The organism is Mesorhizobium sp. M1163, from assembly GCF_040318415.1.
Classification (GTDB): domain Bacteria; phylum Pseudomonadota; class Alphaproteobacteria; order Rhizobiales; family Rhizobiaceae; genus Mesorhizobium.
Map to the genome: position 1 here is coordinate 56,476 of NZ_JAMYMF010000003.1, position 55,006 is coordinate 111,481.

The window sequence follows — 55,006 nt, forward strand, 5'->3', positions numbered from 1 at the left end:
ATAATCGGGGTTGGCCTTGAAGCCATCGAAGAAATGCTCGCAGTCGACCATCGCCATCTTGCCGGCACTGAGCGCCGCCTCGACCGAGGCCTTGATCGCCTCGAGGTTCTCCTCATTGGTGCAGCCGAGCGCGACGCGGACATGGTAGTCCCAGCTCTTGGCGACGAAGCAGATGGCATCCGACTTCGACTGGACCAGCGCGGTGAGGCCGGGGTCGTTGGAGGCCGACACTCCTGCCCGCTTGGTCATGCCGAAGGCGACGAACTTGGCATCGGCCGTGCGACGCTCGGCGAAAAAGGCGGTGTCGGTTGGATTGGCGCCAGGGTAACCGCCCTCGACGTAGTCGATGCCGAACTCGTCGAGCAGCTTGGCGATGGCGATCTTGTCCTCGACGGAAAAGTCGATACCCGGCGTCTGCTGACCATCGCGCAGCGTCGTGTCGAACAGATAAAGGCGCTCGCGAGCCATCGTCATTTCCCGGCAAACACGTCCGTTGCGCGGATCAGCCTGTCGAGGATGCCCGGCTCCGAATAGGCGTGGCCGGCACCTTCGATCAGATGGAAATCCGCTTTCGGCCACGCCTTGTGCAGCGCCCAGGCATAGCGCGCCGGGCACGGCATGTCGTAGCGGCCGTGAACGATGCTACCCGGTATATCCTTAAGCTTCCATGCATCACGCAGCAGCTGTCCCTCTTCCAGCCAGCCGGCATGGACGAAATAGTGGTTCTCGATGCGGGCGAAGGCCAGGGCATAATCATCCTGGCCGAAGGGACCGCTGGTTTCCGGTTCCGGCAGCAAAGTGATCGTCTCGCCCTCCCACAGGCTCCAGGCGCGAGCGGCCTCGACCTGCGCCACAGGATCGCTACCGACCAGCCGTTTGCGGTAGGCGGCCATCATGTCGCCGCGCTCAGCCTCCGGAATGGGCGCCAAAAACCGCTCCCATTTGTCGGGGAACATCTCCGAGACGCCGAACTGGTAGTACCATTCGAGTTCGGCGCGGGTCAGCGTGTAGATGCCGCGCACGACCAGTTCGCTGACCCGCTCGGGGTGTGTCTCGGCATAGGCCAGCGCCAGCGTCGAACCCCACGAGCCGCCGAACACCAGCCATTTGTCGAAGCCGCACATGTCGCGCAGCCGCTCTATGTCGGCGACCAGATGCCAGGTGGTGTTGGCTTCGAGCGAGGCATTGGGCGTCGATTTTCCACAGCCACGCTGGTCGCACAGGATGACATCGTACAGCGTCGGATCGAACAGCCGCCGGTGCTTTGGCGAAATGGTGCCGCCCGGTCCGCCATGCAGGAATACCGCCGGCTTGGCACCGCGGGTGCCGGAGCGCTCCCAATAGACCTGATGGCCATCGCCAACGTCTAGCATGCCGGACTCGAAAGCCTCGATCTCGGGATAGAGGGTGCGGAATTCGCTGCTCATAGTTTCAGGCCCTGGTGCGGCCAGTTGGCCGTCTCGTGATCGGGATGCTGGAAGGAGATGATTGACTCCTGTCGCGCGTAGAAATCCGGATCGTCGTGGATTGGCGCGTCGAAGATCGTCTCCACCCAAGGCAGCCTGGCGGCGTAGTTGACCTGGATCTGCGGCGCCAGATCGGAACGGTCGTCGAAGGCGCCGATGGCGATCTCGAGCGCGCCGGGCTGGCGGTAGGTCAGCGGCGTGCCGCAGCGGGCGCAGAAGCCGCGATCGATATTGACCGACGACTGAAAGTAACTCGGCTCCTCGCGCAGCCATTCGACGCCGTCGCTCGGCACTGTCACAAGCGCGCCGAAAAACGAGCCGAACTGTTTCTGGCACATGCGGCAATGACAGATCGAGGGGCGGCCGAGCGCGCCGTGGATGCGGAAGCGCACGGCGCCGCACTGGCAGCCGCCGGTACGAACGGTTTCGGTCATGATCTTTCCTCCGGCGGCCATTGTTCGGTGTCATGGTCGGGATGTTGGTAGGAGACGAGGTCGGCGAGATAGGAGGCAGACGAGACGTCGGCCATCGTTTCCTCACCGGGCAATTCGTGGACATGATCCACATAGGGGAGCTTGACTTCGACACCCCATTGGATCGTCGGCGCGATCTCCTCGGGGTGGTCGAATGCGGCGATGGCGAGCGCCACGCCGTCGGTCGCTTCGAAGGTCAGCGGCGTGCCGCATTCGGCGCAGAAACCGCGCAACGCCGCATTGGACGAGCGGAAGCGTTTGGGCTCGCCGCGCGTCCAGTCGAGTCCTGCGCCGCGCACCGAGACCAGCGGCAGGTAAAAATTGCCGCTCGCCTTCTGGCACATGCGGCAATGGCAGACGGAGGCATCGCCGAGCGCGCCTTCGACGCGGAAGCGCACTGCGCCGCACTGGCAGCCGCCCGTATACACCGGTCTGTTGTCAAGGCTCATCGCATTTTACTCCGGAGCATGGCAGACCGCCTCGACATTGTTGCCGTCGGGATCGAAGACGAAGGCGCCATAATAGTTCGGATGATAGTGCGGGCGCAGGCCCGGCCCGCCATTGTCCTTGCCGCCGGCGGCGATTGCCGCCGCGTGAAAGGCATCGACCTCGGCACGGCTGCGCGCCGTGAAAGCGACGTGTTGATGATCCTTCGGCTTGTCCTTGCCGGCATGCAGCCAAAACACTGGCCGGTCGCGGCCGTAGCCGCCGACCTTGGCGCCGCCGGTATATTCCTGCGGCACCATGTAGAGCAGCGAGGCACCAAGCGGCGCCATCGCCCTGTCGTAAAAAGCTTTCGACACGTCGAAATCCAAAACGGTGATGCCGAGATGATCGATCATCTTTTTACCTCCCAGGTGGTGATGCGTTCGCCGGTGACAGGGTCCTTGCCGTCCTTCAACTGGATGCCTTGCGCCAGCAACTCGTCGCGGATGCGGTCGGCCTCGGCCCAGTTCTTGGCGGCGATCAGCGCGAGGCGTTTGGCGATCGCTTTGGCAATGGCGTCTTCATCCACCTTGGCTGTTGCGACGTCGAAGCCGAGGAACAGCAGCGATGCCTTCAGCAAAGTGGCAGCATCGTTCTCTTCGGCGGCTGCGTTGCTGCTACCAGCGTCGAAATCAACAGCATCGCCAGCCAACTGGGTCAGCAACTGGAATGCGGGATAGGTGGCGAGGTCATCCGACAGCACTTCGATCACATCCGCCGGCACCGATTTTGCCGTTGGCGGCGCCAAATCGGCCGCTCGCTTCCATTTGCGCAGCGTATTCTCCGCCTCTTCCAGCTTGCGTACGGAAAAGTCGATCGGCTCGCGATAATGCGTCATCAGCATCGCCAGCCTGAGCACCTCGCCCGGCCATTTGCGGCCGCCAAAAGTCTCCGTCTCCAGCAGTTCGGTGATCGAATAGAAATTGCCCAGGCTCTTGGACATCTTCTGGCCCTCGACCTGCAGGAAACCGTTGTGCATCCACACCTTGGCCATCGTTTCGGTGCCGTGGGCGCAACGTGACTGGGCGATCTCGTTCTCGTGGTGTGGAAAGATCAGGTCGAGACCACCGCCATGGATATCGAACACCTCGCCGAGATAGGCGGCCGACATCGCCGAGCACTCGATGTGCCAGCCCGGCCGACCCCTGCCCCACGGACTCTCCCAGCCCGGTTCCTCGGGCGAAGACAATTTCCACAGCACGAAATCCTGCGGGTTCTTCTTGTGCGCATCGACGGCGACGCGGGCGCCTGCCTGCTGCTCGTCGAGATTGCGCTTCGACAACTGTCCGTAGTCCGGCATGGAAGCGGTGTCGAACAGGACTTCTCCAGCCGCGACATAGGCATGGCCGCGTTCGATCAAGCGTTGAATCAAGAGGATCATGTCGACCTTGCCGTCGGGCCTAGGCTCGACGAACTCGGTGGCGCGCGGCTCGACCGTCGGTTCCAGGCAACCGAGCGCCGCCACGTCCTTGTGGAACTGATCGGCGGTCTTTTCGGTGACCCGCCTGATCGCTTCGTTCAGCGACAGCTTGCCCAAGGCAATCTCGCCGCCGAAATCGCGCAGCGCGCGAGCGTTGATCTTGTCGTCGACGTCGGTGATGTTGCGGACGTAAGTGACATGCGCTTGCCCGTAGAGATGGCGCAGCAAACGGAACAGCACGTCGAAGACGATCACCGGCCGCGCATTGCCGATATGGGCGAAGTCGTAGACCGTCGGGCCGCAGACATACATGCGCACGTTGCGCGGATCGATCGGGAAGAAATCCTCCTTGCTCCGCGTTAGCGTGTTGTAGAGGCGCAGGCTCTTCGATGCGTCAGACATACGTGCGTTCCGGTGCGTTACTTTGTTTGAGCATGATCTTTTGGGATCGTGCTCTGGATGGAGTCGGTCACGCCGAGGCGCAAAATCGAGCTCCAGCCTGCTGGCCGGGGCGTTTGTCCAATCTGGGAGGAGATGAGGCGAAAACGTCCAGGACCAGCGCGAGGCTAGTCGATAATGCAAATGCCACAAATGGCGAAAGACGTTTTCATGGCCGGCTTTATCGCCTTGCCCGGTGTTGCCGTCAAGTCGCTACCTTCGCCAAAAATATCGTTGGCTCACAGGAAATGAGCCACTGAAACATTTTATTAAACAGATCGGCACTGTCATGAAACATTCGCCGGCTAGATCAGCAAGCGTCACGATTTGGTCGGATTCGGCCAGCAAACGCAGACACGAAGACGTTACCAGGGAAGAGAATAATGCCTAAGCAAGAATCCAACCGCGCCAAGCAACCGGCGCTCGCCAGCCATTACCGGGCGATCGGCCCGGCAGCAATCGTCGCAGCTCTTCTGCACACCGCGAAGAAGAAGAAGCCGGCACAGAAGATCGTGTCGCCACGCGCTGCCTGAGAATGCCGTCGGGTGAAGATTGAGGCGCTCACGGTGTCCTGGAAATAGTAGCTTTCGCTAAAATAATGTCATTTGACTGTCGTTCGCGCCGGACTTCTGGCGCTTGACTTTCTCGGGCTCAGGCTCGACGACGCCCTTCTCCTGAATCTCCGGCCCGGTATTGGCGACCTTGTTGACGAGGTCGGAAACCGGGATCGCTTCGAAGAAATCGGGCCGGGTGGGTCTCAGCAGATCGGCCACATCACGCGGCTCGAGCGTGCGGCAATCCAGCCAGCGCGCGAAATCCTCGGGATGGATCACCACCGGCATGCGGTCGTGGATATGGGCAGTATCGGCATTGGCGTGGGCGGTCAGAATGGCGCCGGTGTCCATTTCCGAGCCACCCGGCTCGGCATACGTCTCAATCAGCCCGGCGAAGGCGACAAGCCCGCCATGCTTTGGCCGCACCCAATAGGGCTGCCCTCTTCTGCCAGCGGTTTGGTGCCATTCGTAGAATCCCGAAGCCGGTACCAGGGCGCGGCGATGGCGCATGGCAGCGCGAAACGACGGCTTTTCCGAAGCTCCCTCAGAACGCGCGTTGAACAGCAGCGGGAAGTTACGCGTATCCTTGACCCAGGCCGGGATCAGGCCCCAGCGCACCAGCATCGAGCGGCGGTCGGGCAGGTTCGAGCCCGGCGCCTGCGGCAATCCGGCGAGCGCCATCAGCACCGGCTGCGTCGGCGCGATATTGTAGCGGGGCGGAAACTCCTCCAACTCCGCCAGACCGAGAAGGGCGGCGGTCTGGTCCGGAGTGGCGGTCAAGGCAAAGCGTCCGCACATGAATTCAGCTCTCGAATGGGTGACATGTGAAAGTGACCATGGAACCTGCCTTTCGCAACCGCTAAAGCTGTTCGCCGACGGCCGGTCCACAACGGGCTATGCCAATCGAGCGATCGGGAACCCATGGAAGCACGTAAGATCATTCCGGCAATCTCGGTCTGCGTCGTGCGCGAGAACACGGTGCTGCTAGTCAAGCGGGCCAGACCGCCCTCGCAGGGCCTTTATGCCTTTCCCGGTGGCAAGGTCGAAGCCGGCGAGACGCTGGAACAGGCAGCAAGGCGCGAATTGCTGGAAGAGACCGGATTGCAGGCGCGCAACTACCGGCCGCTGCGGGAAATCCACATCGACGGCAGCGGCGACGGGCATCCGGTCGACTACCGGCTGACGGTGTTTGGGGCCAACTATGCCGGCGGCGAGGCGGTGGCCAGTGACGACGCCGAAACCGCCGCCTTCTATACACCGGCCGAAATGACAGCGATGCAGCTTGCCGATGCAGTGTTTGATATTGCCGACGACCTGCTGGCCACCAGCAAGGGCGGCGCGAACTGAGCTTGAGAATCGCCTTGCAGGCAACAAATTGTTTCAGCACAAGGGCTCATGAACCGCACATCACCGTTTCTCGCCGCCTGCCTCGCCGTTAGTGTGGTTGTCGGCTTGCGTCCTGCCATTGCCGCCGAGGCGCCGTTCGAGCCCGGGCTGTTGCGGCTGGCGGAAGTGCTCGGCTCGTTGCATTTCCTGCGCAATCTATGCGGCGAGAAGGGCGACCGGTGGCGGGCCGAGATGGAAAAACTGATCGCATCAGAAAATCCGAACCCTGAGCGGCGCGCCCGCTTCATCGCCAGCTTCAACCGCGGCTACCGATCCTTCGGCGGCAGTTATACGCAATGCACCGCATCGGCGACGGAAGCCATCAGCCGCTACATGAAGGAAGGCGAGACGCTGTCTCGCGACATCGCCTCGCGCTACGGGAACTGACGGCGGCAGCTGCCGTTCCGGCAAAGCGGAATCAAGCGTCGGCGCTGTTGGCGGCGGACGCGTTCGACACTTCTCCGCTTGCCTCGGGTGGGGTCTTGGTGCAAACCTGATGTTGCACTTTTGCAACTATGTTAACGAAACGTTAGCGCGCAGATGTGAAATTAACTCAAACTGAAGGTTTCCGTCCCCTTGGCCGGCCTAATCGGCTAAGTTTGAAACGGATCGGACGCAGGTTTGCTTAATGCGACGGGTTTTGTAGAAAACGACCAAAAAAATGTCGCATTTACAAGTACTTACTTCGCCTGCGTGTAAAAGGGACAACTCAAGCTTGATCCCTATCCAACGGATCACCGCTTGAAAGGGTGGACATCGCAATGGAACATGGCGTCAACGACATCGACGCGCTGGTCAGGGAAGAAAAGCGCCTGACCGCCGTGGAAAGCCACAGCGAAGCCTGGGCGGAAGGATTGTCGGCGGGGATCGAGCCGGAAATCATCGCCGAGGCAGCCCTCGAAACGGCATTCGGCGAGATGCTGCGAACCAATGGCGAGACCTCGGCGCTTGCCCTGCTCGATCGCATGCGCGAAAAGGTGATTGCCGGGGCCTTCGAGCCCGAAAGGCTGCGGCACTGACCCCGGTTCTTTGACGACGGCGCGCCGCCGGACATCATGTCCGGGCACATCATGTCCGGGCACATGAGTGGGCCTGGAACCAGGGAGTAGCAGGCGGTGAATTTTTCGATATCAGGCAAGCCGCGCGGCCTGGTCCTCAGCATTTGGCTTATCGCCTCCTGCGCCACGATTCCCCTTGCACTGTTTCTTGCGAGCAGCCCCGCTCACGCCCTCAGCGAGATCAAGCGCGAAGACCTGCCTTCGCCGGTCACGCCGCCGCCCGACGGCGACATGTCGCCGCCCGGAAGTACCGTGCCGATGCCCGGCCCGCTCGGCACGACGCCACCTGCAGCCAGCCAGCCGACTCCGTCCGACGAGCCAAGGCAAACCGAACCGAAAGGGCCAGCGGACGATGGCGGCATGGCCAATCCGCATGTCGATCCGGACGCGCCTGTGCCCGAAGTCGTTTACGACCTTGCCAAGTTGCCGGAACCGGTCAGGCGCATGCACGATCTGATCGTCGAGGCGTGCAAAAGCGGCGACATCGAAAGACTGCGGCCGCTGATCGGCACGGGCGACATGATGACCCAATTGTCGCTGGGCGACATGGAGGGCGACCCGATCGCCTTCCTGAAAGGGCTTTCGGGCGACACGGAAGGCCAGGAAATCCTCGCCATCCTGGAAGAGGTGCTCAATGCCGGCTATGTCCATGTCGATGCAGGCACGCCGCAGGATCTCTACGTCTGGCCGTATTTTTTCGCCCTGCCGTTGGACAAGCTCGATGCCAGGCAGCGGGTCGAGTTATTCAAGATCGTCACTGCCAGCGACTATGACAACATGAAGCAGTTCGGCGCCTACATCTTCTACCGCGTCGGCATCACGCCGACCGGGCAATGGACGTTCTTCGTCGCTGGGGATTGAGTGGTCAGGCCTGGCCCTTATTGAGGCAGGGAGCTTAGCCCGCCAACGCCTCGGAAAACTCCACCGCCCTGCCTTGGCCTGGCGTGGCAATCTCGCCTTCCCACATCACGCGCCGGCCCCGAACGATAGTGCCGACCGGCCAGCCGGTCACCTGCCTGCCGTCATAAGGCGTCCAACCGGCCTTGGAGCCTTGCTGGGCGTTGGCGATGATCTCGCGGCGCTTCAGGTCGACGATGGTCAGATCGGCATCGTAGCCGGCGGCAATACGGCCTTTCCTGGCGATGCCGAAAATGCGCTGTGGGCCATGGCTGGTCAGGTCGACAAAGCGCTGCAACGTCAGCCGGCCGGCGTTGACATGATCCAGCATGATCGGCACCAAAGTCTGCACGCCGGTCATGCCTGACGGCGACGCCGGATAAGGTTTTGCCTTCTCGGCCAGCGTGTGCGGCGCATGGTCGGAGCCGAGGACATCGACAACGCCTTGCGCAATGCCCTGCCAGACCCCCTCGCGATGGCGCGCGGCGCGCACCGGCGGGTTCATCTGGATCAGCGTGCCTAACTGCGCATAGTCATCTGCGCTCAGCGTCAGATGATGCGGCGTCGCCTCGCAAGTCGCGACATCCTTGTGCTGTTCGAGGAAGCCTATCTCTTCGGCGGTCGAGATGTGCAGCACATGGATCCGGGCACGGACCTGGCGCGCGATGCGCACCAGGCGCTCGGTGCAGCGCAATGCGGCGATCTCGTCGCGCCACACCGGATGTGAGGACGGATCGCCCTCGATGCGCTCGCCGAGCCGCTCGCGCAGCCGGAACTCGTCCTCGGAGTGAAAGGCGGCGCGGCGGCGTGTGTTCCTCAGGATCGAGGCAACGCCTTCGTCGTCCTCGACCAGCAGGTCGCCGGTGGACGAGCCCATGAACACTTTTATGCCGGCCGCACCCGGCAGCCGCTCGAGATCGCCGGCGTCTTTTGCATTGTCGCGGGTCCCGCCGACCCAGAAGGCAAAGTCGCAATGCATGCGGCCGGTGGCCCGCCGCACCTTGTCGGCAAGAGTCGCCTCGCTGGTGGTCAGCGGATTGGTGTTCGGCATCTCGAAGACGGCGGTGACGCCGCCAAGCACCGCCGCCCGCGAGCCCGTCCCCAAATCTTCCTTGTGCTCCAGTCCCGGCTCGCGGAAATGCACCTGGCTATCGACGACGCCCGGCAGGATATGCAGTCCGCGGCAGTCGATTGTCTCGCCGGCCGACGCCTGGCGGAGATCGCCGATGGCAGCGACGCGCCCACCATTGATGCCGACGTCGCGAAAACCCTCGCCATCGTGGTTGACCACGGTGCCACCTGTCAGGATGAGATCGTAGATGGGGGCCATGCGGATCAGGTCTCTTGCGGGGGAAGTGCCAGCGGCTTACGTAATGGCCGACAGTTTTGCAAGATCAGGCTCGTTTTCCCACCATGCCCTTTGCCTCGCTCAGAGATCGCGCACTCCTTTCCGTGTCCGGGCCGGATGCTGAGCACTTCTTGCAGAACATCCTGACCACCGACCTCGACGTGCTCGGCAGCAGCGAAGCAAAGCCCGGCGCCCTGCTGACGCCGCAAGGCAAGGTCCTGTTCGACTTCCTGATCTCGCGCGCCGGCGAAAATGCTTTCCGCCTCGAGTGCCGTGCCGAGACCGCTGACGATTTCATGCGCCGGCTGACGCTCTACAAATTGCGCGCCAAAGTCCAAATTTCCAAGCTGGATCAGCCGGTTGTGACCGTCCTATGGGAAAGCGCTTCAACTGCCTCGCAATTTGAATCAGCACCGTTTGCCGATGCACGGTTCGTCGATACTATCGTCAAACGCTTCTATGATGGCACCGCAGAAGGAGGCGACCTTGCCGCATGGCAAGCCTTTCGCATCGCCCATGGCATTGCCGAAAGCGGCAGCGACTATCAGCTCGGCGACGCGTTTCCGCATGACGTGCTGCTCGACGAGATCGGCGGCGTCGGCTTCAAGAAGGGCTGCTATGTCGGCCAGGAGGTCGTCTCGCGCATGCAGCATCGCGGCACTGCCCGGCGCCGGGTGTTGATTGTCTCGGCCGGACGCTCCCTGCCCGCCTCGGGCGCAGAGTTGACCGTGGAGGGGCGGCCTGTCGGCACGCTTGGCTCGACCGCCGGCACGACAGGCCTCGCCATTGCCCGCATTGACCGGGTCAAGGCAGCGTTCGACGCCGGCCTGCCGATCCTGGCTGACGACGTCGCCGTGTCGCTCACCATCCCGCCCTGGGCGAAATTCAGCTTTCCGCTGGAAGCCGTCGGCGCGGAGGAGGCCTGATGGCGGCCGATCGCGCCGGGGCGCCGCCGCGCGCCTGGCAGCGCATGCTGTCCGGGCGACGGCTCGATCTTCTCGACCCCTCGCCGCTCGACATCGAGATCTCAGATATCGCTCACGGCCTTGCCCGCGTCGCGCGCTGGAACGGCCAGACCAGAGGCGAGCACGCCTTTTCGGTCGCCCAGCATTCGCTGCTCGTCGAAACGCTTGTCGGCGAGCTGGTGCCGGATGCCGACGCCGATGCGCGGTTGGCGGCGCTGCTGCACGACGCGCCGGAATATGTCATCGGCGACATGATCTCGCCGTTCAAGTCCGTGATGGGCGGCAGCTACAGGGACTGCGAGATCAGGCTGCAGCGCGCCATCCATCTGCGCTTTTCGCTGCCAGCGGAACTCGACGCGGGACTGCGCAAGGAGATCAAGCGAGCGGATCAGATCGCCGCTTATTTCGAAGCGACGCTGCTTGCGGGTTTTTCAACGGCAGAGGCGACGGAGTTCTTCGGCCGGCCGCGCGGCTTCAATGCCGAGCGCTTCGATGTCACGCCGCGCTCGGTGACCTGGGCGCAGAATGCCTTTCTCAAACGGTTTGCGGCGATCGAGAAGTCGCGACGCCAGACTGCCGTTCCAGCCGGCTGAAAACGGTAAATTAACCGGCAAGGACAAGAGTGCCGTGGTTAACCACGGTCCATAGGCGCGCTACATGCCCGTTGCCGGTATCAAGGCAGGTTCGTCCGTCCGCCGACGACGGGTCAAAGGCGTTGGTCTGCCGCAACGGATTGAAGACGAACTGCGCGAACAGAACGAGCGTTTTTCGGCAGCGGTCGAGAACATGTCGCATGGCCTGTGCATGTTCGATGCCGATGAACGGATGATCATCTGCAATAGGAACTACATCAGCATCTTTCGCCTCGACGCCGACGTGGTACGGCCCGGCATCCGGTTTTTCGACATCCTCCAGCACAGCGTGGACATCGGCATCGCCTCGCAAAGCGCTGAGCAACTCTATGCCATTCGCAAGCCCTATATCGACCAGGCAAAACCTTCCACCTATGAGGAAACGCTTGCAGACGGGCGTATCGTCAACATTTCGCACCGGCCGCTGGCGTCGGGCGGTTGGGTATCGATCTACGAGGATATCACCGAGCAACGGCGCGCCGAGCAGGAGTTGAAGGAGCAGCACCGCCGTTTCGACGCGGCACTTGCCAACATGTCGCAAGGACTTTTGATGTACGACGCGGACGGCAAGCTGATCGTGCGCAACGAACGTTTTCTGGAACTTTACCATGTCAGGCCGGCCGACCTCCCGCTTGGCATGAGCCACCGTGATGCCTTTAAGCGGCTGCTGGAACTGGGCATTTACACAAAGCTCGACCCCGACAGCGAAATTTCGCAAATCGAAGCCTGCCTGCGGGCGGGCAAAACACACGTAACGCATCGCCATCTTGCCGATGGCAGAACGCTGCTGGTTGCACGCCGGCCGATGAGCGGCGGCGGCTGGGTCGCGACATTCGACGACGTGACCGAGCGCAGGCGCGTGGAAGAGCGCATGACCCACCTTGCGCATCACGACACGCTGACCAACCTGCCCAATCGCTCGATGCTTCGCGAACGGCTCGACCAAGCCCTTAGCGAGATGAAAGACGGATCGCTGGCGATATTCTCGCTCGACCTCGATCACTTCAAGGCGGTCAACGATACTTGGGGCCACCCTTCCGGCGACTGGCTGCTGAAATGCGTGGCCGAACGGCTGCAACGGTGCCTGCGCAATGAAACGGACGTTGTCGCTCGCTTCGGCGGCGACGAATTCGTCATAATCCAGTTCAATCTCAAAAGCCTGGGCGATGCGGAAAAACTGGCCAAACGCATCGTCGAGATCATCGGAAAGCCGTTTCGCGACAAGCGACACGACATGCGCGTCGGCATCAGTGTTGGCATCGCGCTGTTTCCGAATGACGGCAAGGACACCGACACTTTGCTGAAAAACGCCGATATGGCGCTCTATCGGGCAAAGAGCGAAGGGCGCAACCTCTACCGTTTCTTCGAACCAGCCATGGATGCGATGGTGCGCGCGCGCCGGGCGCTCGAAATCGATCTCAGGGCGGCGCTGTCGCGCCGGGAATTCGAGCTGGATTTCCAGCCGATCATGAACATCGCCTCCGGCGAAATCGTCGGTGCCGAAGCCTTGATGCGCTGGCGTTCGCCAGTGCGCGGCCTGGTGCGTCCGGACGACTTCATTCCGGCCGCCGAGGAGACGGGGCTGATCGTGCCGCTTGGAGAATGGGCGCTGCGGAAAGCCTGCACGACCGCGGCAGGCTGGGCGCCTTTGCGCATCGCAGTCAATGTCTCCGCCGTGCAGATCAAAAGCGGCACCTTTGCCCGCAGCGTCATCTCGGCGCTGGCGTTCTCGGGCGTGCCGGCCAACCGGCTTGAACTGGAAATCACCGAAACGGTGCTGATGGACGAGAGCGATCTGGTGCTCAAGACACTGAGGCAGCTGCGCGATCTGGGTGTCCGCATAGCGCTGGACGATTTCGGCACCGGCTATTCCTCGCTCGGCTACCTCAGGCGCTTTCCCGTCGACAAGATCAAGATCGATCGCTCTTTCACCCGTGACATCGACAGTCGCGATACCGCGGCGATCGTGCGCACCATCATCGGGCTTGGCGCACAGCTGGGCATCACCGTCACCGCCGAGGGTGTCGAGACCGAAGCGCAGCTTGAATTCCTGCAAAAGGAGGGCTGCGTCGAGGCCCAGGGCTATTTGATCGGCGTGCCATCGAAAGCGTCGGACATCAACCGGCTGCTGAAGTCGAACGCGACGATCAGGCAATCCGGCTAAGTGCGACAGCCGGGCGAGCCAGTCATCGGCTCAGCCTGGACATCTGCCATCAATACAATGTCTGGATATACCTCGTCGAAGCGCGCGCAGGTCAGAGATGTCCGCTCAACGCCTCCACCGTATCCTTGTTCGTCGCCACGGGAACGATCTCGAATTCGACCAGATCCGCCCATTCGATGACCCACCGCTGCAGGAGTGTGACGTCATCGGCCTCAACCAGCAGGAAGCAGCGGCTCATATCCGCTGCGATCCAGCTGTGGTGCACGAGCAGCGCGTCCGGCTTCAGGCGGCCCTGGTCGCGGAAACGGCGGTAGATCTTCTTACGGTCGCAGCCGCGAAAATCCTCGGTTACGAAGAACAGCATCTTTTTCCCCTCAATTCGGATGTCATCGGCCCGGCCGGTCCAATCGCTCCAGGAACCACTGCGTCAGCCGCACCCAGACCTCGTCTTTTTCGCCGGAGTCTTCCCAGCCGTGGTCGAGGTTGGGGTTATCGTTGACCTCGATGACGAAGACGCCGTCCCTGGTCTCCTTGAGGTCGACCCCGTAGAGGCCGTCGCCGATGCAGCGCGCCGCGCTCACCGCCGTCTCGACGACATGGGCCGGCGCTTCCTTCAGGGTGAAGGTCTTGATGCCGCCCTGGTCGGGCTTGCCGTTGGCCTTATGATTGACGATCTGCCAATGCTTCTTGGCCATCAGATAATGGACGGCAAACAAGGGTTGGCCGCCGAGGACACCGACGCGCCAATCATATTCCGTCGGAATGAATTTTTGCGCGATCAGGAGGTCGGAATCCTCCAGCCATTCGGTTGCGAGCGTCTTTAACTCTTCGAAGGTGCCGCATTTCTTGACGCCGCGCGAAAACGAGGAGTCCGGGATCTTCAGCACCAGGGGGAAGCCCAGCGTCTGCGCCGCAACTTCCAGATCCGAGATGCCGGCTATCATCACCGTCGGCGGCACCGGTACCTTGTTGTAGGTCATCAGCTCGTTGAGATAGACCTTATTGGTGCAGCGGATCATCGACAGCGGATCGTCGATGACCGGCATACCTTCCTGCTGGGCGCGGCGGGCAAAGCGGTAGGTGTGGTTGGAGATCGAGGTGGTCTCGCGGATGAACAGCGCGTCGTAGTTGGCGAGCTTGGCCAGATCCCGCTTGGTGATCGGCTCGATTTCGACGCCCATCTTTTCAGCGATCTTGGCCCAGTGGCGCAGCGACGAAATCTCCGACGGCGGCAGTTCCTCATGCGGATCGACCAGCGTGGCGAAAGTGTAGCGCGCCGGCGTGCGGCCCTTAGTGTCACGCCACTCGCGGTTGGTGTAGGTCTCCAGGCACTGGAGAAAGTGCGTTTCCTCGTCCTCGGTCATCCTGGCCAGGGGATGGAAGCCAATCTTGCGGATCGAGGCCCATTCGGCGCTGTCCCTGATGTGGACCTCAAGCGCCGGGGCACGGAACCAGTCGAACAGCAGTTTGGCGAAGCGGTCCCAGATCCTGGACGGTCCGATGCCGAAGAAGATGCAGACCTTCTGCGGGAAAGCGCCGCCCAGGTCCTTGCGGCACTTGTTGAGTGCGAGTTCGAGTTCCGGCAACGCGTGCTCATAGAGCTTGCGCTCCGACAGGTCGATCATCGTTTCGACCGTCGGGATGACCTTATGGCCGCGCGAACCGGCGAGCAGCGAGGCGTAATAGCCGCGGCTCTGGTAGCCGTAATTGTTCGACAGGTTGATGACCTTGGGCCGCTGCCCGCGAAACAGTGCCGGATGGGCAAGGTAGTCGCGATTGGTGATGATCTTGTGCGGCGTCGCCACTTGGTCGAGATCGTTCTGCCGGCCGGTAAGGATGACCCAGGTCATTGGCTGTCGCGCTTTCCGAGAGTGATGGCGGCGCGCAATCCGTCGCGGCCGAATTGCGCCATGTTCATGAAGATGCCGTAAGGCACGGGAATGTTGGCAGCATCGAGGATCGTCTCCTGCCGCTCGTCCTCGACCCAAGGGTCGTGGATCAGGATATGATCGCCGTTGTCACCGATGGCCAATACCCAGTGCGGAACCTTCTTGCCGAACATCAGGAAGCCGCTGATCAGGACCAGCACCAGTTTTCCCTCTGCGATCGCGGTGCGAACGTCGTCAAGCCCGAATGAACGGTAATTCACCGGGATGCCGTAAAGTTCCGCGCGGCGTCGAAAGTCGACCTGCGCCAGTTCCATCACCCGGCGCTTGTCTTCACTGCGCACCGACTGCAGGAACAGCGCGCCGTAGAAGGAGACATAGATCTCAGCAGCAAGCCCGCTCTCATAGCCGGCGACGGCCAGCCCGAACGGCTCGCAGCCGCCGGGGCCGGACATCATGAAAACGGTCGTCGCCTCACGCCACAGCCGGATTTCCATCACCGGGTCCGGCACGAAGCCGGGGCCGAAGTAAGCCATCGCCATCATCAGGCAGCATGGTCCGCAAGTGAATTCGCAAGTCTGCTGATAAAACGGCACTTCGGTGGCGACCGGAATGTCGCCACGCAAGGTCTTTTCATAGCGCAGCGCCGTGGCGCCATCCTCGTAATAGTCCGGTTCGCGGCCGATCTTGCGGTAGCCGCTCCGCTCGTAGATCTGGATCGCGCGCGGGTTGTCCTCGCGGACTTCCAAACGAAGCATCATGCGGCCGTGCTCGAAAGCAGCGGTCTCGGCCTCTTCCAGCAGAAGGCGGCCAACGCCACGGCCGCCGAAAAACGGACCGACGGCGATCGAATAGAGCCGCGCGACGCCGCTGCCCTTGCGAAACAGCACGACTGCATAGCCGGCGACGCGGCCATCGCTTTCGCCAACCAGCAGTTCGGCGGTGTCGCGTTCGATCAGTTGGCGAAAGGAACGGCGAGAAATGCGGTCGCTCGAGAAAACAGCTTTTTCGATGGCGGCGAGGTCATCGACGTCGGACGCGCGGGCCTTGCGAATCTCGGCAGGCATGCGGGCTCAGAAAACCTCGATTGGGTTGTGGAAACGACCCTAGTCTAAACATCGGTCACACCAGCCGAAGTGCCAGCATTAAGCAAGCGCTATCGCACCTCGATTAGGGCCGAATTGTGACAGTTTTGACAGCAGGCAGGTCGCGCAAAGGCTTTGAGCGACCTCCGTGTTTCGGCATCGGCGCGGCTCCGGAAAAATGAGATCCTGCTCAGCTTTGCAAGGCCGCCAGAAGCTGGCCATAGGCGCTCTTGGCCACCGCGGCCAGCCGCTCGCGCGGCAGCGAGCCGACGACGGCGCAGCCATAACCCTTGTCCAGCCAGTAGACAGCCGCAGGACCATCTTCTTCCGACCCATAGGTGCCCTTGGCCTTGGCAGCCGATTCGGCGGTGACGAAGAGCGAAATGCGCGCGCCCTTGTCGTCCTCGTAAAGCAGCATCGCGGCCTTGCCCTGGCCGGCAGGCAGCAGCCGGCCACCGACCAGTTGGAATCCCTGCGCTGCCAGATCCGGCGCGACGAGCTTCAAACCCACCTGGTTCGACAACCAGCTCTGCAAATGATCCTTGTCGCTTGCCGGCACTTCCACCGCATGCCGCTTTTCGGCGGCATAGATGACGTGGGCGGCGATCGCTTCTTCGGCAAGCTGGTCCTCGGCCGTATTTTCCAGGCCGAGGCCGCCGATGCCGGCAAGATAGCCGCCAGCACCGCCAATCACCAGCATGGCGGCAGCGGCGACCGCAAGCCACCAACGCGAGCGCGACGGCGCCGCTCTGACCACCGACGCCTCGCCAAGCACCACCTTGTTCAGCCGCACCGGTACGGGTTCGTCCAGCACGCCGTTAAAGGCTGCGCGCAATGCTGCCCGGTCGGCGGCGTAGCGTGCACTCTTGGCCTTCATCTCGGCATTGGCCTCGAGCCATGCCTCATAGGCCGTCCGCTCGTCGCCCGGCAACTCGCCATCGAGAGCCATGTGGATGTCGCGTTCGGAGAAATCGCGCCGGCTCATTTCTCGACGATCCTTATCGAGCGGCGGCGCGCGGTATCATCCAGCAGCGCGCGCAGTTCCTCACGCCCGCGCGCGATGCGGGACATCAAGGTGCCGGCGGGAACCCCAAGGATGTTGGCGGCTTCGGCATAGGAAAACCCTTCGATGGCGACCATCACAAGTGCCGCGCGCCGGTCAGGGCTGATCGCCTGCAGCGCGTCGACGATCTCGCGCGAGGCGATGCTCTCGACCTGCTCGGCGGGTGCTGCCTGCGCCTCGCTTGCCTCGAGCGGCAGCATCGCCGCCTCGCCGCGCCGGTTCACCTTGCGCATCTGGTCGATGAACAAATGATGCATGATCGTAAACAGCCACCTCCTGGGGCTTTCTCCTGTCTGCCAATTGTCGAGCCGCACAAGCGCCCGCTCGAGACAATCCTGGACGAGATCGTCGGCGGAATCGCGGTCGCGCAACAGCGAGCGTGCATAGCGGCGCAAACGCGGTATTTCACCAAGGATTGCTGCCTTCTTTTCGTCCATGACCGCTGGTTCTGGAGCCCCTGTCCGTGGTGATTGAACGCGCCTTTGCGGCGCGGCGCAAGCGGCCAGCGCGAAGCGGTCCGCCGCCCCGGTCACCCAAGCAACTGAATAACGCTGCCGATGCCAGCTTTATTCCCGGCCAAATTGAAATCGTCAGCTATTGCTCGTCTCGAGCTTTTCTTTCGCCGCCCTTGTCAGCAGCCGCTGATAAAACAAGCCGATGCCGATGAGCACCGCGCCGAGGCCGATGAAGGACAGCGCCCGCAACACGCCTTCCAGCTCCGACATATCGAAGACGAAGACCTTGAGCACGGCGACCGCGATCAGCGCCGCAGACGCTATGCGCAGCACCTGCGACTTCAGCCAGACACCGGCGGTGAGCAGCACCACGCCGATGGCCAACCAGAGCGCCGAATAGGTATAGGTCTCGAGCTGACCGAGGCCGCTCCACAGGCCGATGAACTCGCCCTTGAACAGCCTCCTGACCGACAGCGTGGCATAGACGAAGGCGAGCACCGCCGCCACAACCGCAAGCATGGCCGCATACCATTTCGGCCGCTTGTCGCGGGTATAGAGCGCCAGTGCGCCTGTCGCGACTGCCGGCAACAGATAGGCCAGGAACAGAAGGTTGAACACCGGAATGCCGCCGGTCGATTCATCCGTCAGCAGCGGGTTCAGCACCACAAAATGCCGGATGACGATGAAGGCGACCGAGAGCACCCCGGCAGCCATCGAGCCGTAACGCAGCACAGAGCTTGGCGAGCGCATGTCGATGGCGACCAGGATTGCACCGGCGCCGATGGCAATCAGCGTATAAATCGCCTGTTCGGCAAGTGTCATCGAGCCGCTGTCGATGACGCCACCATGCATGGCATGACGCACCAGCATGGCAACGGCGAGCAGAGCAAACAGCGCGGCGCCGGCCTCCATGGCGAGGCGCGGCCGGCCATTGGTTGTGCGGGCGAGTTGCCAGGCGGCAAAGCCGAAGGCGAGCGCCGGCACGCCATATCCGAGCAGCAGCCAGTTGAACACGGGTGTTTTCGACAGGAACTCGGCACCGACGATGGTCGGGTCGAAGGCGGCACGGCCGAGCACTGCGATCACCGCACCGACCGAAATCCAGCCAAGCACCGGATAGCTACGCCAGCGCGTCGCCAGTGCCGGCACAACGGCGGCTGCTCCGAGCAGGACGGTTGTCCAGCCGGAGCCAAAGGCCATGTGCAGCATCAGCAGGCCGGCGATCGCCGCGCCGGCGAGCGCGAAGGAGACGGCAGCGCCGCCGGTCAGCGGCGGCGCTTCGCCGCGCGCTATCCATTCGCCGCCGGCGACGAAGATCCCGACCAAAACGGCCGCTGCGGCCGCATAAGCAAGGTCACGGTCGAGATTGCCGAAGGTGAACCAGAGCGCCAGCAGGATGACCAGTGGCGCGACAGCGCTCCAGGCCGTCCATGTGGCGGCGCGCAGCCAGCCAGGAGCCGCAAAACGGCGCGCTGCCCAAAAGCCGGCGCCGATGAAGACCAGGCCCAGCGCGATGCCGATCCTGAGCATCAAGGCATCAGACGCCACAACCGGCACGCCATCGACACCGAGAGCGCCGCCCGAAAAATCGGCGGCGACCGTGGTCGGCGGAATGATGCCGAGATAGACCAGCACCGTCGCCAGCCCGGCGGCGTGCAGCAGTGCAAGCGCTCGCGGCCGGTAGAGCGCTATCGCCACCAGGGCTACGATAAGGGCTGCTCCCTGCAAGGCATCGCCGGCGGCGGCAAAGACCGGATCGACGAACAGGGCCAGCGCTGAAAGAGCGACGAAGAACCCCGGCGCGATCGACGGCCAGTCGAAGCCGGTGTCGGCGACCGCTTCGCTGCGACGGCCAAGCCAAACGAAGGCGAGCACGGCCAGTGTCACCACGTCGATAAAGAGGATGACGGAAAGGTTCGTCCCCGGCGCTTCGGTCATGTAGAAGATGGTCCAGATGCCCGTGGCGACGAAGGCTGCGGCCATCAAGAGCCTCCAGTCGCGGATGCGGGCAATGACGCCGGTGGCGGCGAGCACGATCGCCAGATAGCCAAACAGCGCCCACGGATTGGGCGCCTGCGAGGCGACGAGTAGCGGCGTCACCATGGCGCCGAGCAGGCCGACGCCGGCCAGCGCCTGACCGTGGACCAGGCTTGCCGCGATCGTCGCCACCCCGATGGCGCCGAGCAGCGTGAAAGCGAGCGCCGGGCCGATGAAACCGTAAATGCTGTACGCGGCGTAGACGGTGCCGAACAGGATGAAAGCGCCGGCCGCCGTCAGGATCGCCGGGATATAGGCACCGGCGGCACCTTGCACCGGGACCTTGAAGCCGGTGCGCCGGATGAACTCGCCGCCGGCGACCAGCGCCAGCCCAAGTGCCGCCGCCATGAAAAGCCGCACGCGTGGCCCGAAAATGCCGGCCTCGATCGTGTAGCGGATCAGGAACAGGCCGCCCAGCGCCAGCGCGATGCCGCCGACCCAGACCGCCCAGCGGGTACCGAGCGCCGTTTCGACGTCGGATTGGCGGGCGGCTTTCGCCGCTGCCGCCGGTTGCGCCGGCTCCGGTGCGGACGGCGCCGCGGTATCGGCTTCTGCCTCTGTGGCTGATGCGACCGCTGCGGTCTCGGCCCCTGGCGATGCGGCCATGTCGGCTGCCGCCGCCGGCGGGATTGCGCCATCCGCCGGTTTGCTGTCGTTTGCAGCCGGTTCCTTGGCTTGCGGCGGCGGGACAGGCGCGCCCGAAAGCACGAGGCTGCGCAACGCGCCAAGCTCGCGCTCGATCAGGCCGATACGGCTCTGCTGGCGTGAAATGATGACGAACAGCGCGATGATGGCGACGAGGCCAATCAGGCTTTCAAACATGGCGGTTCCCCCAAACCAGGCCAGTCGTCACTGACATTCAATGTTCAGTGACATTCAAATGCGGCGGCCAGACGGCCGGTCCATTCAACGTGCCGCCAGATTGGCCGCCGGAAAGATCGAGCACGTTTCGGTGCCGAAAGCCAGCAGCTTGCCGTTGGCATCCTTCAGCGCCGCTTCCGAAACCGCCAGCGTGCGGCCCTTGTGCACCACTTTGCCCTCGCACACCACCTCGCCGGTCCCTGGGGTGATCGGCCGCGTCAAATGATGTCGAGGCCGAGCAGCGAAACCCGACCGGGATAGGAGTTCCATTTCGCTCACCTGATGGCTTCGCCGATGGCGGTTTCCCCGGCAAATGCCTTGCCGCCCGCATAATGCTTGCGCAAGGCGGCGAGGAAGCCGGCGCGGGCGCCTGGTGGTTCGATACCGCGCGGCTCGTAGACATGGCGGGTCAAAAAGAAGCCGGTCAGCCGGAAGGCGTCGTCGATCGCCGCCGGATCGGCGCGCAGGCCCGAACCGCGCTGCAGGAAGGCAGGCAGCGCCAGCATCTTGTCGCGCCACGGCGCGCCCGCCGCCCGCGACACGGCGCGGCCGGATTTCGGCGAGACGTAGGCAAGGTCCTGCCTGGTGCCGGTCGCCGCACACTGGCTGAGATCGAGGCCGAAACCGAGTTCGTCGAGAACCAGCAGCTCGAAGCGGGCCACCAGCTCGCCGGCGGCATCGGCATCGTCGAGATGGGCGATCATGACCGCGAGCGTCTCATAGAGACCGCGATGGGCATCGCGCTCGGGCAGAAGACGCAAATGCGCGGCCATTGTCTGCAAGCCGTAAACGGCAACGGCGCTGTCCATCAGCCGGGCGGCGTTCATTTCGATGGCCTCGGCCTGGAAGGTGCCGAGATGTTCGTCGAGCCGCGCCCGCCACAACAGGTCGACGCGGTTGCCGGGCTGTAAGACCGGTTGCTGCTTGCGCGAACGGCCGCCGCGCACGAGACCGAGATGGCGGCCATGCGCACGTGTCATCACCTCGAGAATGGCGCTGGTTTCGCCATGCTTGCGGGTGCCGAGAATGATTCCCTCGTCGCGCCATTCCATGACCAGAGCTTGTCACCGGTTGCATGGCGAAATCAAGATGGGCGACTTATCCGCCGCCAAACCAAAACGGCCCGTAGCGTATCGCTACGGGCCGTTTTTGCGAGATCGTCGTTTGATCAGAACGAGCGCTGGAAGCGGAAGATGCCGCCGATTGCGTCGGCATCGTCGGCATCGAAATTGTCGTAATAATCGACTTCGGCGGTGATCGTGTAACCAGGAACGATGGTGTAGGCGACATTGGCCGCCACGGCGAAATCTTTGTCGTCGGTATAGGAGACCTGGGCGTTCAAAGAGGTCTTCTTGTTGACGGCATAGCTGCCGCCGCCCCAGACGGCAAAGTTGCCAGTCCACGGCTTGTAGAAGTTCTTTGCAACGTTGTCGTCGCTGCCGTAGCCCGCCATCACGAACAGGGTCAGGTCAGTAATCGGCTTGACGTCGAGGCGAGCTTTGCCGGCCCATTCTTCCGACGTGCTGTTATAGGCGCCGACGGCGGTGATCGCACCCCAGTCACCCTTGTATTTCACGCCGCCGACGACAAACGGAACGTAGCTGTCGATCGACTGGTCAGCGCCGGAGCCTGTTTCGACCGAGGCGACTGCCGTAAAGCCGTTACCGCCGTCGAAATAGTAACTGATCAGGTTGGTGTCCTTGGTGCCGTACGGGATGATGGTGTCCTGGACGACGTTGCCGGCGTAGCCGATGAACGAATCATAGACAGTTTCATCCTTGCCGACGCGGAAACCTCCAAGCTGGATCCAGGCGAAGTTCAGGGTAACCGCCTTGTTGTCCTGCACGCTGAAATCAACACCGCTCACGGTGTGTTTGGTATTGCCGAAGTTGAAACGGGTCTCGGTGTAGGTCTTCAACGTGCCGAGCTCGGTTTCCTGGCCGGTCCACGTCTTCAAATTGAAGCGGGCATTCTTGTTCCAGGTCTGCTGTTCGTCACCGTCCATAAGGTCGTGGGTCGTCGCGCCGTCGAAAACGCGGCCACCGTCGCCGAAGCTGGCGTCATAGCGGACATAGCCGCCGATGCGCAGGCAGGTTTCGGTGCCGGGGATATAGAAGTAGCCGGCGCCGTAGACGTCGCAGATCTTGACGTATTCAGCGGGTTCCGGCTCGGCGACCACAACAGCGTCGGCGGCGCGCGCGCCGGAGACCGCGACGAATGCCGCGGCTGAGCCGAGAAGAAGGCTCTTGATATTCATTTTCTGACCTCTCCAGTCAAAGTTAAAAATGGCTTTGGATTCATGGGGTGAACGGCTGAACGCCTCACCCACGTCGAAAAAGGCGCGCACCGCACCCCCTCTTCAGGCGGCGAACATACTCATCCGCATTCCAGTCTCAATGACGATTCCACAAATAATCAATGTTTGCATAACAGAAGAAATCCATGTTGCACAAATATCACTTCATATTTTCTTCACGTTTGCTCCCGGCACAAACGAGACATTTTCACAATTGTACGAAACTATACTTATTCCATTAGCCGACAAACCGGTCATAGTCCGGTTGATATTCCTTTTACGTGTTATTTTTTGGAATAGACTTCTAACGTTGGCGGCGAAAATCAAGCCAACTTCGCCATCGCTGCGTTCTGTGCGGCAAGAACGACTTCCGCCACCAGATCCTGTTTGAGCATTTCAATGGGAATACGTCCGGCAAGGCCGGGCGCGGGGCCGACCAGCCACGACCAGGCACGCCGCGGATCGGGCATCGCGGATAACACTTCATTGATACCCGGAGCCGGCCTGCCGTCGACGAACTGCGCCAGAGGAAATACATGTTTGCGGCCACCGGTGCGCAACGCAACGACTGCCGCTCCGCTGCCAGCGATGCAGGGTCGAGCGCGATATGCCGAGATTTTCCTGCAGGAAGGTCGACCCGGCGACCCGACCGGCCCAGTCCTCGACCCGCATCGCGTCGAGGTCGCCCGTTCCGGCCAGGGGTTGGATGTCTGCCCCTTGGCCTTCGTGCGCCGTCGACAGAGGCGTCCGGGTACGGCGTTCCGTCGCTTCGGCCGCCAATATCCGCACGAACCGCGACGCCATGCCGGGCAATCTTTCCTGCATGGTGTCGATCGCCCTGATGTCGGTCGGCGCAAGCAGGGCGACGGCGGCGGCAACGGCGCCAGCGACCCTGCCCGCTGCGACGACCGCATCGCTGTTCGTCACCTTGCCTTGCCGCGCCAGCACGCGCTCGATCTCAACAGCGACGGCGTTTGCAAACTCGATCTGACGGATGGGGTCGATGCGATTCCAAGTCCCGGTCATGTCCTAATCTGGCTGTTTGCCCGCCTGTTCCGGTTTGCTCGGAAGCGGGTCTTTCGCACAGCCTATAGGCAGGGTGTATGACGGAGAGACGACAAACGGGAACCACGCACGGTCGCAGTGTCGGCAGGTGCTCCAGCCGATCTAACTGACCGATTTTGCATGAATATCGGAAATTTCTCAGAACCCGCTCAGGATTTCGGGTCGCGCCGGTGCCAATAAGAAACGGGTCGACCGACGTGGTCCACGCATAGCCTTCCCGGAATGATTCGGCCGGCTGTTCAAGATGCAAGTCGACCGATTGGGCAGCCCGGCGACCTCTCATTGTCATCTGCCCGTGAGAGGACCGACATGACTTCGTTCCTGCGCCTGGTGCGGCAGCATCAGTTGGCTGCCTTCTTTTCGTTGGCGCTTGCCCTGAGCTGGTTTGCCTTCATCCCGTTCTACCTGTCGAATGGCGATAGCATTCCCTGGTTTACCTTCGGCCCGATGGTCTCCGGATTCGTTGTCGCAGCCCTTTCCGGAGGCTGGGCTTCGGTCAAGGCCATTCTCGCTTCCGTGGTGAAGTGGCGGGTATCTCCGCTGTGGTATCTGGTGGCATTCGGCCTGCCATTCGGCACGCAGCTTGCCTCGATCCTGGTCAATCCGCTGTTCGGCTCGGCGACGCCGGTCTGGAGCAACATTCCTGCTGTCACTGAGATACTGCCGATCATCGCGCTGTATGCGGTCTTCAGCGGCCCGCTTGGCGAAGAGCCGGGATGGCGCGGCTTTGCGACACCGCGTCTGCTAGCCAGCCATTCGGCGCTGGCCGGAAGCCTGATCCTCGGCGCGATCTGGGCAATCTGGCATTTTCCGCTCGGCCTGGTCGGCGATCTCAGCGTCTACGGCACGATCAACGTCGTGCTGGCGGCAGTGGTGTTCACCTGGCTCTATCAGAACACCGGCAGTGTGCTTCTCGCCATTCTCATGCATGTCACTCATCAGAACAGCGTACGCTTCCTGGGCAAGGTGTTCATCGACGCCGACTATGTCCAGCAGCAATGGATCGGTGTTGCGATCTGGGCGGTGGCTGCGATCGCCATCGTTGCCCTCTACGGCACCGAGAGCTTCGTCCGCAGGTCGGCAACGCAGCCCACCCTCGCTGGCACCGTCTAATTTGCGGCGCCCAAATCAAAAGCCGCTTTCGGCGGCGACAGACCTTGACCCAGCCCTCCAGCCGTAGGCCAATAAAGGCACGGCTTCAGGGAGCGGGCCGTCTCGATGGCGGGTTCGGCCACTGACCAGGTTTTTCAGTTTGGCGGTTTCACGCTCGATCTGGGCAAAGGTACGCTCGGCCGGGCCGAACAGCCGGCCTTCCTGCGGCCGAAAGCCTACGCATTGCTGACGCATCTCGCCCGCCATATCGGCCGTGTGGTGCCGAAGTCGGAATTGATGGACGCGGTCTGGCCGGGTGTTTTCGTCACCGAGGATTCGCTGACGCAGTCGATTCGCGAGATCCGCAAGGTGCTCGGCAAGGAAACGATACGGACCATATCGAAGCGCGGCTACATGCTGATCCCTGAAATCGAGCCGGTGCCCGAACCCGGCGCACAGCCGATCGTGGCGGTGCTCAGGTTCCGCAATGACGGCGCCGATCCGGCCGACGAAGCGATCGTCGACGGTATTGCCGAAGACATCACCAACGGCCTCGCCCGCTTCGGCACGCTGACGGTCCTGGCGCGCAATTCGAGCTTCTCGTTTGCCTCATATTCGCCCAGTGAATGGCCTGTCGTGCGTTCGCGCATCGGCGCCGATTATCTCATCGAGGGTTCGGTGCGCCGGCACGCAGACAGCATCGTCTGTGCGGTCAATCTCGTTGACGCAGCCAGCGCTTCCCAGCTCTGGGGCGATCGCTACCAGGCCGATTACGCCGTGCTGTCCGTCATCCAGCAGGAGATCGTCGAAAAGATCGTCGGCCGGCTGGTGGTTCGGGTGAACAATGCCGGCCTGCAACGTGCCTCGCGGCAGCCGGTAGCCAGCCTCGCTGCCCATGAACTGGTGCTGCGCGGCGTCGCCTTGCTGCGCGATCCGGCGCAAAGCGAACTGAAAGAGGCGGCAGCGTTTTTCGAAGCGGCGATCGTCAGAGACCCGGACTATGGCCTCGCTTACACCTATCTGGCGCTGTCGCATGTGCTTAACAGCGAATTCGGTCCCATCAGCGACGCCGTTCTGACGAAGGCCCGCGACCTGGCCGACCGGGGCATCGCATTGTCGCCGGACCAGGCAACGGCACACCGCATCCAGTCGCTGGTGCGGCTCAATATGCGTGAGCACGAGGCGGCCGAGCATCATTTGCGCATCGCGCTCGAGCTCAATCCGGGCGACGCGGACTGTATCGAGCAGATGGGGCATCTGTTGACGATGCGCGGCCGGCCGCTCGACGCGCTCGCCTGGCTGGCACGCGCCATCCGCATCAACCCGCTGCACCCTCATTGGTATCAGTACGATCGCGCGCTCGCGCTATACATGCTGGGCGAATACCGCACGGCTGCCGAGGCGCTGGAGCTGGCGACGCGACCGAGGCCATGGATCCGCACCCAGCTTGCCGCCTGTTACGCTCAGCTGGGCGAGATGCAGGCGGCAAGGCGCCAGGCTGCGCTGATCAGCGCTGACGGCTCCAATTTCTCGCCGCTCGACCATGCAAGAACGGGCATCCCCTTCGAAAACGCCTCCGATGCCGAACATCTTGCCGACGGCGTGTCGCTGGCACTTGGGTAATCCTGAGGCGGCCAACAGGCCGCTCGGCGGATCGCCAAACAGGCTCAGTGCGGAAATTCGAGCCCCATTTCACGGTAGCGCTCGGGATCGTCGCCCCAGTTCTCGCGCACCTTGACGAACAGGAAGAGGTGCACCTTCTGCTCGAGTATGCCTGATATTTCCATGCGCGCGGCCTGGCCGATGGCGCGGATCGTCTCGCCCTTATGGCCGAGCACTATCTTTTTCTGGCTGTCGCGCTCGACATAGATTGTCTGGTCGATGCGCACCGAGCCGTCCTTCTTCTCTTCCCATTTCTCGGTCTCGATGTGGGAGGAATAGGGCAGTTCCTGATGCAGCCTGAGATAGAGCTTTTCGCGGGTGATCTCGGCCGCGAGCTGGCGCATCGGCAGGTCGGAGATCTGGTCTTCCGGGTAGTACCAGGGTCCGGCCGGCAAGGCCTCGGCGAGATAGTCGAGCAGGTCCTTGCAGCCGGATCCGGTCAGCGCCGAAACCATGAAGGTGCGCTTGAACGGCACCCTTTCGTTGGCTGCCGCCGACAATGCCAGCAACGTCTCGTGCTTGACCCGATCGACCTTGTTGAGGATCAACACCATCGGCTGCCGGACATCCTTCAGCCGCTCGAGGATGGCGTCGGCATCGCCCCGGATACCGCGCTCTGCATCGATCAAGAGCAACACGATATCGGCGTCCTTGGCACCGCCCCAGGCTGTGGTCACCATCGCGGTGTCCAACCGGCGCTTCGGCTTGAATATGCCCGGCGTGTCGACGAAGACGATCTGCGCGTTGTTGTGGGTGGCAATGCCGCGCACGATGGCGCGCGTGGTCTGCACCTTGTGCGTCACGATCGATACCTTGGCGCCGACCAATTGGTTGACCAGCGTCGATTTCCCCGCATTGGGCGCGCCGATCAGCGCGACGAAGCCGGAGCGGGTAGCGGGAGCTTCTGTTGCCGGAGCTTCGGTGGCGGTCATGCGGCACTCCCTTGATTGAGCCAGACGCCTTCCCGCTGCAGAAGTGCCGCGGCTGCAGCTTGCTCCGCCTCGCGCTTGGAGCGCCCGTTGCCGGTCGCTGGCGGATAGGCGCCGACCTTGACGCTGACGGTGAACAGCGGATCGTGGTCCGGTCCCTCGCGGCTGTCGATTATGTAAACCGGCACCGCGCCTGCCGCCTGATGCGCCCATTCCTGAAGTTCGGTCTTCGCATCGCGGCGGGCGGCGTCGATGGCTTGTGAGCGCGGTTGCCAGTACCTGTGGATGAAGGCACGGGCCGCTTCCAACCCGCCGTCGAGATAGAGCACGGCGATGAGCGATTCCAGTGCGTCGGCGCGCAGATTGACGCGCTTGCGCCCATCGAGGCCGCGTACGTCCGAACCGGCGCGAATGAGTTCCGGCAGGCCGATCTCCTCGGCGATTTCCGCCAGGGCCTCGGCGTTGACCAGGGCGTTCAATCTGAGCGACAGCTCACCCTCGGCAGCGTCGGGAAATGCCGCCAGCAGCATATCGGCAACGACAAGGCCGAGAACGCGGTCGCCCAGGAATTCGAAACGTTCGTAGTCGATGCCGGCATGACTGCCGCGAGCGCTGGCATGGGTCAGCGCCCGCTGCAGGCGTTGGTGGTCGCCAAAACTGTGGCCGGTGCGCTCCTTGAGCGCCTCGGCGAGCGCATCGGCGGTCAGCCGTTTTGTCGCCGCCATGGTCCTAATTGACGAAATGGAACAGGCGCGAGGCGCGCATCTGCGACGGCCATTTCCAGATTTCGAGCGGGCTGGCGCTGCCGCCGATCGAGAAGAAGATGAGGTTGGCGCGGCCGACCAAATTCTCTTCCGGCACGAAGCCGACGGTGAAGCGGCTGTCGGACGAGTTGTCGCGATTGTCGCCCATCATGAAATAGTGACCGGGCGGCACCTTGAACTCTTTGGTGTTGTCGCCGATCGAAGCCTGTGTCAGGTCGAGCGTGTCGTAGGTGACGCCGTTCGGCAGCGTCTCGCGATAGACATCGACCGGCCCGTTCTCCTCGGTGATGTCGTGGTTGTCGATCTGCCCGACCTTGACGCGCGGCACAGCGACGTCATTGATGAAGAGCTGGCCATCCTTGACCTGGATCTTGTCGCCCGGCAGGCCGACGACGCGCTTGATATAGTCGACGGAAGGGTCCGGCGGAAACTTGAACACCACCACGTCGCCGCGCTTCGGCTCGGAGCCCCAGATGCGGCCCGAAAAGATGTTCGGCCCGAACGGCAGCGAGTAGCGGGAGAAGCCGTAAGACCATTTGGTGACGAAGAGATAGTCGCCTTCGAGCAAAGTCGGCCGCATCGAACCGGACGGGATCGAGAACGGCTGGAACAGGAGCGTGCGGATGACCAGCGCAAGCAGCAGGGCCTGGACGATGACGCTGACGGTTTCGCCAAGTCCGCCGGATTTCTTCTGGGTTTTTTCAGCCACGCTCATGTCGTCCTCGATTGTGCGTTGGATGGTATAGAGTCTCGGCGCGCGCTGGGCAACGTCATGCCGGTCGTCAGATGCAATCAATGTGGCGCTTCTTCGACCGGCAACGCTTCAATGATCACAAAGGCTTGAGCGAGCGGAAAATCATCGGTGATGGTGAGGTGGATCACGGCGCGGTGCCCTTCAGGCAGGATTTCGTCCAGCCGCGCTGCCGCCCCGTTGGTCAGCGCCATGGTCGGCTTGCCGCTGGCCAGGTTGACGACGCTCATGTCGCGCCAGAACACACCCTGCGCCAGACCGGTGCCCAATGCCTTGGCGCAGGCCTCCTTGGCAGCGAAACGCTTGGCATAGGAGGCCGCACGCGCCGCGCGGTTTTCGGAGCGCGCCTGTTCGATCTCGGTGTAGATGCGTTGGATGAAGCGCTGGCCATGACGTTCCAGCGACTTCTCAATGCGTCTGATGTCGATGAGGTCGCTGCCGATACCGATAATCATTCGGCAGGAACTTCCGGCCCGGTTTTTCCAGCCTTTGCGGCTCTTTCGGCCAGACGCTTGCGGCGCTGCTCGTGGAAAGTGACCATACCCCAGCGGGTAATGCCGTAAAACAGCAGGCCGAAAACCAAGCCAAGCGGTATTGCGCCAATGGTCATCGGCTTAAGCACCGGTCCCCACAACTGCGCAAAGGAAAGATTATGCAGCATGTCGCCGAGATGCGCGGGTGGGCCATGCGCCGGCAGGTGTTCATGCAGGATCAGCTTGCCGACCTCCCAGGAGGCGGCCCATAGCAGCGGAAAGGTCAGGGGATTGCCGAAGACCGTGCCGAGTGCTGCCGCGACCAGATTGCCGGCGATCAGCCAGCACAGCATGGCGGCAATGATGAAGTGGAAGCCAAGCGGGAAAAAAGACGCGAATACGCCCGCCGCAACACCGGCGGCCACGGCATGCGGCGTGGCCCTAAGCCGCAGGATGCGCTTGGAAAAATACCGCAGCGAGCGCGAGAAAGAGCGGCGCGGCCACAAATAAGTACGCACCCGCTCGAAAAAACCATCAGGCTTGCGCCGTCGAAAAAGCACTCTGTTCCTGTTCCTAGTTCCATCAATGGCTTCGCGCCGGCTTTTCCCAGCCGGGACGCGACAGCCCTATGCCGCGCTTTGCGGTCACCGAAAGGCAACTACGACTTTGATATAGCGATGTGCTAGCCGAAGAACAACGAGGCCGACGGCATCCGCTCGGTCGCCACTTGCGGCAGCCTTGGGTATCGCCATTCTGAACAGGGCATGATCGCGGCGAATTTGAGGAGCCTCAGGAACGATACTCGCTGACCTCGACGAGGTTGCCGTCCGGGTCACGGAAATAGACCGACATCATCGGGCCACGGGCGCCGATACGCTCGACCGGGCCGACCTCTATGGCTACGCCGTTGGCCGCGAGGCTGGCGCATATCTCGGTGAGCGGCCGGGCGGCAACAAGACAGAAATCCCCAGAGCCGGGAGTCGGCGCCTTGGCCTTCGGCTCGAAGGTGCGCCCGACCTCATGCACATTGATCTTTTGCGTTCCAAACAGCAGCGCCGTTGGTCGGTCCGGCTCGTCGAGGCGCTTGAAGCCAAGCACGCGCTGATAGAAGGCGCAGCTATCGTCTACCGAACGAATTGTCAGCACGAAATGATCGATGCCGGTGATCACGGCGGCGGCTCCGTTATAAATTGCGGCTGCCCGGCTTGATCGCCGGTATGGCGGCAAGCTCGGGCGGCAGCCTGTCGGCCGGATAGGCCGGAACCTCGTATTCGGCGAGCGCGATCAGCGGCACGCCGACATCGGTCTTGCCGGCCGAGCGGTCGATAATGCATGCAGCGGCAACGACTTCGGCGCCAAGGCCGCGCAGGCAGTCGATGGTCTCGCGGATCGACAGGCCGGTGGTGACGATGTCCTCGACAATGACAACGCGCGACCCCTTGGCGATTTCGAAACGGCGGAGCCTGAATTCGCCCCCTTCCCGCTCGACCCAGATCGCCGGCGCACCAAGATGGCGCGAGGTCTCATAGGCCGGGATCAGCCCGCCGATCGCTGGGCCGACGACATAGTCGATCCTGCCGGGAACGCCAGCGCGGATCTTTTCGGCCAGCGCCTTGCACAAGCGCTCGGTCTTGTCGGCATGCATGAAAACGCGCGCCTTTTGCAAAAAGACCGGGCTGCGCAGGCCGGACGTCAGGATGAAATGCCCTTCGAGAACGGCGCCGGCCTCGCGGAAAATGCCCAGCACTTCGTCGGTATTCATCGTTCGCTCCATGTCATGGTGAATAGTGAATGGTGAGAGCACCCTCTTTCACTATTCACTATTCACCCATTCACGCGTCGCGCGTCGCTAACGCTCGAATTGTCCTTTAGCTGCGACAGCAGCCGGTTCAAGTGCTTAAGATCCCACACTTCGAGATCGATCAGCATTTCGGTGAAATCGGGCGCGGTGCGCACCATCGATAAAGTGTGGATGTTGGCATCGTTGGATGCGACGACCTGCGCAATGTCGGCCAGCGAACCCGGTGCGTTGATGGCGGTGACCGAGACACGCGCTGGGAACCGCTCCTTGGTGCGCTCGTCAATATCCCAGCGCACGTCGATCCAGCGCTCGGGCTGGTCGTCAAAGGCCTGCAACGCCGGCGACTGGATCGGATAGATGGTGATGCCGGTTCCCGGCTGCACGATGCCGACGATGCGGTCGCCGGGCACCGCCCCCTCCGGCGCGAAGCGCACCGGCAGATCGCCGCGCACACCGCGGATCGGCACCGCGTCGTCACGCGGCTGGTTCTTGTCCTTGCGCGCGGCGCGGCCCGGAATCTGAAACAGCATGCCGGCGGCGTTGCGGATCTTCGACCAGCCCTCCTCGCGCTGCTTGGGCGCGACCAGCGTGACGCGCTCGTCCTTGTAGTCGGGAAACACCGCCTTCATGACATCGGTGGAGGCAAGTTCGCCACGGCCGACCGACGCCAGTACATCCTCGATGTCCTTGCGCGCCAGCCGGTGCAACACCGGCTTCAGGTTTTCCTTGGTGAAGGTCTTGCCGGACCGTTCGAAGGCGCGCTCAAGAATGCGGATACCGAGACCCGAATATTGCTTGCGGATAGCGTTCTTGGTGGCACGGCGGATGGCCGAGCGCGCCTTGCCGGTAACGACCACCGATTCCCACGCCGCCGGCGGCACCTGCGCCTTCGAGCGGATGATCTCGACCTCGTCGCCGTTCTTCAGCTCCGTCATCAACGGCATGATGCGGCCATTGACCTTGGCGCCGACGCAAGTGTCGCCGACATCGGTGTGGACGGCATAGGCAAAGTCGATCGGCGTGGCGCCGCGCGGCAGCGCGATCAGCATGCCTTTCGGCGTAAAGCAGAACACCTGGTCCTGAAACAGTTCCAGCTTGGTGTTTTCGAGGAAGTCCTCGGGATTGTCGCCTTCAGCAAGCTGCTCGATGGTGCGCCGCAGCCAGGCATAGGCATTGGTCTCCTTCGAGATCGCATGGGCGGCACCATTCATCTTGCCACCGGTATCTTTATAGATCGAATGAGCGGCGACACCGTATTCGGCGATCTTGTTCATCTGGTAGGTGCGGATCTGCAATTCGACGCGCTGGCGCGACGGGCCGACGATGGTGGTGTGGATCGAGCGGTAGTCGTTCTGCTTCGGCGTCGAGATGTAGTCCTTGAAGCGTCCGGGCACCATCGACCAGGTGGTGTGGATGGCGCCGAGCGCGCGGTAGCAGTCCTCGACCGTCTCGACAACGACACGGAAACCGAAAATGTCGGACAGCTGTTCGAACGACAGCGCCTTGGCTTCCATCTTGCGGAACACCGACCACGGCTTCTTCTGCCGGCTCTTGACCTCGGCCTTGATCGAATATTTGTCGAACAGTGTGGACAGTGCCTTCTCGATCTCGGACAGCACGCCCTTGTTGCGCTCGAAAATTTCGGCGAGGCGCGCGGTGACGGCGCGGTAGGCTTCGGGATTGATGAAGCGGAAGGCGATCTCCTCCAGCTCCTCGCGCATGCCTTGCATGCCCATGCGGCCGGCCAGCGGCGCGTAGATGTCCATCGTCTCTTCGGCAATGCGCAGGCGCTTGGCTTCCGGCACATGGTCGAGGGTGCGCATATTGTGCAGGCGGTCGGCGAGCTTGACCAGAAGCACGCGCACATCTTCCGAGATCGCCAGCAACAGCTTGCGCAGGTTCTCCGCCTGCTCGGCCTTCTTCGAGACGAGGTCGAGCTTCTTCAGCTTGGTCAGGCCTTCGACCAGCTTGCCCATTTCGGGGCCGAACAATTCGTCGATCTCGGCCCTGGTCGCCGTGGTGTCCTCGATCGTATCGTGCAGCAAGGCAACGGCGATCGTCGCTTCGTCCATGTGCATTTCGGTGAGGATGGCGGCGACTTCGAGCGGATGCGAGAAATAGGGATCGCCGGAGGCGCGCTTCTGGTGGCCATGCTTCTGCATGGCGTAGACATAGGCCTTGTTGAGCAGCGCCTCGTTGACGTCAGGCTTGTAGCGCTGGACGCGCTCGACAAGCTCATACTGACGCATCATGGCGGGATCTCGCAATGCTGAAATGAATCATGCGCCGCACTGGCGTACGGCGCATGTCATAGATAGCCACGAAACTGCCGACGCGAAAGTGTCGGCAGTTGTTGCTAAGATCAATAATCGTCGCTTTTTTCCGGCGGTACCAGCCCTTCGATGCCGGCCAACAGGTCTTCTTCGGTCATGCGATCGAAGGTGACGTTGTCCTCGGCGTCGTCGGCATCGGTGGCCGCAACAGTGCTGCCGGTCTGGTCGGCAATCGCCTCGCCATCGGCTTCCGGCTCGTCGACCTCGACATGCTTCTGCAGCGAATGGATGAGATCTTCCTTGAGGTCGTCCGGCGATAGCGTCTCGTCGGCGATTTCGCGGAGCGCAACGACCGGATTCTTGTCGTTGTCGCGAGGTACGGTAATCTGCGCGCCCTGGCTGATTTGACGGGCGCGGTGGCCGGCCAGGAGCACCAGCTCGAAGCGGTTGTCGACCTTGTCGATGCAATCTTCAACGGTTACGCGGGCCATGAGTTGCCCCTTTCATGCCTGGATTTGATGGAAAACAGGCGCGGTCCATAACCCGAACGCCGCCAAAATACAAGCTTTTATGGCGGTGCCCAGCTCTGACGCGGGCCGCCTGCGACGACGCAGCGCCGATCACAATTGCTTGCGGTGCCGCATGGTGCCTTGGATTGCCGTAAAACTGGCGTTATCTCGAACGATGAAGGCCAACAGGTCAATTATCAGACCGGCCGATAGTCGCCACGCATTTAGACGACCGCTTATTTCGAAAAAGGACATTTTTCCATGTTCGATCCTCGTGAAAAAATCGCTCTCTTTATCGACGGTGCCAATCTCTACGCCACCTCGCGCGCGCTGGGCTTTGACATCGACTACCGCAAACTTCTGTCGAGCTTCCAGAAACGCGGCTATCTGCTGCGCGCTTATTACTACACCGCGCTGGTCGAGGATCAGGAATACTCCTCGATTCGGCCGCTGATCGACTGGCTCGATTATAACGGCTTCAAGGTGGTGACCAAGCCAGCCAAGGAATTCACCGACTCGACCGGCCGGCGCAAGATCAAGGGCAATATGGATATCGAGCTGACCGTCGATGCGCTCGAGCTCGCCGATGTCGTCGACCATTATGTCATCTTCTCAGGTGACGGCGATTTCCGCACGCTGGTCGAGGCGCTGCAGCGGCGTGGGCGCAAGGTCTCGATCGTCTCGACCATGGCATCGCAGCCGCCGATGATCTCCGATGACCTGCGCCGCCAGGCCGACCATTTCATCGACTTGATGGCGCTCAAGAATGAAGTCGGCCGCGATCCGTCGGAGCGGCCGGTACGCCGGCCCGAGCCGGCCGAAGTCGACGAGGAAGACTATTGACGGTCGTTGCCTTGACCGCGCCCCTGGCCGTCTCTCCCGAACCCGATCGCGACTGCCCGCTTTGTCCGCGGCTGCACGACTTCATCGCCGAGTGGCGGCAGCGCGAGCCGTCCTGGTTCAACGCGCCAGTGCCGACCTTTATGCCGCCGGAAGGCGAGGATGCGGTGCGCTTGCTGATCGTCGGGCTGGCGCCTGGCCTGCGCGGCGCGAACCGCACGGGGCGCCCCTTCACCGGCGATTTTGCCGGTGATCTGCTCTACAATACGCTGATCGCGCACGGCTTTGCGCGCGGCGAATTCAAAGCGCGACCAGATGACGGGCTGGAGCTTGTCGGTACGGCGATTACCAATGCGGTGCGCTGCGTGCCGCCGGAGAACAAGCCGGTTGGGGCCGAGATAGCGACCTGCAGGACGTTCCTGGTGCCGACGATCGCGCGGTTTCCAAACCTGCGCGCCGTGCTGGCGCTGGGCTCGATCGCGCACCAGTCGACCGTGCGGGCGCTCGGCCAGCGCGTCGCGGCCTATCCGTTCCGACATGGTGGGCAGCAGCAGGCCAATGGCATCGCGCTGTTTTCCAGCTATCATTGCTCGCGCTACAACACCAATACGGGCGTACTGACGGAAGCGATGTTCGTCAACGTTTTCAGTCAGATAGAAGCTTTTCTGAAGACAGAGAGCTGGACGAGGCCCGCCGGCGCACCAACCCTAGATTCGGGTGATCGCGAACAACCAGGCCAGGAGATCCAGCAACCATAGAAACAGTGCAAGCTGCAGCGCGACGCGCAGGCGTTGGATGATCCGCCAATTGCTGGCCATGTCGGATTTGATGCGCAGCGCAAGCGCTCGGTGCATTTCGTCCATGGTTGCGGAAGGATGCTGATCGACGAAGTCCTGGAGCAGCTTCTCTGGATCGAAACGGAACGTATAATTATAATATGGCCACACCATAATCGCGACCAGCAGTCCGATAAGAAAAAGCAATGTCAGCGCCAGCCAGTCCCAAGGCCCTATGCCATCCAGGAGCGCCCTGCCTCCAAGGAGAGAACTCGCGAACGCAGTTGCAAAAATCAGATTTCCAGCGCGCGTATTGAGACTTTCAACCACGCCCTGCTGGTGTTGGAGGCCACGCACTGCCTCCGCATAGACAAATGCCAAGCGGGGGTCGCCGCCGTCCGTCGCAGCAGGTGGGGCGTTGCTGTCATTGGTTGATGAAGGGCGCTCCGGCATCAATTGTACTTAGCACGGCGCCGCCTGCGATATGAATAGCCACATTGGGGAAGACTTCGTCGTTCCCGTCATCGCGCCACTGAGGGTGCTCTCGCCGGACAGGAATAGCGTCAATCCGACGCCGTCGCTTCAGGCGCTGCGGCAAACAACGCGGCCAGCGTCGCCGGCCCGCCTTGGAGAACATTCAGGTCGACGTCGCCGCTGATGCCGTCGACGCGGCCCCGGTTGTGGTACTGCCAGTAAATCCAGTCGTCATGGCCTGGCCGCAGCGCCAGCGAACGCAGCCAGCGCGGGCGGCCGGCTATCTGTCCGGCATAGGCTTGCGCGGCCTCGTCGGTCACATAGAGGATCGCCGTCTTGCCGAACGCTGCTTCGACCGGGGCGAGAAAGGCTGAGAGTTCGGCGCTCAGCTGTTCGGGAGTTGGCCGCTGCGGGCAATTGCCGCCGAACTCGATGTCTACCACCGGCGGCAGCAAAGGCCGATCGCGCGGCACCACCGAGATGAAGTTGCGTGCCTGATCGGCACCCGGCCTGCAGAAGGTGAAGAAGTGATAGGCGCCGAGGGCAAGGCCGGCGGCGCGGGCCGCACGCAAATTGGCGGCGAAGGCATCGTCAACATGGTCGCCGCCTTCAGTTGCCTTGATAACGGCGAAGGCGACATCGTCGGCTGCAACACGCCGCCAGTCGATCTGCCGCTGATGATGGGAAACGTCGATGCCCCTGACCGGATATTTGCCGCGGTCCGGAGAAAACGTCTGGAAGTAGGTATAGCCGCCGGCCAGGACGAGGCCCGCCAGGAGCAGACCGGCCGCGCCCCACAAGACGACCCGGTTTTTCAACAGAGACCTATCCCCATTGGTCCGCCCCTGCCCTCCGCTATGGCTCCGGGCGTTCTTCGCTCGAAAAGCCAAATCACTGGCTTTTCGTCCGCTTCGCGGACCTCTGCTCACCCTCGCTCTTTCAGCAGCCGGCCCTTCTCGCGCGACCAGTCGCGCTGCTTTTCGGTCTCACGCTTGTCGTGCAGCTTCTTGCCGCGGCCGACGGCGAGCAGCACCTTCGCCCGCCCTTGGTCGTTGAAATAGATCTTTAGCGGCACCAGCGTCATGCCTTCGCGGTCGACGCTCTGCGACAGCTTGGCCATCTCGCGCTTGTTGAGCAGGAGTTTGCGGCGTCGGCGCGGCTCGTGGTTGAAGCGGTTGGCCTGCAGATATTCCGGCAAATAGGAGTTGATCAGCCAGATCTCGCCGCCCTCGACCGAGGCATAGCTGTCCTGGATGTTGGCCTGGCCCTGACGCAGCGACTTCACTTCGGTACCGGTCAGCACCAGGCCGGCCTCGATCGTGTCGAGCACCTCATAGGAAAACCGCGCCTTGCGGTTTTCCGCAACGGTCTTGTTGTTGGGATCGGCTTTTCTGACTTGATTCATGATGCGGAGAGGTGGCGCCTCATCCCTAATTTATCAAGCCGGCGTGCTTCATCGCCGCGTCGATCTTCTCGGCGGTCGACAGCTCGACCGTCATTAGCGGCGAGCGCAGCACGTTCTCGACCTTGCCCAGCTTCGACAGCGCATATTTCGCGCCGGAAACGCCGGGTTCCAGGAAAATTGCTTTGTGCAGCGGCAACAGACGGTCCTGCAGGTCGAGCGCCTTGGCGCTGTCGCCGGAAAGCGTTGCCTCCTGGAAGTCGGCGCAGAGCCTGGGCGCGACATTTGCCGTCACCGAGATGCAGCCGACGCCGCCATGCGCGTTGAAGCCGAGGGCCGAGGCGTCCTCGCCGGAGAGCTGGATGAAATCCTTGCCGCAGGTGGCGCGCTGCTCCGAAACCCGCTCGACCTTGCCGGTGGCATCCTTGACGCCGACGATGTTCTTGAAGTCGTGCACCAATTGCCCCATCGTCTCCGGGCTCATGTCGACCACCGAGCGGGGCGGAATGTTGTAGATGATGATCGGCAGGCTGGTCGCCTTGGCGACGGCGGCGAAATGCGCATAGAGGCCGCGCTGCGTCGGCCTGTTGTAATAGGGCGTGACGACAAGGGCCGCGTCGGCGCCCGCCTTCTCGGCATACTGGACCAGGCCGACCGCCTCTTCGGTGTTGTTGGAGCCGGCGCCGGCGACGATAGGAACCCGGCCCTTGGCGACTTCGATGCAGACCTTGACGACTTGGCGGTGCTCGTCATGCGACAGCGTCGGCGACTCGCCGGTGGTGCCGACCGGGACCACGCCCGTCGTGCCCTCGGCGATCTGCCAGGCGATGAAGGCGCGAAAGGCTTTCTCGTCGAAACGGCCGCTCTTTTCGAACGGTGTGACGAGCGCGGTCAGCGAGCCTCTCAGCATGTCGTCCAACTCCTTGGGACTTTCGGGTTTGTCATGCGCGCCTTCTAGCCGAAAGCGAAGCGGCGCACCATAGTCTCGACATTGTTGCGCGGCAAGCATTGCGCCGGCAATTGCAATTCGAATGACCTCGAGAAGGTTTTCTTTACGGGCCCTTCATCACAGACGAGTAAGCTTCAATTCATCTGTGTCTGTTGTAGCGTCGAAGAACGGGGATGACCAAATCCATGCCGATCAGGCGGCCTCATCTTTTCGCGCTTATCGGCGCGATCGTCGCCCTGATTCCCGGCGCGGCGATCGGCAGCAGCGTCGATGTGCAGGTTACGTCGGCGATTCCGATGACCGAGCCGCAGAACGATGCGGTGCAGCAGTCCCCGTCCGCGAGCGTCGCGGTGCTGAAGAGCGGTCTCGATGCGCTGGCGGCAAACGACATTGCGCGCGCGCGCCAGGTGCGCGAAGCGCTGCCGGCCAAATCGCTCGACCGGCACATCCTTGCCTGGGCGATCGCGCTCTATGGCGGCGACCAGGTGCCGAGCGGCGACATCGCCGATGCGGCAAAGATGCTGCCGAACTGGCCGGGTACAATCGCCTTGCGCAAGAACAGCGAGCGCGCGCTCTATCGCGAGAACCCCACGCCGCAGATCGTGGTGCGGGCGTTCGACGGCAGCCAGCCGCTGACCTTCGAGGGCGTGGTGATCCTGGCCCGCTCCTATGTAGCACTGGGCGATACCAAGGCGGCGCGCTCGGTGCTGTCGCCATTCTGGCGGACCGAAAAGCTCGAAGCCAGGGACGAGGCGGCGGTCATTCGCGAGTTCGGTGCGCTGATTCCGGCCGCCGACCATCGCTTCCGCATGGAGCGGATGTTTTATGCCGACCGGGTCGCTTCGGCGCTGCGCGTCGCCGGTCTCGCCCGCGCCCAGCAATTGGCCGATGCCTGGGCGGCAGTCACCAAAGGCGACAAGAACGCGGCCAAGCTGCTGAAGGCGGTGCCAGCAGCGCAGCGGGCGGCCGGCTATCTCTTTGCCGAAGCCGAATATCTGCGCAAGCAGCAGAAATTTTCCGACGCCGCCGCGCTGGTGATGAAGGCGCCGGGCGACCGCGACGCTCTGGTCGATCCGGACGCCTGGTGGGTCGAGCGCCGGGTGCTGTCGCGCGAGCTGGTCGACCAGGGCGACATGAAGACCGCCTACAGAATAGTCGCCGCGCATGCCGCCGAAAGTCCCGCCAATGCTGCCGAGGCGGAATTCCATGCAGGCTGGTACGCGCTGCGCGGCCTCAACGACCCGAGCATCGCCGCCAAGCATTTTGCGCGAATCGCGGAGCTCGCCCAAGGGCCGATGTCGCTGTCGCGCGCCTATTATTGGCTCGGCCGCGCCGCCGAAGTCGGCGGCCCCGGCAATGCCAAGGATTATTTCAGCCGCGCCGCAAGCTACGGCACGACCTTTTACGGCCAGCTCGCCGGCGAGCGCGTCGGCCGGCAGACCCTCAACATCGTCTACCCACAGCCAAGTGCCGCCGACCGCCAGAATTTCGCCACCCGCGAGGCGGTCAGCGCCATCAAGCGGCTGCAGGAGGCCGGCTATGACCGCTATGCCGAGACGCTCTACCGCGACCTCGCCGGGCAGCTGAACAACCCCGGCGAGCTGGCGCTGCTTGCGGTGTTGGCGGAAAGACAAGGCAACCATTTCATGGCGCTGAAGATCGGCAAGATCGCCGGCGCCCGCGGCATCGATGTCGGCGCGCTGTCGCATCCGCTCGGCGTCATTCCCGACACCGCCAACATCTCCGGCTCAGGCAAGGCGCTGGCCTATGCGATTGCCCGCCAGGAAAGCGAGTTCAACATCGGCGCAATCTCCAGCGCCGGCGCGCGCGGACTGCTGCAGCTGATGCCGGGCACCGCCAAGCAATTGGCCAAGAAGGCTGGCATGACATTTTCTCAGGCCCGGCTGACCACCGATGCCGGCTACAATGCGACGCTGGGCGCTGCCTTTCTCGGCGAGCAGCTCGGCCGTTTCGACGGCTCCTACGTGCTGACCTTCGCGGGCTACAATGCCGGCCCCGCCCGCGCCGCCCAGTGGGTGGCGAAATACGGCGATCCGCGCGGCAAGGACGTCGATGCCGTCGTCGACTGGATCGAGCGGATTCCCTATACGGAAACAAGAAGTTACGTCCAGCGCGTGATGGAGAATTATGAGGTCTACAAGATGCGTATCTCCGGCAAGTACGATATTGTCGGGGATCTGGTGAACGGCCGGGGGTGACGGCCGGGCTTCAAGCCAGGTTTGCCGGTCACAGCGTATTTTGTTCTTGCTTTGTGCCGGCAGCTATGCTACTAATTTAAATATGGTGCTGATTCGCACCGACGACCCGCCCAACGAGGCGGGTTTTTGTTTCAGGCTTTGAAAGTTCCGGACGTCGAGTTGGCGGACAGCGGCCCGCCCTGTCCTGCCGGACATCTCCCCAAGGGTCCCACCAGGGGGAGATCGGCAGCTTCGTGGACAGTGCCTTTCTGCATCCGACGAAACTTGGCGAAAGCGACGATGACAGCCAATCTCCCCCTTGAGGGACCTGCAACTTCGGCGCCTCCCCTATTTGACCCTACCGGCCCCTCGCCTGTAGCAGTTGAAACAAGCCAGCAGCGAGAGGAACGGAGTCCACATGGCAACCGAGCAGGGTTTCTCCGATTTCTTCTACGCCGCGCCGGACGGGCTGTCCCTGCACGCCCGCATCTACGGCGAAGCGAATTCCGGCCGCTGGCCAGTCGTTTGCCTGCCCGGCCTGACCCGCAATTGCCGTGATTTTCACGCGCTGGCGCTTTATCTGTCGACGCAGGCGAAGCGCAAGGTCGTCGCTTTCGACTATCGCGGGCGCGGGCAGTCCGCCTACGATGCCGACATCGGCCATTACAATATCGGCATCGAAGCTGGCGATATTCTCGCCGGGCTGGCGGCGCTGAGCATCGAGGAGGCTGCCTTCATCGGCACGTCGCGCGGCGGACTGATCATCCATGTGCTCGGGGCGATGCGGCCGGCCGTGCTGAAGGCCGTCGTCCTCAACGACATCGGCCCGGTGATCGAGACGCAAGGGCTCGCCCATATCCGCTCCTATCTCGACCCCGCGCCCAGGCCGAAGGCGTACGCAGAGGTGGTCCGCGGCCTGCTCAGCACCCATGGCGCCGATTTTGCGGCGCTGACCGATGCGGATTGGGAGCGGATGGCGTCAGCCCTCTACCGCGAGACCGAGGAGGGATTTCTGCCCGATTTCGATCCGAAACTGGTCGATACGCTGGCGGGCCTCGATCCCAGCCGGCCGATGCCCGACCTTTGGCCACAGTTCCACGCGCTGGCGGCCATCCCAATGCTCGTCATACGCGGCGCCAACTCGAAGCTGCTGTCCGCCGAAACGCTCGAGCAGATGCGGACGCGCCATACCGATATCGAGACGATCACCGCCGACGGCCAGGGGCATGCACCGTTTTTGGAGTCCGGGATCCTGCCGGGCAGGATCGCTGGTTTTTTCGATCGGGTGGAGCGGCGGAGCGGTTGGAAGTAAAACCACGGTAAGTTGAAGTAAATCTCTGCCTTATCTTGTACCTGTGAAGCATTCTGGCAGCGATTAACAGCTCTGCTGGCGTCCCGGAGAATAATTGTTGGATGTCGGCGCCGCCCCTCATCCGCCTGCTGGCACCTTCTCCCCGTGTAGTGACGGGAGAAGGACAGACGGCCGCAACGCTGACGAACTCCCCTCTCCCCGTTTTTTCACGGGGAGAGGGTAAGGTGGGGGGCAGCGCCGACTTGATGTGTCAGATCGACCGACTTACGCCAGACCACCCAAACCGTCAGGATTTGGCGCTTCTCTTCGCGGGCTTTGCGGCCTTGCTTGCGACCGGCTCGCTTTTTGGTTCCCGCCTTGCCGAAGGTGGAGAAGACAAAGGACTTGCGCCGCCGCTGTCCGCGCCACTGCACCGCGGCGTTTCCAGCACAGTGACACAGCCGTCGAGGTCGTTGGTGGCCAGATGGGCGTAGCGCATGGTCATCGACAGCGTCTGGTGGCCGAGCCACATCTGCACACGCCTGATATCGATGCCGCCCTGGACGAGACGCGAGGCGCATGTGTGGCGCAATATGTGCGGCACGACCTGATCGTCGGCGCCAAGCCCGACCTCGGCCTTGGCATCGTTCCAGATGGCACGAAACTGCGCCTGGCTGAGCTTGGTGAACGGGCCTTTGGGCCGGCGGCCCTCGGTGGGCGGCAGCTTGATCACCTCTTTTACCCGCTCGGTCATCGGGATGGTGCGGCTGCGGCCGGATTTGGTGATCCAGAAACTGACGCGGTGCTCCTGGATATCGTTCCAGATCAAGCCCAGCGCTTCGCCGAGGCGGCAGCCGGTGTCGACGAGAAAGACGGAAAGCCGATAGGCATCCTCGCTGCGGCTCTTGATGGCGGCGAACAGCCGGGCCTCCTCGTCTCTTTCGAGGAAACGAATCCGTCCCGCCCGCTCTTTCTGGCGGCGGAACTCGGGCAGGCTGTGGATATCTCCCATCTTGTGAGCCTTGCGCAGCAGTTTGCTGAGGGCAGCCATCTTCCGGTTGATGGTCGCGTTGCTGTTGCCGCGCTGGCGCAAGGTGCCGATAAGGTTGTCGAGGGTGCTTTGGTCAAAGGCGCTGAAACGCTCCCCAAGGAGAATCTCGTCTATTTCGCCGATGAACGAGCTGACATTGTACTTATGCCGCCCATCATCCCAAAGTATATCCCGGTATGCCGAAAAAAGTTCTCCGATCCTATGCGACTTTACTTCTCGTATCTTGTTATAGCTGTATTTTATCTTTGCAGTCTGAGAAGAAAACATCGAAAAATGATCAGAGGTTCCTCCCTCTTGAATCGCATCGTTCGTCATTATTCGCCACACCCCCGAGTGGATAGGTCTAGACCTACCTGCTTGGCGGTGCCCTTTCAAGAGTTTTAAGCGTTGCGGCCGATCTCATCCACCAGTTGGCGGATCCCAACGACATCGTTCCACAACCCTGTTCAGCTACCGAACCCCCTTTTCCTTCTGTTTGCCACCAGTCGCGAAAACAAAAACAGCCCGGGCGTTGAAGCGCCCGGGCTGGATTCACTTGCCTTAAGTCCAGCCCTTAGAACGAGCGCTGGAAGCGGAGGACGCCGCCGATGTTGCTGTCGTCGTCGGCACCGGTCCAGTTGTCGAAGTCGGCCTCGCCAAACTTGCCGGCGTTCAAGTAGTCGACTTCGGCCGTGATCGTGAAGCCTGGCACGATGTCGTAGGCGATATTCGCCGCGATGCCGAGATTCTCCCCTTCGTCATACCCAACCTGAAGGTTGAACGAGGTCTTCTCGTTGATGGTGTAGGTGCCACCACCCCAGACTGCCCAGTTGCCGCTCCACTGCTTGTAGAAGTTGCGGTCGATGTTGTCGTCCGAACCGTAGCCGGCCATCAGGAACAGCGTCAGGTTCTGCATCGGCGTCACGTCGAGGCGAACCTTGCCGGCCCACTCTTCCCAGGTGCTGTCATAGGCGGCGACGCCTGAAATCGAGCCCCAGCCCTGCGTGTATTTGAGACCGCCAACGATATACGGAACATAGCTGTCGATGGAGTCGTGGCCGCCGTGGATGCCGACATCCGGATTATCAAAGCCTTCACCGGTTTCCAACGATGCCACGGCCGAGAAGCCGTTGCCGCCGTCGAAATAGTACTGGATGACATTGGTGTCGAAGCCACCATAGGGAACCAGCGTATCGTTGATGACGTTGCCAGCGTAGCCGGTAAACGTGTTGAAGGCCGTTTCGTCCTTACCGACACGGAGACCACCAAGCTGGATCCAGGCGAAGTTCAGCGAAACGCCCTGGCTGCCAAAGCTGGAGAAGCCGGCGTCGGGTTCTGCGCTATAACCACTTCCCCAGTTGAAGCGGGTCTCGGTGTAGGTCTTCAAAGTGCCCATCTCGGTTTCCTGGCCGGTATAGGTCCTCAGCGTGAAGCGAGCGCGCTTGAAATAGCCGTCGTTTTCGTTGTCCTCGCCCTTATCGAAAAAGTCCAAAGAGTCCCGGTAACGAGCACCGGTGAACGCACCAGCATCACCAGCGGAGATGTCATAGCGGACATAGCCGCCGATGCGCATGCAGATTTCGGTGCCGGGGATGTAGAAGTAGCCAGCGCCGTAGACGTCGCAAATCTTGACGTATTCAGCGGGTTCCGGCTCGGCGACGACGACGGCGTCGGCGGCGCGCGCACCGGAAACTGCGATCAGCGCCGCAGCGGAGCCGAGAAGCAGGCTCTTGATGTTCATTTTCTGACCTCCAGTCAGAATCGAGGGCGGAGGTCGGCAAAAAGCAGCTCGTTCGGCTGTTTTTATTTATATTTTCAAATAGATAAGTCCTAAGGCCGTCAGTGAGGCCCTGTCCGCCAAAAACGCTTACTGGCGAAGGCCTTGCCTGAACCGGTCTTGAAATATCGCTCGAGTTGCCGTGCGTTGGCCTCGGTTTCAACCCCGATGTAGGACTTCAAAGTTACAGGCAGATAGGCCTTGGTCGAAGTCACATAGCCTGATCGATGCGATTCGAAGCGGCGCCGAAGGTCGTTGGTCGACCCGACATAGAAATCGCCGTTACGAAGTTGCAGGAAATAGACGTACCACATAGTCCCCCTACGCTACTTCGTAGCTTCGGGCGACACCCTACGCCCAAAATGCGGTTCCGGGTGGCCTGCCACCCGAAGCCCGCAGGGCGTAGGGTGGCGGAGAGGATGGGATTCGAACCCACGAGAAGCTTTTGACCTCTACTCCCTTAGCAGGGGAGCGCCTTCGACCACTCGGCCACCTCTCCGTTGCGCCGGTGGATAAAGAAAAGCGCCGGCACAATCAACAAGCTGGCGCTATTATCCTTGAAAAATCGACCCTTCGCCAAAGCGCCGCCCGGCGATGTGGCGATTCTGCGGCAATTCCCTGGTTCGCGACTCGGGCCATGGTCATATTTCGGGCCGACCATCGCCGGAATCCGCCGTTTGCAACGGCTTACGGAGGGCCGATGGTTAATGGGAGCTTTCGGAGTGAGGCCAAATCGTGTCATTTGTGCAACAACGCCAGGCGATAGCGCCACCACAAACCTTTTGCCGGTACGTTCGTGGTTGAACGCCGCCGCCTCATGGGTAATGTCGGGTTTGAAGGAGCGGCGCGGTGCGCATCTTTTTCGGTAGTGGGGATGGGGCAGGGAACGCTGTCCTTCAGCAAAGAATACCCAGACCCGTTTTTTAACTTTTGACTGGAGGTCAGAAAATGAACATCAAGAGCCTGCTTCTCGGCTCCGCTGCGGCGCTGATCGCAGTTTCCGGTGCGCGCGCCGCCGACGCCGTCGTCGTCGCCGAGCCGGAACCCGCTGAATACGTCAAGATCTGCGACGTCTACGGCGCTGGCTATTTCTACATCCCCGGCACCGAAACCTGCCTGCGCATCGGCGGCTATGTCCGCTATGACATCGGCATCGGTGACGTTGGCTCGTTCGACGGTGCGTCGACCCATGATCAAATGGATGGCGACGAACAGGATACCTACTACAAGCACGCCCGCTTCACGCTGAAGACCTGGACCGGTCAAGAGACTGAGATGGGCACGTTGAAGACCTACACCGAGACTCGTTTCAACTGGGGTAACCACAACGATTACCTTGATGACAACTTTAATGGCGGTACGAGTGTTTCGCTGAACTTCGCTTGGATCCAGCTCGGTGGCCTTCGCGTCGGCAAGGACGAATCGGCCTTCAATACGTTCAGCGGCTACGCTGGCAACGTCATTCAGGATACACTTGTTCCCTACGGCGGCTTCGACACCAATGTCGTCCAGTACTATTTCGACGCAGGCAACGGCTTCTCGGCCGTAGCTTCGTTGGAAACCGGTTCGGGCAGTGCCGATGCGGCTCCTGGCGTTTTCCAAGACAGCAACAGCGGCAATGATTCCATCGACAGCTACGTCCCGTATGTCGTCGGCGGTCTCAAATACACGCAGGGCTGGGGCTCGATCACCGGCGTCGCCGCCTATGACAGCACGTGGGAAGAGTGGGCCGGCAAGGTTCGCGTTGACGTTACACCGATACAGAACCTGACATTGTTCCTCATGGCCGGTTACGGTTCGGACGACAACATCGACCGCAACTTCTACAAGCAGTGGGGCGGCAACTGGGCAGTCTGGGGTGGTGGCACCTACACCATCAACGAGAAGACCTCGTTCAACCTCCAGGCATCGGTTGACGACGACAAGAACTACGGTGTCGCCGCGAACGTCGCCTATGATATCGTTCCCGGCTTCACGATCACCGCCGAAGTCGATTGGGCCCACGACGGTCAGTTTGACAAAGCCTACGATCGCAACTGGACCAACGCCGACGACAAGGACAGCATTGGCGGCATGCTCCGCTTCCAGCGCTCATTCTAACAGTCCGAGCTAGATTGAGATTGAACCCGGCGGGCAACCGCCGGGTTTTTCGTATCGAGGCGACTCCACTACCAGCCGCGTGAGCATGGCGTCGGTTACAGGTCGCGATCGTTCTCTGCCAGTCGCTGAGAAATTCTACCGACTGATATCTGGGCGCACGCTGGAAAGCAGCCATAAGCCTGCGCGGTTCAGATATCACGATTCACGCAATGCGGACCGCCAGCTCCAAATCAAATCTCGGCGAGATCGCCAAGCGACCGGATCAGCGGCTGGATTGTGCTCTCATACTTTTTCCAGCGCTTGACCGATGATGTATAAATCGGCTGCCGGACCTGCCAGCGGCTGGGTGTATTGACCGATCTGTCCTTCTCGAAAAAGCGCAGGCAGGAACCGTCCCAGGGCAATCCAAGATGATCGATGAGACGGCGCGATTGGGCCTCCTGATCGGCAACCAGCATCTCGTAGCGACTTTCGAAGATGCGTCCGGGAAAGACCTTATTCCAATGCCGCATCAAGCGATCATATTCGCGGTAGTACAATCCGAGTGTCTCAAGGTCGGCGTTGTAACCATGCTCCTTGGTGAACTTCAACACGAAGCACGAGACGCAATTGTCGATGGCATCGCGGCGGCAATGAATGATGCGCGCGTTGGGAAAGAGAATTCCGATCAAGCCGATAACTTCAAAATTATGAGGCATCTTGTCGATGATGCGGAGCGCGCCTGGCGCGTGTTGACGCAGATAGGACAAATATTCTTCGGCTAGCGCTCTCGACTGATTCCTGGTCATCGACATGATCGAACTGTGCAAGGCCTCGTCCGATTGCATTCTGAAACCCATCAAGCCTGCCATTCGACGCAGCTTCGTGAGTTCCCCGGCGCCGTGGACATCCGGATGGCTCGCGCAGATTTGCTCGGTCAGCGTCGTCCCCGACCGGGGCATGCCCAGCACAAACACAGGCACTTCAGACGGACTTCCGTGTCCAGCCTTGGCTTCCAGCAATGATGGGTTGAATATCTCGATCATGGAATCGACATAGCGGCGGAAGGACGCCAGATCGAAACCACGGCCAGCGGCCTTTTTTGCCTTCTGGAAGTGATCCATTGCCTCTTCATAACGCTGAAGATCGTTCAGCACTTTGCCGGCGGCGTGATGGAGTTGCGACGCAACATCCGGGTCGAGCTTGGGATTGGAGAGTTCGTCCAGGATAGAGTCGAGCTCGGCAGGTTTTTCGCTAAACTTGCGCGTGTCAACCAGGCCATTGTACGCCTCTCCAACATCGACGCGACGTTGGATTGCCTGCTTCAGACAGGTTCTGGCTTCGTCCATGCGACCGACGCTGGTGAGCGCACCAGCCAGACCTATCCGGACCATGGGATGATCGCTATTGATCTTCAGCGCCTTCTCGTAAAGAGGCAAAGCCATTTCGGCCTTATCGAAGTTGACGTAGGCACGCGCCAGCCCGCAAAGCGCTTCCACCAGATCGGGGTTCAATTCGCAGGCGCGCTGCAGGCGCCTGATCGCAAGCAAGCTCTCGCCAACCTTCAGGCAGACCTCTCCCAGGCTGAGGTGGAAATATGGATTTTCAGGCGCCTGGCTTGCCGCCCGCGCGAAATACTCCAAGGCCAGCTCATCGTCGACACCGAGCCCCAGCGTGCCGAGGATGTAGAGCGAAAGCGGGTGATGGGGCGTGCGGGCGAGAACGCGATGGCATAGTTCCTCGGCCTCCGGGAGCCGCTTGGCTTGCTGGAGTTCAAGCGCCTGTCGCAACAGCATGTCGTCGGCCTGCGCGCGCGACTGCGGTTTCACTTTCGGCGGTTCCACTTTCGGCGCCGGGCGGGACTTTATGTGCTTGGACCAAGCGGGCGGCAGTCGGTTGCTCATCATGTCTCGCTAGCAAAATGATCCGGGAGAATCCAGCATGACGTGCCCGCCCGCCTCGGAACTTGCGCAGGCCCAGCCGGCAGGCTAGCAAGAAGGCTCCTTTTCGAACGAGCCTTTGCTATGCGCCCTCCCCTTACGCCGCTTATCGACGCGCTTCCCTCTACGGTGCCGTTTGTCGGCCCGGAGGCGCAGGAGCGCGACCGCGGCCGCGCCTTTCGCGCCCGTATCGGCGCCAATGAGAGCAGCTTTGGCCCCTCGCCGCGGGTCGTTGCCCGCATGGCCGAGATTGCCGGCGACATGTGGATGTATTGCGACCCCGACAATCACGATTTGAAGGTAACCGTGGCCCGACATCTCGGTGTCGGCGCCGAAAACGTCGTCGTCGGCGAAGGCATAGACGGGCTGCTCAGTCTGGTGGCGCGCATGTATGTGGCGCCCGGCGACGCGGTGGTGACCTCGCTCGGCGCCTACCCGACCTTCAACTTTCACGTCGCCGGCGTCGGCGGCCGGCTGGTCGCAGTGCCCTACGAGAACGACCGGGAAAACCTGGACGGCCTGCTGGCGGCAGTGGCCAGGGACAAGGCGCCGCTGGTCTATCTGTCCAACCCGGACAATCCGATGGGCAGTTGGTGGGAAGCGGCCGAGCTCAGCCGCTTCATCGAGGCCTTGCCGGAGACCACAATGCTGGTGCTCGACGAGGCGTATGGCGAATTAGGGCCAGCCTCAGCGATGCCGCCGATCGATGTGGCGCGGCCGAACGTCATCCGCATGCGCACCTTCTCCAAGGCCTATGGGCTAGCCGGCATACGCTGCGGCTACGCGGTGGCCGAAGCCCAGGTGATTCGCGATTTTGAGAAGATCCGCAACCATTACGGCGTCAGCCGCATGGCTCAGATCGCCGGCGTCGAGGCGCTTGCCGATCAGGCCTGGCTGGAGAGCGTGGTGGCGCGGGTCGCCGCCGGCCGCCGGCGCATCGCCGGAATAGCCGAGGCGAACGGGCTGAAGCCGCTGGCTTCGGCGACCAATTTCGTCACCATCGACTGCGGCCGCGACGGCGCTTTCGCGCTGAAGGTGCTGCGGGCGCTGTTGTCGCGCGACGTGTTCATCCGCAAGCCGATGGTGCCAGTGCTCGACCGCTGCATCCGGGTCAGCGTCGGCCTCGATCACGAGCTCGACGTTTTTGCCGAGGAACTGCCCGGCGCACTGGCGGCAGCGCGGGGGAATTGAGGCGCAAAAAGGGGCGACGGAACACCACGACCTCCAGTACTGCCGCTATTTCTCCCCACCACCAAGCAGGCGCATGACCCGTTTCAAGGCGTCCGATAATTCGGCAGCCGCGTCATCGGCGAGGCTGGCCGTCAGCCGGGCGAGATCGCGATCCGTCGCAGCCTGAAGCCTGGCGAGTTCCGCACTTCCGCGAGCGGTTGGCGAGAGGATGCGTCTGCGCCGATCGGCTGGGTCAGTGCGTATCTCGGTCAGGCCAGCGGCAGCGAATCTCCTCAGGACGCGCGTGACGTAGGCCGGATCGAGCCGGAGTTCGGCGGCGATTTCGGAGGCTGCCGGTCCGAGATCGAGGTGGAACGCCCGTGCCAGAAACCCAGCCTCACCGCCGCTATTGGCGGCAGCGCGGGATCGGCTGCCCAATTCGAACAGCAGCCGCGCCTCGCCCAGCGTATAGGCGCTGTGCGTCAAGGTCAGGTCGAGCAGCCCGATCAGGCGCGTGTAGAAGCGATTGAAGCCACGTATCTCCGCGACAAGGGCATTCCGATCGGCCGGCATGTGGACCTCCTTCGGGCTGATCGCTCCTAAGGACCATGATGATCTATTATTTGACTTAGTCAATCATTCGATGGAGACGCCGCCTATCTCGCACGTGAAGCTGGCGGATAGCGATCGGCAGAGAGACCTTCGATGCACGTTGCCTGGTTGAATTTGTACAGCGATGCGCCAGACTCGACTCAGAAGATGGAGAGCGCGATGGCCGACCGGACGGTGCAGGTACGCATATACGGCAAGGTGCAAGGCGTCAGCTACCGGGTCTGGGCGCGGCGCGAGGCGTCTGGACTTGGCCTTGCCGGTTGGGTGCGGAACGAAGTTGACGGCTCGGTGACAGCCTTGATTGCAGGTGCCGATGCGGCGGTCTCGACAGTGATCGAACGTCTCTGGCAAGGGCCGCCAGGGGCAGCAGTTTCGAAGGTCGATGTCGAGGAGATCGAGGCACGCAACATGTCCGCGGGTTTCACGATCGTTGCCTAGCAAGGCATGATCCTGCTCATTCGCTTCCATCGCACAAAATCTCCAGGGTGCAGATGCAAGGGCAGCGCTACTTGAAGCCATTGCCTGCCGCGACATGCCTCGGCTCTTGAATTAATTGAACGTTTGTTTTATTGTTGCATGGGAGGTTGCTTACGATGGCGCGCACGACCGGTTCCGACGGAGAGAAGACCGAAGCTGCGGTCCGCGAGGCGGCGGTCAGCCTGATTGCGCGTCTCGGCTACGAGGCGATGTCGATGCGCCAGCTGGCGGCCGAGGTCGGCGTCCAGGCAGCGGCGCTTTACCGCTACTTCCCGACCAAGCAGGACCTTCTGTTCACGCTGATGCGCGAGCATATGGAAGGCTTGATCGAGGCGTGGCGCGCAACACGCCCTGTCGGCGCCGATCCGGCAGCGCGGCTCGCCGCCTATGTCGAAAACCACATCGCTTTCCACGTCGAACGCCGCCATTCCACCCATGTCTCGAATATGGAGCTGCGCAGCCTGTCGCACGAAAGACTCACGCAGATCCTGCGCATGCGCACCGCTTACGAGAAGGAGCTGCGCGCCATTCTGCGCGACGGCGTCGAAGCGGGCTTGCTCAGTGTCGAGGACACCGGGCTCACCGCCATGGCGCTGATCCAGATGATGACCGGCGTCATCGTGTGGTTCCGGCCGGGCGAACGGCTGTCGATCGCCGAAGTCACCGCTACATATCTAGCAATGACAATGCGCCTTGTTGGAGCAAAGAGCGATGGCGCGAGGACGAGCCACGGCACCGTGCGTCCATTCGAGCGCGCAAAGGACGCTGTAGCACTTTGATTTCGCGCATGATCCCGATTTCGGGGTCGTGCGCCGGGAGGAACGGCATGTACACGCAGACGCTCAACTTCGGGCTTGATGAAGACATCGAGGCGCTGCGCGATCTGGTGCGGCGCTTCGCCCAGGAGAAAATCGCGCCGATAGCCGCCGAGATCGACCGCTCGAACGAATTCCCGGCACATCTGTGGGTGGAGCTCGGCGGGCTCGGCCTGCTCGGCATCACCGCCGATCCCGATTTCGGCGGCAGCGGCATGGGCTACCTCGCCCATGTCGTGGTGATGGAGGAGATTTCGCGCGCCTCGGCCTCGGTCGGCCTCTCCTACGGCGCCCATTCCAACCTGTGCGTCAATCAGATCAACCGCTGGGCGACGCAGGCACAGAAAGAAAAATATCTGCCTTCGCTCTGCAGCGGCGAAAAGGTCGGGGCACTGGCGATGTCGGAATCGGGTGCCGGCTCAGATGTCGTGTCGCTGCGCCTGCGCGCCGAAAAGCGCAATGATCGCTACGTGCTCAACGGCACCAAAATGTGGATCACCAACGGGCCGGATGCCGAGACGCTGGTCGTCTACGCCAAGACCGATCCGGAACTCAATTCGCGCGGCATCACCGCTTTCATCGTCGAAAAGGCCTTTGCCGGTTTTTCGGTGGCGCAAAAGCTCGACAAGCTCGGCATGCGCGGCTCGAACACCGGCGAGCTGGTGCTCGACAATGTCGAAGTGCCGTTCGACAATGTGCTGCACGAGGAAGGGCGCGGCGTCGAGGTGCTGATGTCAGGCCTCGACTACGAACGCGCCGTGCTTGCCGGCGGCCCGATCGGCCTGATGGCTGCGTGCCTCGACGTGGCGATCCCTTACGTGCACGAACGCAAGCAGTTCGGCCAGCCGATCGGCGAGTTCCAGCTGGTGCAAGGCAAGCTCGCCGACATGTATGCGACGATGAATGCGGCGCGTGCTTACGTCTATGCCGTAGCCGCCGCCTGCGATCGCGGTGAGACGACGCGCAAGGACGCCGCCGGGTGCGTGCTGTTCGCCGCCGAAAAGGCGACGCTGATGGCGCTCGACGCCATCCAGCTTTTGGGCGGCAACGGCTACATCAACGATTACCCTACCGGCCGGCTGCTGCGCGACGCCAAGCTCTACGAGATCGGCGCCGGCACCAGCGAAATCCGTCGCTGGCTGATCGGGCGGGAAATCATGGCGGAGGGCGCCTAATGGCATTCTTTTGAGATTTGCCAGAAGCCGCACGATATGGCATACTTCTGGACATATGCCATAAATACAAGCGAGACGGACCATGGCGGGCAGAACGGGAAAGTCCGGATTTGATGAAGATCCGCAAGCACAGTTCGATGCTGGCGCTCGCAAAACGCGGCTTCGGGTTCCGGCGAAACGCGAGCGCGTCAAGCTTGGCGAGGGCGGGCGCTTCGTCATCCCTGCTGCGATGCGCGAGGAGATGGGCGTGAAGCCTGGCGAGGACATGATCCTTCATGTCGAAAACGGCGAGTTGCGGGTAAGATCGTGGCTGCAGAATCTGCGACGCGTTCAGGCCGAATTGTCGGCGCTGAAACAGCCCGGTGAAAGCGTCGTCGACGAATTTCTGAAGGAGCGGCGGGAAGAGCAGCGTCGAAGCGACAAGCGTCTCGACCGGCTTCACGCCGAAGGGACAACGGGGAAGCGGACGAAATGAAGCCTTACGTCATGGACAGTTCGGCGGCGCTCGCAATCCTGCTCAACGAGCAAGGCACCGACAATGCTTTGGGGTTTGCGCCGGACGCACAATGCAGTTCAGTCAATGCGGCCGAAATCATCGCCAAGCTGATCGACAAGGGTCGCAGCATGGAACAGGCCGCGGACGACCTCGCCAGTCTCGGCATGCCGATCGCCGTTTTCGACGACGCGATGGGCATCGCGGCCGGGCAGCTTCGCCAATTGACGCGGCATCGCGGCTTGTCGCTGGGCGATCGAGCTTGCCTGGCGTTGGCAATTCGCGAGAACGCCATTGCCGTCACCGCCGATCGCGACTGGGGCGACCTGGATGTCGGCTGCAAGATCGAGCTGATCCGGTAGCGCCATGGCCCCCCTCACCTCGCAGATCTCGCGCGTCTCCGATATCTTCCGCGCCAATGCCGAGCGCATGCGGGCGCTGGTCGCCGATATTGCGGAAAAGGCTGCTACGGTCGAACGCGGCGGCTCGGAGGAAGCGCGTGAGCGGCATGTTTCGCGCGGCAAGCTCCTGCCGCGGCAACGTCTTGCCCAATTGCTCGATACCGGCTCGCCCTTCCTCGAGATCGGCCAGTTCGCGGCGTGGTCGATGTATGGCGAGGACATCTCCTCGGCCGGCCTCATCGCCGGCGTCGGCCGCGTCGAAGGCACCGAAGTCATGGTCGTCGTCAATGACGCCACGGTGAAGGGCGGCACCTATTATCCACTGACGGTGAAGAAGCATCTGCGTGCACAGGAGATCGCGCTACAGAACAATCTGCCTTGCGTCTACCTCGTCGACAGCGGCGGCGCCAATCTGCCCAATCAGGACGAGGTGTTTCCCGACCGCGATCATTTCGGCCGCATCTTCTACAACCAGGCCAACATGTCGGCCGCCGGCATTCCGCAGATCGCCTGCGTCATGGGTTCATGCACGGCCGGCGGCGCCTATGTGCCCGCGATGTCGGACGAGACAATCATGGTGCGCAACCAGGCGACCATCTTTCTCGGCGGGCCGCCGCTGGTGAAGGCGGCCACCGGCGAGGACGTCACCGCCGAGGACCTCGGTGGTGCCGACGTGCACACAAGGCTTTCCGGCGTTGCCGATCACTATGCGCTCGACGACGAACATGCGCTGGCAATATGCCGGCGTATCGTCAAAAACCTGAATCGGAACAAGACTGTAAGCCTGGCCCTGAAGAAATCGATTCCGCCGCTTCACG

58 protein-coding genes, 1 tRNA gene and 1 pseudogene (2 of these 60 running past the window's edge) are annotated in these 55,006 nt (G+C 62.1%); 22 read left to right on the plus strand and 38 right to left on the minus strand.

Annotation, left to right across the window (positions count from 1 at the left end; all coding sequences use genetic code 11):
* The 6 genes in view from cimA to cysS are tightly spaced (at most 6 nt apart) and all read right to left on the minus strand, a layout consistent with a single transcriptional unit that may run on beyond the window.
* Positions 1-474, minus strand: partial view of a citramalate synthase gene (cimA, locus tag NKH43_RS03840; RefSeq protein WP_352856673.1) — the 5' portion only. It extends 1,149 nt beyond the left edge of the window; 474 of the gene's 1,623 nt are visible here — the first part of the coding sequence; the start codon lies at positions 472-474; the stop codon falls past the left edge of the window.
* Positions 471-1,427 carry a prolyl aminopeptidase gene (gene pip, locus NKH43_RS03845; RefSeq protein ID WP_352856675.1) on the minus strand — a complete coding sequence of 319 codons (957 nt, stop codon included), beginning with the start codon at positions 1,425-1,427 and terminating at the stop codon, positions 471-473. Before pip ends, cimA begins: the two co-directional genes overlap by 4 nt.
* Positions 1,424-1,900, minus strand: coding sequence for a GFA family protein (locus NKH43_RS03850; protein WP_023719860.1), 477 nt, complete (start codon positions 1,898-1,900; stop codon positions 1,424-1,426). Before NKH43_RS03850 ends, pip begins: the two co-directional genes overlap by 4 nt.
* Positions 1,897-2,388, minus strand: a complete 492-nt coding sequence (locus NKH43_RS03855) for a GFA family protein (protein WP_352856677.1) — start codon at positions 2,386-2,388, stop codon at positions 1,897-1,899. The genes NKH43_RS03850 and NKH43_RS03855 overlap by 4 nt, the downstream gene beginning before the upstream one ends.
* A 6-nt stretch (positions 2,389-2,394) precedes the next feature.
* On the minus strand, positions 2,395-2,781 hold the full coding sequence (locus NKH43_RS03860; protein WP_352856679.1) for a VOC family protein: 387 nt from the start codon (positions 2,779-2,781) through the stop codon (positions 2,395-2,397).
* Complete coding sequence (gene cysS, locus NKH43_RS03865) at positions 2,778-4,247, minus strand: cysteine--tRNA ligase (protein WP_352856681.1); 1,470 nt, start codon at positions 4,245-4,247, stop codon at positions 2,778-2,780. Before cysS ends, NKH43_RS03860 begins: the two co-directional genes overlap by 4 nt.
* A gap of 419 nt (positions 4,248-4,666) precedes the next feature.
* Here cysS and NKH43_RS03870 point away from each other — a divergent pair, with 419 nt between their 5' ends.
* Complete coding sequence (locus NKH43_RS03870; RefSeq protein WP_023677745.1) at positions 4,667-4,816, plus strand: hypothetical protein; 150 nt, start codon at positions 4,667-4,669, stop codon at positions 4,814-4,816.
* Between the two features lie 57 nt (positions 4,817-4,873).
* Here NKH43_RS03870 and NKH43_RS03875 read toward each other — a convergent pair whose 3' ends face one another.
* Positions 4,874-5,635: an SOS response-associated peptidase gene (locus tag NKH43_RS03875; RefSeq protein WP_352848731.1), complete on the minus strand. Its 762-nt coding sequence runs from the start codon at positions 5,633-5,635 to the stop codon at positions 4,874-4,876.
* A gap of 123 nt (positions 5,636-5,758) precedes the next feature.
* Between NKH43_RS03875 and NKH43_RS03880 the strand changes: the two genes are divergently transcribed.
* The 4 genes from NKH43_RS03880 to NKH43_RS03895 all read left to right on the plus strand — a co-directional run bounded on the left by NKH43_RS03880 (position 5,759) and on the right by NKH43_RS03895 (position 8,142).
* Positions 5,759-6,184: an NUDIX hydrolase gene (locus NKH43_RS03880; protein WP_352856683.1), complete on the plus strand. Its 426-nt coding sequence runs from the start codon at positions 5,759-5,761 to the stop codon at positions 6,182-6,184.
* A gap of 48 nt (positions 6,185-6,232) precedes the next feature.
* Entirely contained in the window at positions 6,233-6,610 is a 378-nt protein-coding gene (locus NKH43_RS03885) for a TIGR02301 family protein (RefSeq protein WP_023719865.1), read from the plus strand.
* 374 nt (positions 6,611-6,984) lie between these two features.
* Positions 6,985-7,242, plus strand: coding sequence for a hypothetical protein (locus tag NKH43_RS03890; protein ID WP_023677749.1), 258 nt, complete (start codon positions 6,985-6,987; stop codon positions 7,240-7,242).
* Positions 7,243-7,338: 96 nt separating this feature from the next.
* Positions 7,339-8,142, plus strand: coding sequence for a hypothetical protein (locus NKH43_RS03895; protein WP_023719867.1), 804 nt, complete (start codon positions 7,339-7,341; stop codon positions 8,140-8,142).
* A gap of 34 nt (positions 8,143-8,176) precedes the next feature.
* Here NKH43_RS03895 and NKH43_RS03900 read toward each other — a convergent pair whose 3' ends face one another.
* A complete protein-coding gene (locus NKH43_RS03900; protein ID WP_352788917.1) occupies positions 8,177-9,508 on the minus strand; it encodes a dihydroorotase in 1,332 nt (443 codons plus the stop codon).
* Positions 9,509-9,591: 83 nt separating this feature from the next.
* Between NKH43_RS03900 and ygfZ the strand changes: the two genes are divergently transcribed.
* From ygfZ to NKH43_RS03915, 3 genes are all read left to right on the plus strand, one after another.
* Positions 9,592-10,452: a CAF17-like 4Fe-4S cluster assembly/insertion protein YgfZ gene (gene ygfZ, locus NKH43_RS03905; RefSeq protein WP_352856685.1), complete on the plus strand. Its 861-nt coding sequence runs from the start codon at positions 9,592-9,594 to the stop codon at positions 10,450-10,452.
* Positions 10,452-11,084, plus strand: a complete 633-nt coding sequence (locus NKH43_RS03910) for a YfbR-like 5'-deoxynucleotidase (RefSeq protein WP_352588668.1) — start codon at positions 10,452-10,454, stop codon at positions 11,082-11,084. The genes ygfZ and NKH43_RS03910 overlap by 1 nt, the downstream gene beginning before the upstream one ends.
* A 64-nt stretch (positions 11,085-11,148) precedes the next feature.
* On the plus strand, positions 11,149-13,287 hold the full coding sequence (locus NKH43_RS03915) for a putative bifunctional diguanylate cyclase/phosphodiesterase (protein ID WP_352856687.1): 2,139 nt from the start codon (positions 11,149-11,151) through the stop codon (positions 13,285-13,287).
* 91 nt (positions 13,288-13,378) lie between these two features.
* Here NKH43_RS03915 and NKH43_RS03920 read toward each other — a convergent pair whose 3' ends face one another.
* The 11 genes and pseudogenes from NKH43_RS03920 to NKH43_RS03970 form a co-directional block, all read right to left on the minus strand.
* Positions 13,379-13,651: a DUF3303 domain-containing protein gene (locus tag NKH43_RS03920; protein ID WP_352856689.1), complete on the minus strand. Its 273-nt coding sequence runs from the start codon at positions 13,649-13,651 to the stop codon at positions 13,379-13,381.
* Positions 13,652-13,673: 22 nt separating this feature from the next.
* Positions 13,674-15,137, minus strand: a complete 1,464-nt coding sequence (locus NKH43_RS03925) for a RimK family ATP-grasp domain-containing protein (protein WP_023719872.1) — start codon at positions 15,135-15,137, stop codon at positions 13,674-13,676.
* Positions 15,134-16,240: a peptidase C39 family protein gene (locus NKH43_RS03930; protein ID WP_352856691.1), complete on the minus strand. Its 1,107-nt coding sequence runs from the start codon at positions 16,238-16,240 to the stop codon at positions 15,134-15,136. The genes NKH43_RS03925 and NKH43_RS03930 overlap by 4 nt, the downstream gene beginning before the upstream one ends.
* 208 nt (positions 16,241-16,448) lie before the next feature.
* On the minus strand, positions 16,449-17,243 hold the full coding sequence (locus tag NKH43_RS03935) for an anti-sigma factor family protein (RefSeq protein WP_352481851.1): 795 nt from the start codon (positions 17,241-17,243) through the stop codon (positions 16,449-16,451).
* On the minus strand, positions 17,240-17,758 hold the full coding sequence (locus tag NKH43_RS03940) for a sigma-70 family RNA polymerase sigma factor (protein WP_023719875.1): 519 nt from the start codon (positions 17,756-17,758) through the stop codon (positions 17,240-17,242). Before NKH43_RS03940 ends, NKH43_RS03935 begins: the two co-directional genes overlap by 4 nt.
* A gap of 153 nt (positions 17,759-17,911) precedes the next feature.
* Positions 17,912-20,635 carry a DUF2339 domain-containing protein gene (locus NKH43_RS03945; RefSeq protein ID WP_352856693.1) on the minus strand — a complete coding sequence of 908 codons (2,724 nt, stop codon included), beginning with the start codon at positions 20,633-20,635 and terminating at the stop codon, positions 17,912-17,914.
* A gap of 84 nt (positions 20,636-20,719) precedes the next feature.
* Complete coding sequence (locus NKH43_RS03950; protein WP_352494851.1) at positions 20,720-20,944, minus strand: PaaI family thioesterase; 225 nt, start codon at positions 20,942-20,944, stop codon at positions 20,720-20,722.
* 5 nt (positions 20,945-20,949) lie between these two features.
* Positions 20,950-21,726: a DNA repair protein RecO gene (recO, locus tag NKH43_RS03955; RefSeq protein ID WP_352788928.1), complete on the minus strand. Its 777-nt coding sequence runs from the start codon at positions 21,724-21,726 to the stop codon at positions 20,950-20,952.
* Between the two features lie 116 nt (positions 21,727-21,842).
* Complete coding sequence (locus NKH43_RS03960) at positions 21,843-22,931, minus strand: porin (RefSeq protein ID WP_352481853.1); 1,089 nt, start codon at positions 22,929-22,931, stop codon at positions 21,843-21,845.
* 362 nt (positions 22,932-23,293) lie between these two features.
* Positions 23,294-23,440, minus strand: a complete 147-nt coding sequence (locus tag NKH43_RS03965; RefSeq protein WP_352856696.1) for a hypothetical protein — start codon at positions 23,438-23,440, stop codon at positions 23,294-23,296.
* 90 nt (positions 23,441-23,530) lie between these two features.
* A pseudogene (locus NKH43_RS03970) lies at positions 23,531-23,996 on the minus strand (antitoxin Xre/MbcA/ParS-like domain-containing protein); the annotation flags it as partial.
* Between the two features lie 348 nt (positions 23,997-24,344).
* Here NKH43_RS03970 and NKH43_RS03975 point away from each other — a divergent pair.
* Positions 24,345-25,148, plus strand: coding sequence for a CPBP family intramembrane glutamic endopeptidase (locus NKH43_RS03975; protein ID WP_352856700.1), 804 nt, complete (start codon positions 24,345-24,347; stop codon positions 25,146-25,148).
* Between the two features lie 105 nt (positions 25,149-25,253).
* On the plus strand, positions 25,254-26,750 hold the full coding sequence (locus NKH43_RS03980; RefSeq protein WP_352856701.1) for a winged helix-turn-helix domain-containing tetratricopeptide repeat protein: 1,497 nt from the start codon (positions 25,254-25,256) through the stop codon (positions 26,748-26,750).
* Between the two features lie 44 nt (positions 26,751-26,794).
* Here NKH43_RS03980 and era read toward each other — a convergent pair whose 3' ends face one another.
* From era to rpoZ, 9 genes are all read right to left on the minus strand, one after another.
* Positions 26,795-27,721, minus strand: a complete 927-nt coding sequence (era, locus tag NKH43_RS03985) for a GTPase Era (RefSeq protein WP_352814812.1) — start codon at positions 27,719-27,721, stop codon at positions 26,795-26,797.
* Positions 27,718-28,443 (minus strand): ribonuclease III, encoded by a 726-nt coding sequence (gene rnc / locus NKH43_RS03990; RefSeq protein ID WP_352856704.1) that lies wholly within the window; start codon positions 28,441-28,443, stop codon positions 27,718-27,720. The genes era and rnc overlap by 4 nt, the downstream gene beginning before the upstream one ends.
* 4 nt (positions 28,444-28,447) lie before the next feature.
* Positions 28,448-29,197 (minus strand): signal peptidase I, encoded by a 750-nt coding sequence (lepB, locus tag NKH43_RS03995; protein ID WP_023719884.1) that lies wholly within the window; start codon positions 29,195-29,197, stop codon positions 28,448-28,450.
* A 77-nt stretch (positions 29,198-29,274) separates the two neighbouring features.
* Positions 29,275-29,688, minus strand: coding sequence for a holo-ACP synthase (gene acpS / locus NKH43_RS04000; RefSeq protein ID WP_352856706.1), 414 nt, complete (start codon positions 29,686-29,688; stop codon positions 29,275-29,277).
* Positions 29,685-30,266 carry a DUF2062 domain-containing protein gene (locus NKH43_RS04005; RefSeq protein ID WP_023719886.1) on the minus strand — a complete coding sequence of 194 codons (582 nt, stop codon included), beginning with the start codon at positions 30,264-30,266 and terminating at the stop codon, positions 29,685-29,687. Before NKH43_RS04005 ends, acpS begins: the two co-directional genes overlap by 4 nt.
* Before the next feature lie 229 nt (positions 30,267-30,495).
* A complete protein-coding gene (locus tag NKH43_RS04010) occupies positions 30,496-30,876 on the minus strand; it encodes a VOC family protein (RefSeq protein ID WP_352856708.1) in 381 nt (126 codons plus the stop codon).
* Between the two features lie 13 nt (positions 30,877-30,889).
* Entirely contained in the window at positions 30,890-31,468 is a 579-nt protein-coding gene (pyrE, locus tag NKH43_RS04015) for an orotate phosphoribosyltransferase (RefSeq protein ID WP_023719888.1), read from the minus strand.
* Between the two features lie 62 nt (positions 31,469-31,530).
* On the minus strand, positions 31,531-33,759 hold the full coding sequence (locus NKH43_RS04020; protein WP_023719889.1) for a RelA/SpoT family protein: 2,229 nt from the start codon (positions 33,757-33,759) through the stop codon (positions 31,531-31,533).
* A 110-nt stretch (positions 33,760-33,869) separates the two neighbouring features.
* Complete coding sequence (gene rpoZ / locus NKH43_RS04025; protein ID WP_352481861.1) at positions 33,870-34,271, minus strand: DNA-directed RNA polymerase subunit omega; 402 nt, start codon at positions 34,269-34,271, stop codon at positions 33,870-33,872.
* A 279-nt stretch (positions 34,272-34,550) separates the two neighbouring features.
* On the opposite strand from rpoZ, the gene NKH43_RS04030 reads away from it, so the two are divergent.
* Positions 34,551-35,132 carry a LabA-like NYN domain-containing protein gene (locus NKH43_RS04030; RefSeq protein ID WP_352848761.1) on the plus strand — a complete coding sequence of 194 codons (582 nt, stop codon included), beginning with the start codon at positions 34,551-34,553 and terminating at the stop codon, positions 35,130-35,132.
* Positions 35,129-35,887 (plus strand): uracil-DNA glycosylase, encoded by a 759-nt coding sequence (locus NKH43_RS04035; RefSeq protein ID WP_352856710.1) that lies wholly within the window; start codon positions 35,129-35,131, stop codon positions 35,885-35,887. Before NKH43_RS04030 ends, NKH43_RS04035 begins: the two co-directional genes overlap by 4 nt.
* On the opposite strand, the gene NKH43_RS04040 is transcribed toward NKH43_RS04035, so the two are convergent.
* From NKH43_RS04040 to dapA, 4 genes are all read right to left on the minus strand, one after another.
* Positions 35,837-36,286: a hypothetical protein gene (locus tag NKH43_RS04040; RefSeq protein WP_352856712.1), complete on the minus strand. Its 450-nt coding sequence runs from the start codon at positions 36,284-36,286 to the stop codon at positions 35,837-35,839. The two genes, NKH43_RS04035 and NKH43_RS04040, sit on opposite strands and share 51 nt — an antisense overlap.
* Positions 36,287-36,468: 182 nt before the next feature.
* The gene (locus tag NKH43_RS04045) at positions 36,469-37,197 is read right to left on the minus strand and encodes a GH25 family lysozyme (RefSeq protein WP_352856714.1); all 729 of its coding nucleotides are present in this window, start codon (positions 37,195-37,197) and stop codon (positions 36,469-36,471) included.
* Between the two features lie 107 nt (positions 37,198-37,304).
* Positions 37,305-37,784, minus strand: coding sequence for an SsrA-binding protein SmpB (smpB, locus tag NKH43_RS04050; protein ID WP_023719895.1), 480 nt, complete (start codon positions 37,782-37,784; stop codon positions 37,305-37,307).
* A gap of 25 nt (positions 37,785-37,809) precedes the next feature.
* Complete coding sequence (gene dapA, locus NKH43_RS04055) at positions 37,810-38,691, minus strand: 4-hydroxy-tetrahydrodipicolinate synthase (protein ID WP_352856716.1); 882 nt, start codon at positions 38,689-38,691, stop codon at positions 37,810-37,812.
* A gap of 224 nt (positions 38,692-38,915) precedes the next feature.
* Between dapA and NKH43_RS04060 the strand changes: the two genes are divergently transcribed.
* Complete coding sequence (locus NKH43_RS04060) at positions 38,916-40,949, plus strand: lytic transglycosylase domain-containing protein (RefSeq protein WP_352856850.1); 2,034 nt, start codon at positions 38,916-38,918, stop codon at positions 40,947-40,949.
* A 397-nt stretch (positions 40,950-41,346) separates the two neighbouring features.
* Positions 41,347-42,240 carry an alpha/beta fold hydrolase gene (locus NKH43_RS04065; protein ID WP_352856718.1) on the plus strand — a complete coding sequence of 298 codons (894 nt, stop codon included), beginning with the start codon at positions 41,347-41,349 and terminating at the stop codon, positions 42,238-42,240.
* Between the two features lie 286 nt (positions 42,241-42,526).
* Here NKH43_RS04065 and NKH43_RS04070 read toward each other — a convergent pair whose 3' ends face one another.
* From NKH43_RS04070 to NKH43_RS04085, 4 genes are all read right to left on the minus strand, one after another.
* Complete coding sequence (locus tag NKH43_RS04070; protein ID WP_502906453.1) at positions 42,527-43,585, minus strand: tyrosine-type recombinase/integrase; 1,059 nt, start codon at positions 43,583-43,585, stop codon at positions 42,527-42,529.
* Between the two features lie 238 nt (positions 43,586-43,823).
* Complete coding sequence (locus NKH43_RS04075; RefSeq protein WP_352856720.1) at positions 43,824-44,990, minus strand: porin; 1,167 nt, start codon at positions 44,988-44,990, stop codon at positions 43,824-43,826.
* Between the two features lie 98 nt (positions 44,991-45,088).
* Positions 45,089-45,340 (minus strand): GIY-YIG nuclease family protein, encoded by a 252-nt coding sequence (locus NKH43_RS04080; RefSeq protein WP_352856722.1) that lies wholly within the window; start codon positions 45,338-45,340, stop codon positions 45,089-45,091.
* A gap of 94 nt (positions 45,341-45,434) precedes the next feature.
* Positions 45,435-45,525, minus strand: a tRNA-Ser gene (locus NKH43_RS04085).
* Between the two features lie 449 nt (positions 45,526-45,974).
* Between NKH43_RS04085 and NKH43_RS04090 the strand changes: the two genes are divergently transcribed.
* Complete coding sequence (locus NKH43_RS04090; protein WP_352856724.1) at positions 45,975-47,126, plus strand: porin; 1,152 nt, start codon at positions 45,975-45,977, stop codon at positions 47,124-47,126.
* A 230-nt stretch (positions 47,127-47,356) separates the two neighbouring features.
* On the opposite strand, the gene NKH43_RS04095 is transcribed toward NKH43_RS04090, so the two are convergent.
* Positions 47,357-49,009: a tetratricopeptide repeat-containing sulfotransferase family protein gene (locus NKH43_RS04095; protein ID WP_352856725.1), complete on the minus strand. Its 1,653-nt coding sequence runs from the start codon at positions 49,007-49,009 to the stop codon at positions 47,357-47,359.
* A gap of 120 nt (positions 49,010-49,129) precedes the next feature.
* On the opposite strand from NKH43_RS04095, the gene NKH43_RS04100 reads away from it, so the two are divergent.
* Entirely contained in the window at positions 49,130-50,236 is a 1,107-nt protein-coding gene (locus tag NKH43_RS04100; RefSeq protein ID WP_352856727.1) for a pyridoxal phosphate-dependent aminotransferase, read from the plus strand.
* A 45-nt stretch (positions 50,237-50,281) separates the two neighbouring features.
* Here the strand turns inward: NKH43_RS04100 and NKH43_RS04105 are convergent, their stop codons facing one another.
* A complete protein-coding gene (locus NKH43_RS04105; protein ID WP_352856729.1) occupies positions 50,282-50,788 on the minus strand; it encodes a MarR family winged helix-turn-helix transcriptional regulator in 507 nt (168 codons plus the stop codon).
* 198 nt (positions 50,789-50,986) lie between these two features.
* On the opposite strand from NKH43_RS04105, the gene NKH43_RS04110 reads away from it, so the two are divergent.
* The 6 genes from NKH43_RS04110 to NKH43_RS04135 form a co-directional block, all read left to right on the plus strand.
* Positions 50,987-51,265 carry an acylphosphatase gene (locus NKH43_RS04110; RefSeq protein WP_352856731.1) on the plus strand — a complete coding sequence of 93 codons (279 nt, stop codon included), beginning with the start codon at positions 50,987-50,989 and terminating at the stop codon, positions 51,263-51,265.
* 155 nt (positions 51,266-51,420) lie between these two features.
* A complete protein-coding gene (locus NKH43_RS04115) occupies positions 51,421-52,083 on the plus strand; it encodes a TetR/AcrR family transcriptional regulator (RefSeq protein WP_352856733.1) in 663 nt (220 codons plus the stop codon).
* A gap of 47 nt (positions 52,084-52,130) precedes the next feature.
* Complete coding sequence (locus NKH43_RS04120) at positions 52,131-53,294, plus strand: isovaleryl-CoA dehydrogenase (RefSeq protein WP_352856735.1); 1,164 nt, start codon at positions 52,131-52,133, stop codon at positions 53,292-53,294.
* A gap of 82 nt (positions 53,295-53,376) precedes the next feature.
* Positions 53,377-53,769, plus strand: a complete 393-nt coding sequence (locus tag NKH43_RS04125; protein ID WP_352856737.1) for an AbrB/MazE/SpoVT family DNA-binding domain-containing protein — start codon at positions 53,377-53,379, stop codon at positions 53,767-53,769.
* Positions 53,766-54,149 carry a type II toxin-antitoxin system VapC family toxin gene (locus NKH43_RS04130; protein ID WP_023677795.1) on the plus strand — a complete coding sequence of 128 codons (384 nt, stop codon included), beginning with the start codon at positions 53,766-53,768 and terminating at the stop codon, positions 54,147-54,149. The genes NKH43_RS04125 and NKH43_RS04130 overlap by 4 nt, the downstream gene beginning before the upstream one ends.
* 4 nt (positions 54,150-54,153) lie before the next feature.
* Positions 54,154-55,006, plus strand: partial view of a carboxyl transferase domain-containing protein gene (locus tag NKH43_RS04135; protein WP_352856739.1) — the 5' portion only. It continues 755 nt past the right edge of the window; only the first 853 of its 1,608 coding nucleotides appear in the window; its start codon is at positions 54,154-54,156; its stop codon lies beyond the right edge, outside the window.

Bases quoted from the DNA above. Each gene is read 5' to 3' on its own strand.
- ygfZ (WP_352856685.1), top strand. From the start codon at position 9,592: ATGCCCTTTGCCTCGCTCAGAGATCGCGCACTCCTTTCCGTGTCCGGG.
- NKH43_RS03980 (WP_352856701.1), top strand. From the start codon at position 25,254: ATGGCGGGTTCGGCCACTGACCAGGTTTTTCAGTTTGGCGGTTTCACG.
- NKH43_RS04105 (WP_352856729.1), bottom strand. From the start codon at position 50,788: ATGCCGGCCGATCGGAATGCCCTTGTCGCGGAGATACGTGGCTTCAAT.
- NKH43_RS04060 (WP_352856850.1), top strand. From the start codon at position 38,916: ATGCCGATCAGGCGGCCTCATCTTTTCGCGCTTATCGGCGCGATCGTC.
- rnc (WP_352856704.1), bottom strand. From the start codon at position 28,443: ATGGCGGCGACAAAACGGCTGACCGCCGATGCGCTCGCCGAGGCGCTC.
- NKH43_RS04125 (WP_352856737.1), top strand. From the start codon at position 53,377: ATGGCGGGCAGAACGGGAAAGTCCGGATTTGATGAAGATCCGCAAGCA.
- NKH43_RS03945 (WP_352856693.1), bottom strand. From the start codon at position 20,635: ATGTTTGAAAGCCTGATTGGCCTCGTCGCCATCATCGCGCTGTTCGTC.
- NKH43_RS04080 (WP_352856722.1), bottom strand. From the start codon at position 45,340: ATGTGGTACGTCTATTTCCTGCAACTTCGTAACGGCGATTTCTATGTC.
- NKH43_RS04130 (WP_023677795.1), top strand. From the start codon at position 53,766: ATGAAGCCTTACGTCATGGACAGTTCGGCGGCGCTCGCAATCCTGCTC.
- NKH43_RS03950 (WP_352494851.1), bottom strand. From the start codon at position 20,944: ATGGAACTCCTATCCCGGTCGGGTTTCGCTGCTCGGCCTCGACATCAT.
- NKH43_RS03850 (WP_023719860.1), bottom strand. From the start codon at position 1,900: ATGACCGAAACCGTTCGTACCGGCGGCTGCCAGTGCGGCGCCGTGCGC.
- acpS (WP_352856706.1), bottom strand. From the start codon at position 29,688: ATGATTATCGGTATCGGCAGCGACCTCATCGACATCAGACGCATTGAG.
- NKH43_RS03960 (WP_352481853.1), bottom strand. From the start codon at position 22,931: ATGAATATCAAGAGCCTTCTTCTCGGCTCAGCCGCGGCATTCGTCGCG.
- NKH43_RS04115 (WP_352856733.1), top strand. From the start codon at position 51,421: ATGGCGCGCACGACCGGTTCCGACGGAGAGAAGACCGAAGCTGCGGTC.
- NKH43_RS03890 (WP_023677749.1), top strand. From the start codon at position 6,985: ATGGAACATGGCGTCAACGACATCGACGCGCTGGTCAGGGAAGAAAAG.
- NKH43_RS03940 (WP_023719875.1), bottom strand. From the start codon at position 17,758: ATGGACGAAAAGAAGGCAGCAATCCTTGGTGAAATACCGCGTTTGCGC.
- NKH43_RS04075 (WP_352856720.1), bottom strand. From the start codon at position 44,990: ATGAACATCAAGAGCCTGCTTCTCGGCTCCGCTGCGGCGCTGATCGCA.
- NKH43_RS03875 (WP_352848731.1), bottom strand. From the start codon at position 5,635: ATGTGCGGACGCTTTGCCTTGACCGCCACTCCGGACCAGACCGCCGCC.
- recO (WP_352788928.1), bottom strand. From the start codon at position 21,726: ATGGAATGGCGCGACGAGGGAATCATTCTCGGCACCCGCAAGCATGGC.
- NKH43_RS04020 (WP_023719889.1), bottom strand. From the start codon at position 33,759: ATGATGCGTCAGTATGAGCTTGTCGAGCGCGTCCAGCGCTACAAGCCT.
- lepB (WP_023719884.1), bottom strand. From the start codon at position 29,197: ATGAGCGTGGCTGAAAAAACCCAGAAGAAATCCGGCGGACTTGGCGAA.
- pip (WP_352856675.1), bottom strand. From the start codon at position 1,427: ATGAGCAGCGAATTCCGCACCCTCTATCCCGAGATCGAGGCTTTCGAG.
- NKH43_RS04095 (WP_352856725.1), bottom strand. From the start codon at position 49,009: ATGAGCAACCGACTGCCGCCCGCTTGGTCCAAGCACATAAAGTCCCGC.
- rpoZ (WP_352481861.1), bottom strand. From the start codon at position 34,271: ATGGCCCGCGTAACCGTTGAAGATTGCATCGACAAGGTCGACAACCGC.
- NKH43_RS03930 (WP_352856691.1), bottom strand. From the start codon at position 16,240: ATGCCTGCCGAGATTCGCAAGGCCCGCGCGTCCGACGTCGATGACCTC.
- NKH43_RS03965 (WP_352856696.1), bottom strand. From the start codon at position 23,440: ATGCCCGATCCGCGGCGTGCCTGGTCGTGGCTGGTCGGCCCCGCGCCC.
- NKH43_RS04070 (WP_502906453.1), bottom strand. From the start codon at position 43,585: ATGACGAACGATGCGATTCAAGAGGGAGGAACCTCTGATCATTTTTCG.
- smpB (WP_023719895.1), bottom strand. From the start codon at position 37,784: ATGAATCAAGTCAGAAAAGCCGATCCCAACAACAAGACCGTTGCGGAA.
- NKH43_RS04120 (WP_352856735.1), top strand. From the start codon at position 52,131: ATGTACACGCAGACGCTCAACTTCGGGCTTGATGAAGACATCGAGGCG.
- NKH43_RS03880 (WP_352856683.1), top strand. From the start codon at position 5,759: ATGGAAGCACGTAAGATCATTCCGGCAATCTCGGTCTGCGTCGTGCGC.
- NKH43_RS04100 (WP_352856727.1), top strand. From the start codon at position 49,130: ATGCGCCCTCCCCTTACGCCGCTTATCGACGCGCTTCCCTCTACGGTG.
- dapA (WP_352856716.1), bottom strand. From the start codon at position 38,691: ATGCTGAGAGGCTCGCTGACCGCGCTCGTCACACCGTTCGAAAAGAGC.
- NKH43_RS03975 (WP_352856700.1), top strand. From the start codon at position 24,345: ATGACTTCGTTCCTGCGCCTGGTGCGGCAGCATCAGTTGGCTGCCTTC.
- NKH43_RS03920 (WP_352856689.1), bottom strand. From the start codon at position 13,651: ATGCTGTTCTTCGTAACCGAGGATTTTCGCGGCTGCGACCGTAAGAAG.
- NKH43_RS04090 (WP_352856724.1), top strand. From the start codon at position 45,975: ATGAACATCAAGAGCCTGCTTCTCGGCTCCGCTGCGGCGCTGATCGCA.
- NKH43_RS03935 (WP_352481851.1), bottom strand. From the start codon at position 17,243: ATGAGCCGGCGCGATTTCTCCGAACGCGACATCCACATGGCTCTCGAT.
- NKH43_RS03855 (WP_352856677.1), bottom strand. From the start codon at position 2,388: ATGAGCCTTGACAACAGACCGGTGTATACGGGCGGCTGCCAGTGCGGC.
- NKH43_RS04110 (WP_352856731.1), top strand. From the start codon at position 50,987: ATGGCCGACCGGACGGTGCAGGTACGCATATACGGCAAGGTGCAAGGC.
- NKH43_RS04030 (WP_352848761.1), top strand. From the start codon at position 34,551: ATGTTCGATCCTCGTGAAAAAATCGCTCTCTTTATCGACGGTGCCAAT.
- NKH43_RS03885 (WP_023719865.1), top strand. From the start codon at position 6,233: ATGAACCGCACATCACCGTTTCTCGCCGCCTGCCTCGCCGTTAGTGTG.
- NKH43_RS03925 (WP_023719872.1), bottom strand. From the start codon at position 15,137: ATGACCTGGGTCATCCTTACCGGCCGGCAGAACGATCTCGACCAAGTG.
- era (WP_352814812.1), bottom strand. From the start codon at position 27,721: ATGACCGCCACCGAAGCTCCGGCAACAGAAGCTCCCGCTACCCGCTCC.
- NKH43_RS03900 (WP_352788917.1), bottom strand. From the start codon at position 9,508: ATGGCCCCCATCTACGATCTCATCCTGACAGGTGGCACCGTGGTCAAC.
- pyrE (WP_023719888.1), bottom strand. From the start codon at position 31,468: ATGAATACCGACGAAGTGCTGGGCATTTTCCGCGAGGCCGGCGCCGTT.
- NKH43_RS04065 (WP_352856718.1), top strand. From the start codon at position 41,347: ATGGCAACCGAGCAGGGTTTCTCCGATTTCTTCTACGCCGCGCCGGAC.
- NKH43_RS03870 (WP_023677745.1), top strand. From the start codon at position 4,667: ATGCCTAAGCAAGAATCCAACCGCGCCAAGCAACCGGCGCTCGCCAGC.
- cysS (WP_352856681.1), bottom strand. From the start codon at position 4,247: ATGTCTGACGCATCGAAGAGCCTGCGCCTCTACAACACGCTAACGCGG.
- NKH43_RS03910 (WP_352588668.1), top strand. From the start codon at position 10,452: ATGGCGGCCGATCGCGCCGGGGCGCCGCCGCGCGCCTGGCAGCGCATG.
- NKH43_RS03915 (WP_352856687.1), top strand. From the start codon at position 11,149: ATGCCCGTTGCCGGTATCAAGGCAGGTTCGTCCGTCCGCCGACGACGG.
- NKH43_RS03860 (WP_352856679.1), bottom strand. From the start codon at position 2,781: ATGATCGATCATCTCGGCATCACCGTTTTGGATTTCGACGTGTCGAAA.